A 57,671-nucleotide genomic window follows, 5' to 3' on the forward strand; every position below is an offset into this window, starting at 1 on the left:
GATCAGCGCCAGCAAAGGACTGCCAAACGGCACCAGCTCTTTCAGCGACTGCCGCTTCAGAAACTGCGTCGAGATATCGAAGAAGGCTTCCGTTGCGATGTTGGCGGCGACGATCTTGCCGTCCGGCCCGATCATGAGCACGGGATTGGGCAAGGCATCCAAAATCGCGTCGTTGTCGGACGGAACAGGCCGACGATGTTCAGCAGCTGAGCTCATGCAGCAGCGCTCCATGCGAAGTCGTCGAAGGCATCTTGCAGTGACTGATGGACGAGCCGGGGATCCTCCGAGGTGAGGATCTTCTGGCGCCAGGATTTCAGCTTCTCGGCCGGCGCACGGCTCACATCGGCCGCGACGTCGAGCGCCCAGCCGAGATGTTTTCGCGCGTGCCGCAGACCAACGCGCAGCCCATAGAGCGCGCAGACGCCTTCATAGAGCGTGCGGACATAATGCAGCTGCGTCTCGAGCGACGGCGTGGCTTCCGCCGCCCCGCCTTTCAGGCGTCGGCCGATCTCACCGGGCAGCCAGGGCTGGCCCTGCGCACCGCGGCCGATCATCACGGCGTCGGCGCCGGAGGCTTCGAGCGCCGCGAGCGCCTTCTCGAAAGTGGTGATGTCGCCATTGACGACGAGCGGAATGGAGATGGCATCGCGCACGGCGCGGATCGCGTCCCAATCGGCCTCGCCCTTGTAGAACTGGCAGCGGGTGCGGCCGTGCACGGTGACCAGCTTGATGCCTGATGCCTGCGCCCGCCGCGCCAGTTCCGGCGCGTTGCGGGTGCGGTCGTCCCAGCCGAGCCGCATCTTCAGCGTCACCGGCACCTTCACCGCCGCGATCGTCGCCTCGATCAGGCTGACGGCATGGTCGAGGTCGCGCATCAGGGCCGAGCCGGACTGGCCGCCGGTGACGTGGCGGGCCGGACAGCCCATGTTGATGTCGATGATGTCGGCGCCTTCGGCTTCGGCGATCCGGGCGCCCTCCGCCATCCAATGCATCTCGCAACCGGCGAGCTGGACCACGTGCGGACCGATCCCGGTGGCTTCGCAGCGCAACCGGGACATCCGATGGCCGTTGGCGAGCTCATCGCTGGCGGTCATTTCGGACACGACCAAACCGGCCCCCAGCTCGGCGGCGAGCCGGCGGACGGGCGAGTCAGTCACCCCCGACATCGGTGCCAGGAAGACCGGGGTGGCGACTTCAATATCGCCTATTTTCAACAGCTTAGAGTCTGATACTGCTGAGCCGGTCACAGGAGTTCCGTTCCGTTGGCAGGGGCCTCATCGCGCCTGCCGTGACCCATCTTGCGCACAATTCTTGTGCAGTCAAGCGTCATGCCTACAGTTTAGACAGTTCTGCAGAACTTTCAAGTGCAGTGCAGCAAAATGCTGAATCCCACAATCCGGGGAAACCCCTTTTTTTGCGGGCCTGCCGTGCTAGAGGCATGCGGCATCTCCCCTCTCCCAACTCTCGTGATCACCAACTGAGTATTTGAGTCCTATGGCGAAATCACAGCGCACCGCAGTCGTTCTCGTCGCGGCCGGACGCGGCCTGCGCGCGGGCGCCGGTGGTCCCAAGCAATATCGCGAGATCGGCGGTGTGCCCGTGATCTATCGCGCCATGGAAGCCTTCAGCCGGCATGCGGACGTGTTTGCGGTGCAGCCGGTGGTGAACCCCGACGACAGCGCCATCTTTACCGCGGCGGTCGCAGGGTTAAAGCACGAGGCGCCGACGAATGGCGGGGCCACGCGGCAGGCCTCGGTGCTCGCCGGTCTCGAAGCGCTCGCCAAGCACAAGCCGGACATCGTCCTGATCCACGACGCCGCGCGGCCCTTCGTCTCGGAAGGCGTGATCTCGCGCGCGATCGATGCGGCCAGCCGCACTGGCGCTGCGATCCCCGTTGTTCCCGTCACGGATACCATCAAGGTCACCGGCGAGAACGGCAATGTCGAGGACACGCCGGACCGCGCGCGGTTGCGAATTGCGCAGACGCCGCAGTCCTTTCGTTTTGACGTCATCCTCGAGGCGCATCGTCGCGCGGCCAAGGACGGGCGCAGCGATTTCACCGACGATGCCGCGATTGCCGAATGGGCGGGATTGACGGTTGCAACCTTTGAAGGCGATGTTGCCAATATGAAGCTCACCACCCCCGAGGATTTCGTGCGCGAGGAAGCGCGGCTGGCCAGCCTGCTCGGCGACATCAGGACCGGCACGGGCTACGACGTGCACGCTTTCGGTGACGGCGACCATCTCATGATTTGCGGCGTGCGCGTGCCGCACACCAGAGGCTTCCTCGCCCATTCCGACGGCGATGTCGGCCTGCATGCGCTGGTCGACGCCATCCTCGGCGCGCTCGCCGACGGCGACATCGGCTCGCACTTTCCGCCCAGCGACGCAAAATGGAAGGGCGCCTCCTCCGACCAATTTCTGAAATACGCCATCGAGCGCGTTACCCAGCGCGGCGGCCGCATCGCCAATCTCGAGGTCACGATGATCTGCGAGCGGCCGAAGATCGGCCCGTTGCGCGACACCATGCGCGCGCGCATCGCCGAAATTTCCGGCGTCGACATCTCGCGCGTCGCGGTGAAGGCGACCACCAGCGAGCGGCTCGGCTTTACCGGCCGCGAAGAAGGCATCGCGGCCACCGCGAGCGCCACCATCCGCCTGCCCTGGAGCGTGTAAGGTCATGGGCAGCAGCGACGCACGCGCCCTCTCCCGCTCGCTGCTCGATCTATGCCGGATGCGCAAGCTGACGATCGCGACCGCCGAGTCCTGCACCGGCGGCCTGGTCGCCGGCGCACTGACCGATATCCCCGGCTCGTCCGACGTCATCGATCGCGGCTTCGTCACCTATTCCAACGACGCCAAGCGCGCGATGCTGGGGGTCGAGCCGAGTACGCTCACCAATTTCGGCGCCGTCAGCAGGGAGACCGCGACTGCAATGGCAGTCGGTGCGCTGGAACGCGCCGACGTCGATCTCGCGGTCGCCATCACCGGCATTGCCGGCCCCGGCGGCGCCACGCCCGGCAAGCCGGTCGGGCTCGTCCATTTCGCCGTCGCCGCGCGCGACGGCCGCATTGTCCACCGCGAGCATCGCTTCGGTGCGATAGGCCGCACCGCAGTGCGCCAGCGCTCGGTGGTCGAGGCGCTGCGCATGCTGATGGACCTCGCCCGCGGCCCAGTTCAAGCCAAGCCGCGCCGTGAAGCCGCGGTAACCCGCCTGCGACCCCGCGTGACACGCTCGCCGCGCCGGCACGCCGCGAAGCGCAGGACTCCGCGGTCGCCGCGGGGGTGAGACCCCTCACGCAGCCGCGAGCAGCGCACTCGCATGGTCGAGCACGCACTGCTTGACCGCTTCGGCCTCGGACGGCTTCGCTCTTGCGCTGACCGTCAATTCCAGGATCGGCGCTGCCGGATTGGCGACGTCGACGACCTTGGAGACCCGGACGGCAGGCTCTGCCTGATCGTCGATGCGGGAGTCGTTGCGCAACTCCTTCAGGATCCGGTCCGCTAGCGCATTGGCGGCGCCTGCCGGGACCGGAAACGCCACCTTGACCTCGCCGGTGCCGGGATAGGCTCGAGACGAACAAGGTCACGAGCGGATCGACCCGATGCGCGACGTTGAGGACGCGCGTGACGAAGCGCTGCATCGCGCCGGACAGATACCAGCCCACAGCGAGCAGCAGGATCGCGTAGATCGCATTCAGCCCGTACAGAACCAGCGATGCTTTCAGCGTGTCGAAATTGATGGTCATGAGCTCTCACCCGGGGGCAATCCGAAGAGAACTCGTGGCGGCGCGAAATGATCCCCTTGCCGCAGAGGGAACACAAATCCCGTAGCGCGGACGGAGAAGCGCAATCCGCGGGCCACGATCCGTTGTGTTGCCCGACGGGCAAAACACACAAACAGCGGGTCAATCGGCTCGCTTCAAAATATTCGTCTTTACAGAAATTCTGATTTGTCGCATCGTCCCGCCACCTCATCCCTGTCAGAGGGGCGTATCGCGATCGTCACGAAACGCGGGATGAGTTGTGGTGGACGCAGGCAGCATCGGCGCGTAGGGCCTCGCAGGGCGGGAAACCGTGAGCGAGGGCGTCGCGCACACGACCGGTGCGGTCTGCGTACGGCAAAACCGTGTCGTCCTGACGCCCGGGGTCTGTGCGTCAAGTCTTGTGGTGATGTGGGTTGCCCGACCGGGCACGCGCATCAGCCATCCGCAAGGCGACGGGGGCAATAGTGCATCGCTCCCCGGGGAGAGCTCGGCATAAGCCGTAAAACCACTGCGCAGGGAAGGCCGGTTGTTTGGCTTCACCTGTATGCCGCTGTGCAGATTCTTGTAGCGCAACCTTCGCACAGTGGACCGTGGGTGCCAGCCGGCACCCGGTCTTCCCTGTACCCTCCGATACCTGAGGGCCACGGCAAAAAGCAAAGCTCGGGCGAGAAACGTCGCGAGACTGCAAACCTGTGTTTGCTTGTCAAAATGCACGCAAATTTTGTCGAAACCGATCGGGATCGCAAATCTGCATCCGCGACCAAACGTCATCGCTCCCTGCCATCTTGCGCGCGGCTATATTGGCGCAATAATGCCGCTCTACGTTGTGACCGGGAATCAACCCGGCCCAGCCTCCTGGAGGGCGACGAGAGTGTTCGCTCGCGGTACTGCCCTGGCAATCGCCATTGCCGCCTTCGCCGCTATTCATGGCGCGGCCGCACAAACGGCCAACCAGCCGCCCGATACCATGGCGGCGCGGGTGGAGGCGTGCACGCCCTGTCACGGCAACAAGGGCGAAGGCACCAGCGACGTTTATTTCCCGCGGCTTGCCGGCAAGCCGGCCGGTTATCTCTACAACCAGCTGCTCGCCTTCCGCAGCGGCCGGCGCAAATATCCGCCGATGAACTATCTGCTGGAGTTTCTGCCCGATCCCTATCTCGAGGCAATGGCGGAATATTTTGCCAGCGAGCACCCGCCGCTGCCGCAGCCGGCACCGAGTGAGGTCAGCAAGGACGTCCTGGCCCAGGGCGAGATGCTCGCCACCAGCGGCGATGCGGGCCGCGGCATTCCGGCCTGCGTGAGCTGCCATGGCTCGGGTCTCACGGGCATGCAGCCGGGTATCCCCGGCCTGCTCGGCTTGCGCGCGGCCTATGTCAGTGCCCAGCTCGGCGCCTGGCGTTACGGCACCCGCACCGCGAAGGCACCCGACTGCATGCAGCTCGTCGCCGGTCATCTGACCGAGGCAGACGTCACCGCCGTCGCAGCCTGGCTCGCGACGCGGCCGGCGCCTGCAAACCCGGTCCCCGTGCCGAAAGGCACCTACGCGCTGCCGTTCGGCTGCGGTAGCCAGCCCAACTGACGAGGCGGATGATGGGCTCGAAATCGTGGACCACGCTGCTCGCTCTCGCCGTGCTCACCACGGTCGCGCAGGCGCAGGACAAGAGCAGCGATGTCATTGCACGCGGCGAGTATCTCGCCCGCGCCGGCGACTGCACCGCCTGCCACACGGCGCCGGAAGGCCGCCTGTTCGCCGGCGGCCACGCCATGCCGACCCCGTTCGGCACCATCTACACCTCCAACATCACGCCGGACGCGGATACCGGTATCGGCAAGTGGAGCGCCGACGACTTCTACAAGACCATGCACAATGGCCGTTTCCCGGATGGCGGGCTGATCTATCCGGCGATGCCGTTCGCCTCCTACACCAAGGTCACGCGTGCCGACAGCGACGCGATCTTCGCCTATCTGCGTTCGATCGCGCCGGTGAACCAGAAGAACAAGCCGCACGAGCTGCGCTTCCCCTATGACAACCGCCAGCTCATTCTCGGTTGGCGTACGCTGTACTTCCGCGAGGGCGAGTTCAAGCCCGATACGACCAAGTCGGTGGAATGGAATCGCGGCGCCTATCTGGTCGAGGGTCTCGGTCATTGCGCCATGTGCCATTCGCCGATCAATGCGCTCGGCGGCACCTCGCAAGCGGACACCTTCAAGGGCGGCTTGATCCCGATGCAGAACTGGTACGCGCCGTCTCTCACCAACAACCGCGAGGCGGGGCTCGGCGATTGGAGCATCAAGGACATCACCGATCTGCTCCAAACCGGTGTCTCCATGCGGGGCGTGGTCTACGGCCCGATGGCCGAGGTCGTGCATAACAGCCTGCAATACCTCAACGACGAGGACACCAGGGCAATGGCGGTGTACCTCAAGGGCATCGCGGAGCCCTCGCCTCCGCCGGCCGCGAGTTCGGCACTGCCGACCACCGAGAGCAGCCTCTTGGTCAGCCTCGGCAAGACCGTCTACGACAAGAGCTGCGCGAGCTGTCATGGCGCGCAGGGCGAAGGCAAGCCGCCTCATTGGCCGCCGCTCGCCAATAACCAGTCGATCGAGATGCAGTCGGCGGTCAATCCGATCCGCATGGTGCTCAATGGCGGCTATCCGCCGGGCACCAAGGGCAATCCGATGCCCTACGGCATGCCGCCCTTCGCCGGCCTCCTCTCCGACAATGAGGTCGCCGCCGTCGTCTCCTACATCCGCACCGCCTGGGGCAATCGCGGCACGCCGGTCTCGGCGCGCGAGGCCAACGAGCTGCGCTCGGCACCGCTGAACTGAGGGCCGCCATGTTCAATTCCGATCCGCCGACCAGCCCAGCCGCCGCCGAACAGGCCATCGAGGAGGTCGTTGCCCAGGGACCGTCGGGTGCGATCGTGATCGCCGGCATCGCCACGGCCTGCGTGGTCGCGATGTGGCTCGCCTTCTATCTGTTCGTCTTCCTGCCGCGCGGGTCGCTGCAATGAGCGCAGGGCAAACCCACGGCAGCGCCAGCGCCGAGGTCGCGGCCCGCGTCGAGCGGCGCTGGACCATCGTCGCCGTGATCATCATCGTGATGATGGCGCTGCTGGCGGCGTTCGCCGGCATCCATCGCGCGACCATGCCGCAGCCGCGCGTCGAGACCATCGATCCGTCGCGGCTGCACCTCTCAGGCGAATTCGTCGAGAGCAATCTCGGCAGCGTGCTCGAGGCGAACGGCAATGTGACCGTGCGCGCGATCGGGCAGCAATATTCATTCACGCCGGCCTGCATCTTGGTGCCCGTGGACACGCCGATCACGCTGCGCGCCACCAGCGCCGACGTCGTCCACGGCATTCTGATCCAGGGCACCAACGTCAACACCATGCTGGTGCCGGGCTACATCTCCGAGCAGCTCATGCGCTTTACCAAGGCCGGCGACTATCTGATGCCCTGCCAGGAATTTTGCTCCTTCGGCCACGAGGGCATGTGGGGCAAGGTCAAGGTGATCGACAAGACCGAATTCGCTGAACGCGCGAAGGGTGGCGGGAGACTGAGCTGTGTTGGTCAATAGAAAGCTTATCCTCGCCCATTTTTGGCTGGCCTTCGCCGTGTTCGGCATCGCGCTGACGCTCGGCGCCTGGCAGATGTTCATCCGCAGCCCGATCGGCACCTGGCTGTCCAATCCCGAGCTCTATTACCGCTCGCTGACCGCGCACGGCACGGTGATGGGCTATGTCTTCCCGACCCTGGTCGCGATGGGTTTCGGCTATGCCATCAGCGAGTCCGCGCTGGAGCAGCGGCTGGTCGGCGTCCGCTGGGCCTGGGCCGGGTTCTGGCTGATCGTGGTCGGTGCGATCATGGCGATGGTCCCGGTCGGGCTTGGCCGCGCCTCCGTCCTCTATACGTTCTATCCGCCGCTGATTGGCAACGTGTTCTACTATCTCGGCGTCGTGCTGGTCGTGGTCGGCTCGTGGTTCTGGGTCGCGCTGATGTCGATCAATCTGCGCGTCTGGCGGAAGGCCCATCCCGGCGCGCCGGTGCCGCTGGCGATGTTCGCCAACGTCGCGGGCTCTTACTTGTGGGCCTGGACCGCGGTCGGTGCTGCGCTCGAGCTATTGCTCCAGATCATTCCGGTTGCGGCCGGGCTGAAGGCCACCATCGACGCCGGTCTAGCCCGCGTGTTCTTCTCCTGGACGCTGCACGCCATCGTCTATTTCTGGCTGATGCCGACCTACATCGCCTATTACACCATCGTGCCGCGCGCGATCGGTGGCCGGGTCTATTCCGACAGCATGGCGCGGATCTCCTTCATCCTGTTCCTGGTGGTCGCGATGCCGATCGGCATGCACCACACCTTCGCCGATCCACAGGTCGGCGCCGGCTTCAAGTTCATCCATTCGGCCTTCACCGCGCTGGTGGCGCTTCCGACGCTGCTGACCGTGTTCACCATCTGCGCGTCGGTCGAGATCGCCGCGCGCCTGCGTGGCGGCCGCGGCATGTTCGGCTGGATCAGGGCCCTGCCGTGGGACAACCCGATGATGCTGGCGCTTGCCTTCTCCTTTGTCATGCTCGGTTTCGGCGGTGCCGGCGGCCTCATCAACATGAGCTACCAGCTCGATGCGTCGATCCACAACACGCAGTGGATCACCGGCCATTTCCACCTGATCTTCGGCGGCGCCATCGTGATCATGTATTTTGCGATCGCCTATGATCTGTGGCCGCATCTGACCGGGCGCGAGCTGATCGACGTCCGCCTGATCCGCACCCAGCTATGGCTGTGGTTCATCGGCATGATCGTCACGACTTTCCCCTGGCACTGGGTCGGTATCTTGGGCATGCCGCGCCGCATGGCCTATTTCGACTTCGGCGATCCCGCGATCGCGCCGCAGGCGCTCTCGGTCACCCTCTCCGTGATTGGCGGCTTCATCCTGCTGGCGTCTGGCATCCTGTGCCTGGTCATTCTGGCCCGCGGCATGCGTGCGCCGCAGGTCGATGCCGGTCCATATCGCTTTGCGCTGGCCGTGCACCAGTCCACGACGGTCCCGGTCGCGCTCAACACGCACGCGCTGTGGGTGGCGCTGATGATCGTGCTCACCCTGACCAATTACGGTTACCCGATCCTGACGCTGGCGCTGACCGAAGGCACGTCGGTGCCGGCCGTCTATGTGGGAGCGCAGTGATGGGTGCGCGCGACCTCTTCACGTTCCGCAATCGCCACTTCACGACAGGCGTCGGCGTCGTCGCCGGCATGCTGATCGTGACTGTTGTCACCGGCTTTATCGTGCTGCCCTTCGCACAACCCTGGGTTCAGTTCGCCAACGTCTGGGATGCGATCTGCAGCGCCGCGGGCGTACCGCAGCGCGCCGCCAGCGTGACGACGCCGGGGCAGACCAAGCCGTTGTCGGAGGTCGTGCTGACCTCGCGCACGCTGTCACGGCCGAGCCAGGAAGCGATCGGCCACGGCGCCACGCTGGCGCAGCGCTGCGCGATCTGTCATGGCCCAACCGGCATCAGCCGTGCGGACTCGCCTAATCTCGCCGGCCAGTATGCCGCCGTGATCTACAAGGAGCTGCATGATTTCCGCTCCGGCGCGCGCACCAATGCCGTGATGTCGCCGTTCGCCGTCAATCTGACGGAGCAGGAGATCGCCGATCTCTCGAACTACTACGCCTATCTGCCGCGGCTGCCGGCCTATCATCCGACTCCGCAGCTCCCAAAACCCAACATCGTCATCTACGGCGCGCCGATGCGCGGCATCGCGCCCTGCGGCGCCTGTCATGGCAGCCTCGACAACAAGACCGGCAGCCCGTGGCTGGAAGGCCAGTCCGAGACCTATCTGAAGGTGCAGCTCCAGGCCTTCGCTTCCGGCGAGCGCCGCAACGACATCAGCCAGCAGATGCGCAACATTGCGCGTGCGATGACGCCGCAGGAGATCGAGCAGGCCGCCGCGTATTACGCCTCGCAGCCGCCGGATGTGGTGAAGGCGGTGGATTGAAGCGAGGAGTTCGTGCCCCCGCCGGAGATCCTACGCCGATGCCAGCTTCCGCCGTCCGTAGATCGCGTCCGCACGCTTCTCGAACGCGAGGGAGAACCGCGCGAACGCGGCGTCGAACATCGAGCCCATCAGCAGCGCCAGCATGCGACTCCTGAATTCGTAGGCGAGGAAGAAACCGACATCGCAGACGCCCTCACCTTTGGGCTCGAACGTCCAACGGTTTTCCAGATTGCTGAAAGGACCTTGCAGATATTCGACCAGGATCTTCAAATTGGCGCGGTCGAGCGTCACGCGGCTGGTGAAGGTCTCCTTGACCAGCTTGAACGACACCGTCATGTCGGCGACCAGCACCTCGGTGCCGTCGGGTTTCGCCATGCGCTGACGGACCTTCAGCGCGCTGCACAGCGGCACGAATTCAGGATATCGCTCGACGTCGGCGACCAGATCAAACATCTCGGACGCGCTGTGATCGACACGGCGCTTGCTCGAAAATTTGGGCATGGCGATTCAGCGGGCCGTCGCGGCCCGCGCGGCCTTCAGTTTCGTAAAATCCTCGCCGGCATGATGCGACGAACGGGTGAGCGGGCTCGCCGAGACCATCAGGAAGCCCTTGGTGTAGGCGACCTTCTCGTAGGACGAAAACTCGTCCGGCGGCACGTAGCGCATCACGGCGTGATGCTTGCGGGTCGGTTGGAGATATTGCCCGATGGTCAGGAAATCGACGTCGGCGGAACGCAGATCGTCCATCACCTGCTGCACCTCGTGGCGCTCTTCCCCGAGGCCGACCATGATGCCGGACTTGGTGAAGATGGTGGGATCGAGCTCCTTGACCCGCTGCAGCAGCCGGATCGAATGGAAATAGCGCGCGCCGGGCCGCACCGTGAGATAGCACGACGGCACGGTCTCGAGATTGTGGTTGAACACGTCGGGCTTCGCCGCGACGACGACCTCGAGCGCCCCCTCCTTGCGCAGGAAGTCGGGCGTCAGGATCTCGATCGTGGTCGAGGGGCACGCGGCGCGGATCGCGCGGATGGTCTGGGCAAAATGCTCGGCGCCGCCATCAGTGAGATCGTCGCGGTCGACGGAGGTGATGACGACATGGGCAAGGCCGAGCTTGGCCACGGCCTCGCCGACGTTCTGCGGCTCGGTCGCGTCGAGCGCGTTCGGCATGCCGGTCTTGACGTTGCAGAACGCGCACGCGCGGGTGCAGGTGTCACCCATGATCATGAAGGTCGCGTGCTTCTTGTCCCAGCACTCGCCGATATTCGGGCAGCCCGCTTCCTCGCACACCGTATGCAGGCCGTTGGCGCGTACGATGTTGCGGGTGTCGGCATAGCCACGGGTATTGGGCGCGCGCACGCGGATCCAGTCCGGCTTCGGCGGCGAAGCGGAATCGGGCCGGTTCACCTTTTCGGGGTGACGCGGGCGCAGCGGGTTCGAGATGGTATCGACAATAACGACCATGGGGTGTCCGGTCTGTTCAGGTCCTACCTAGTCGGTCTCGCCGGGCATCGCAACCCGGCTCGCCCTGCTTCAGGGAACATGGCAGATATGGGCATTATCCTGCTCTGTTCTCAGGCGATTCTCACCTCGAATGGCTCCAACCTCAAAAGCCTCTACACCTCGGCTCGGCAAGCCGCTGAAGCGCGCCTTCTTCGGCCGCAACGTCCGCGAGGTCGCGCACGACCTGATCGGTGCGACCATGCTGGTCGACGGCGTCGGCGGGATCATCATCGAGGTCGAGGCCTATCATCATACCGAGCCAGCGGCGCATTCCTACAGCGGACCGACGCCGCGGAACCAGGTGATGTTCGGCCCGCCCGGTTTTGCCTATGTCTACCGCTCCTACGGCATCCATTGGTGCGTGAACTTCGTCTGCGAGGACGAAGGCTCGGCCGCTGCCGTGCTGATCCGCGCGCTGGAGCCCACGCACGGCTTGGCGACGATGCGCCGCCGCCGCCATGCGGTCGATGTGCACGCGCTGTGCTCGGGCCCGGGCAAGCTGACCGAAGCGCTCGGCATCAACATCGCGCACAACGCCCTGCCGCTGGACCGTCCCCCGATCGCGTTGCATGCGCGGACGGAGGATTTGGAGGTGGTGGCCGGAATCCGGATCGGCATCACCAAGGCCGTCGAGCTGCCCTGGCGCTATGGCGTCAGGGGATCGAAGTTTCTGAGCAAGCCGTTCCCGAAATAGGGCTACGAGGCCAGCTTCAGCCGCTCCAGCGCCTCCAGCAGTTTGGCTCTGCGAGCGAGCGCGGCCTCACGCTTCTCGCGCTCTTCCTCGACGACTTCCTCGGCCGCGTTGGCGACGAACTTCTCGTTGGCCAGCTTGGACTCGGCGCGCTTGATGTCGGCGTCGGCTTTCGCGATCTCCTTGTCGAGGCGCGTACGCTCGGCGGCGACGTCGATCACGCCCTTGAGCGGCAGCGCGGCCACCTCGCCGCGCACCAGCAGCTGAACCGCGCCGTCGGGCGCGTGGTCGGCGAAGGAGATGTCGGACAGCCGCGCCATGCGCTTGATGACGTCGCTCCAGCGAGGCGCGCGATCCTTCGTCTCGGTCGAGGCGCCTGCGAGCACCAGTGCCGTCAGAGTCGCCGGCGCGATGTTCATCTCGGCGCGCACCGAACGGATCTGGGTGACGAGGTCGATCACCCAGCCGATCTCGGCCTCGGCCGCGGGATCGGTGAAGTCGGCATGGTCGAAGATCGGCAGCACCCAGGCCGGAGAGACGAGCGCATCGGTCGGCCCCGTCGTTGCCGCAAGCATCGCAAGCTGCTCCGGCGTCGGCGCGGACGGCTTCAGCGGCCATGGTGCCAGCGCGAGCAGACCGTCGCGCTTGGCCGTCACCTCCCACAACTCCTCGGTGATGAAGGGCATGAAGGGGTGCAGCAGTTTCAGGATCTCGTCGCGCGCCCATGCCACCATGGCGCGGGTCTCGGCCTTGGCAGGGCTGTCGGGACCGAGCAGCACGGGTTTTGCGAGCTCGACATACCAGTCGCAATAGACGTTCCAGACGAAGCGGTAGATGCTGCCTGCGGCATCGTTGAAGCGATAGGCCTCGATCGCCTCGGTCACCTCGCGCGTGGTGTGCGCGCTCTCATGCGCGATCCAGCGGTTCAGCGTCTCCTTGACCTTCGCCGGTTCGAAACCCTCGGGCACGGCGCAGTGGTTCATCTCCGCGAAGCGGGACGCATTCCAGAGCTTTGTCGCGAAATTGCGGTAGCCCTCGACACGGCTGGTGGCGAGTTTGATGTCGCGTCCCTGCGCGGCCATCGCGGCCAGCGTGAAGCGAAGCGCGTCCGCGCCATATTCGTCGATCAAATTGAGCGGATCGATGACGTTGCCCTTCGACTTCGACATCTTGGCGCCCTTCTCATCGCGGACGAGGGCGTGGATGTAGATCGTCGAGAACGGCACCTCCTTCATGAAGTGCAGGCCCATCATCATCATGCGGGCGACCCAGAAGAAGATGATGTCGAAGCCGGTCACCAGCACGTTGGTGGGATAGTAGCGCTGTACTTCCGGCGCGTCTTCGGGCCAGCCGAGCGTCGAGAACGGCCACAGCGCCGAGGAGAACCAGGTGTCGAGCACGTCCTCGTCGCGCGTGATGAAGCCGTCCCGCTTGTTGCGGTCGAGCGCCATCTCGCGGCCCTGCTCGACCGTGATGACTTCCTGCTCGACGTAATAGCCCAGCGCGTGGCTGACGGCCTCTTCCTCGGTCTCGGCGACAAACACCTTGCCGTCAGGGCCGTACCAGGCCGGGATCTGATGGCCCCACCACAACTGGCGCGAGATGCACCAGGGCTGGATGTTCTCCATCCATTCGAAATAGGTCTTTTCCCAGTTCTTCGGCACGAAGGTGGTTTCGCCCGAACGCACCGCCGCCATCGCGGGTTTTGCGAGTGTCTTGGCGTCGACGTACCATTGGTCGGTCAGGTACGGCTCGATCACGGTGCCGGAGCGATCGCCATGCGGCACCATGTTGGTGTGCGGCTCGATCCGCTCGACGAAGCCGAACGAGTCCAGCCGCTCGACGATGCGCTTGCGCGCAGCGAAGCGATCGACCTTGTGAAACTCTTCGGCGAAATGCGCGGCGCCTTCCGGCAGGTCGCGCAGATAATCCTCGTTGTCGAGGAGATCGAGGCAGCCTTCCTTGTCGAGCACGCTGATGCGGCGCAGACCGTGTCGATTGCCGACTTCAAAATCGTTGAAGTCATGCGCCGGCGTCACCTTGACCGCGCCCGAGCCCTTCTCCGGATCGGAATAGTCATCGGCTACAATCTGCACCTTGCGGCCGACCAGCGGCAGGACGATGTGCTTGCCGACGAGCTTCTGATAGCGCTCGTCGTCGGGATGCACGGCCACGCCGGTGTCGCCCAGCATGGTCTCCGGGCGCGTGGTGGCAACGACGATGAAGCTCGAGGGATCTTCGGGGCTGAAAATCTTGCCCTCGATCGGATAGCGCAGGTACCAGAGGCTGCCCTTGACCTCGGTCTGCTGCACTTCGAGATCGGAGATCGCGGTGAGCAGCTTGGTGTCCCAGTTCACCAGCCGCTTGTCCTTGTAGATCAGGCCATCGCGGTGCAGCTCGACGAACACCTTGACCACGGCCTTGGACAGGCCCTCGTCCATGGTGAAGCGTTCGCGCGACCAGTCGCAGGAGGCGCCGAGCCGCTTGAGCTGGTTGATGATGGTGTCGCCGCTCTCGGCCTTCCACTGCCAGACCCGCTCCAGAAACTTCTCGCGGCCGATCTCGCGGCGGCTGGGCTGCTGGCGCTCCATCAGCTGCCGTTCGACCACCATCTGGGTGGCGATGCCGGCATGGTCGGTGCCGGGCTGCCACAGCACGTCACGGCCGCGCATGCGCTCGAAGCGGCACAGGATGTCCTGGAGCGTGTTGTTGAGGGCGTGGCCCATGTGCAGCGAGCCCGTCACGTTCGGCGGCGGGATCACGATGGTAAAGGGCACGGCGTCGCGGCGGTCGGGGCGGCCGGCCTTGAAGGCAAGGCTGTCCTCCCACACGACGGACATGCGGGCTTCGATATCGGCGGGTTGGTAATTTTTCTCGATCATGGGGCTGCTAGAAAGCCGCGCGCGGGGTCCAAGTCAACGGAAAGCTCAAAGGAAAGCCAGGCGGCAACAGGGCTTTCCGGTCCGGTCGGGAGACCGAATATGGCGCACAAGCAGGGCTTTACGAGGGCCCTGCGGCCGGATCTACCTGCCGCCGCGCGATACCCGCTCGATTTCGGCCTTCACGATGCGTTCTACGAGACCGGGCAAATTGTCGTCGAGCCAGGACTTCAGCATCGGACGCAGCATCTCCTTGACCAGGTCCTCCAGCGTTCGCGCATTGCTGCTGAGCACTGTGTGGGCCAGGGAATTGAAGGCGGATTCGACCGCCGAGACGGTCGATTGCGCCAGGATCGGCTGTTGGGGCGGCATTGGCGGCGCATCGTAGTCCACGGGCGCATAGGAGGCCGGCGTCGGACGCGGCGGCGGCGATTCGGCGAATTCGAGGTCGTCGCGCGGCTCGACCTTGCGGAAGCTCGGCGGCGGCGGAGGCTCCATCGCCATCGCCATATCGTCGGTCAATTCCAGCACGTCGGGCTCAGGTTCGGGCTCCGGCTCGGGAGCGCGGATTTCTGGCGCAGCCGTGCCCGTGTCGAGGCCCGCCAGCAGCGCGTCGATATCGTCCTGATTGTTGGATGCATCCGCGGCGGCGGCGGCGGAGGGCGGCGCCGGTGCCGGCTTTGCGGCCGGAGGCGGTACGGGCTTCTCGGCCGCTGGTTTGGCCGGCGCAACCTTGGATGGCGGAATGTCGCTGATCGCCTGCGGCTTCGGCGGCGCGGCGGGGGCGGCAGCTTTCTCGGGCTTGGCGGCATCAGCCTGCGGCGGCTTGGCCTCATCGTCGGCAATGATGCGCCGGATCGAGGCCAGAATCTCCTCCATCGAGGGTTCTGTGACCTTTGCAGGCTGCGTCATTTCCGACTCCACATCATCAACGCCCTCGCATGCGTTGTTTTACACCAAGCACGACAGGATTGGCCGGTTCCGGATGGGTGGCCCGCCGTTTTCGACGCGGCAGCCCGACTTGTCCCCAGTTCACGGCTCAACGTGCAGCGGTGCGCCCCTGCCCTTGGCACTCAAGCTTTACGGACGCGACATCAGGTGCGGAGCGAATCGACCCGCATCGTCTTGGCAAGGCTATGTCAGGGGTTTTGATGATTGCAAGCAAAGCACCGGTTGGCCTCGGCTGTTTGCGAGGCCGACCGGATGACTACGGGACTTTAGCGTCCGTCAGGCGTACGCACGCCTGCCCAGCTATCGCGAACCTGCTGGTAGTGCACGCTGGGATCGTAGACCGTGGTCGCAAGGCCAAGCACCTGAGGCGCGAGACGACCGACCGCGTTGAGCACCGAATAGGACGCCACCACGCGGTCATGCTGGGCAGTGACGAGCGCAACGCGCGCGTTCACAAGCGCCTGCTGCGCGTTGAGCACGTCGAGCGTGGTGCGCTGGCCGGCCTTGGCTTCCTCGCGCACGCCGTTCAGCGCGATCTCGGAGGCCGTGACCTGCGCCTGCGCGGATTGCACCTGCGCCTTGCCCGCTTCCAACTGACCCCAGGCCTGCACAACGTTGGCGCGGGTTTGATCGCGGGTGGTTTCGAGATTCAGGCGCTGCTGCGCCAGGTTCTCTTTCGATTGTCGGATCAGCGAATATTCCGCGCCGCCCTGATAGATCGGGATGGAAGCTGTCGCGATGGCGGACGCGGTATTCGTTCGAAAAACCGACAGGGTCTGCTGGTACGCCGTACTGACACCAGCCTGGACCGTGACCGTCGGCAGCAGCGCACCCTCGTTGATCTTGACCTGGAGATAGTTGACGTCGATGCCGTACATCGCAGCCGTGACGCTGGGGTTCTCCACCAGGCTGAGATTGACCGCGGAGGCGATGCTCGCGGGCAGGAAGCGATCGACCGGCGAGCCCGGGGCAAGGTTCGTCGGATCGTTTCCGATGATCCGGCGGAAATTCGCGCGCGTCGTCGTGAGATTCGATTCGGCAGTCAGGGCTTGGGTCCTGCCGGCAGCCAGCTGCGCTTCGGATTGCGCCACGTCGGTGCGCGTCACCTCGCCGACATTGAAGCGATCGCGCGTCTGCTTGAGCGTCTGTTCGAGCACGCGAACGTTGCTGCGCTGAACCTCGAGAGTTGCCGAGTCACGCAGGAAGTCCATGTAGCTCGTGGCGGCCTGCAGCAGGACCGTCTGCTCGAGCACACGCAACGCCTCGCGGGACCCCGAGACCTGGCTCTCCGCCGCGCGCGTCCTGTTGGCAGTCTGATTGCCGTTGTAGAGCGTCTGGTTGACGGTCAGGCTGGCGCTGTTGGGCTGAAGAACGCCATTGAACGTCGCCCCCTTCTGCAATTGTTGGGTATCCTGATATTGATAACCGGTGCCGAGGGTCACATTGACCTTGGGGCGGTAGCCCGACAGCGCCTGCGGCACGTTCTCGTCGGTCGAGCGCGCCTGGGCGCGCTGTGCGTTCAGCTGCGGATTGTTCTGATAGGCGCGCACCAGCGCAGCCTCGATCGTATCCGCCAAGGCAGGCGTCGGCCCGGCAAGCGCCAGCAACAGGACCGAAACCGCAGCTCCGGTGAAGAGCTTCACCCCATGCATCCAAAAATTCCGTTCATTCTAACGCCAAGCTCGTGCCCGCGAGCGTGGTTACCGTCTACGAGTGGAGTCGTTGCCCCGTGGCAACATAGGACGCGGTCAAGCGCGACGGAACTACCCAAGGGTAGTTCCCGGTGGAAACTCTTCACGTGCAGCATCCCGGCCACACTTCTGATTCAGAACGGGATTTTAACAGGCCAAAGCCTCCAAACGGCCGTCAGAAGACGAAGGCGGCGGCCCGTTCCAGCCCCGGAAGGACCGGGGCAGCGGCATCGAACAGCGCCCGATGGCCAAATTCCCCGTGGGTATGGGTCACGATCATGGCGCGCGGCGGCCTGGATTCGGCAGAGACCCCCAGCAGTCGCCCCCCCTCCTTGAGCTGCCCGAGCAGCCCTGCCGGCGCCACCTCGGTGGCGCCGTTGAGGACGATAACATCATAGGGAGCAGCAGCGGCATCGCCCTCGCTGCAGGCCGCAGCCTTGCAGGCGACGTTGGCAAGCCCGAGGGCGGCGAATGTGTCCTTGGCTTTCGCGGCCAAGGCCGAATCGCATTCCGTCGCGGTGACCTGGCGGGCGAGCTTGGCGGTCAGCGCGGCGAGGTAGCCCGTGGCGCAACCGACGACCAGCACGTTGTCACCCTCGCCGATCTCGGCGGCCTGGAGCAGTTTGCCGGTCAGCTGCGGCTTGATCAGGAAGCGCTTGGCGCCGCCCTCGCTGACGTCGAGATCGAGGTCGAGGTAGGACAATGCCTGCCGGGCCACCGGCACGAAGGCCTCGCGCGGAATCATGAGCATGGCGTCGAGAACACGACGGTCGGTGACATCACTGGTGCGCACTTGGCCATCGACCATTTTTAGGCGCGCGGTGGAGAAACCGGACATTTGCGGACCCTGCAAGGCGGACGATGCCGCGGACGAAAGTTGCGGCATCTTTGGAACATGCCCGGCAAAAACGCAACATGGCCGTCGGCCCCGCAGACCGGGGCCTTCCGCAACTCGCAACGTCTAACGCGAGGCTTATTCGATCGTGACCGCGAGCCGGCCGATCAATGCGGCGACTTCGTCCAGCCGCGCCGAATCGTGTGTCTCGACCGCACGCGCCAGGCAGGCGAGGCATTCATCGTCGCTGAGTTCAGGGATGTCCGCCGGCAGAATCGAGGGAGCCATTTGGTAACGATCGACCTGGATGTCTGGCATGGGAATCAGCTCCGTAAAAATCCGGCACTGGCGAAGCTCGGTTCCAATTGAGTCGATTTGGCGCCGCCCTGATGGCGCGTCCGTGCCATTGCACACACCTGATTGAACGTGATTCCACGCGGAGATCGAGGAAACGGTGTTCAGCGATCGTCGCAACGCGATCACGAATCGCGCGAAGGCGCGGACATAACCCACTGAATTTGCGATGGAATGGCTCCCCGGGCAGGATTCGAACCTGCGACCATCCGATTAACAGTCGGATGCTCTACCGCTGAGCTACCGAGGAAAAGGGCGAACTCGTCGTTCGCGCGCGGCTGCGTATAACAAAGCCGCTTGCGCTTGCAAAGGACGAATTCGCGATCTTGCGCATTGCGGCGAGGAAGGGCACGCGGCCCCTCCTCGGGCCATGTCAGGTCAAGTTACTCGGCAATGAACGAGGTGGTCTTGGTGCCGGAATCGTAGCGCAGCCGAAGCGCCGTGAACTTGCAGAGGTTGACGTTCTTCCAGAGCACGGTCTCGTCATAGTTCTGCCAGTCGACGCGGACGTTCCAGACACAACCATCGTCGTCATCGTCGAACTCGACATAGGTGCTCGCCTGGTTCTGCAAAACCTTGTCGAGCTCGTTGTCCCATTCGTCCATGCCATCGTCCGGGGCGTTGAAGCCCAGGAATTTGATGGCATAGCCGGTCTCGTTGACGACGGTGACGTTACGGGCGTCAGCCGCGAATGACGGCGCGGCGGCAATCGATAGACCGATCGCGATCAGTGCAGACAGAAAATACTTCATATAAAATTCCCCCGATCGAAACAGGGCTCCGGCGCCTGACGTCGATCGGCGCAGGCGCCGCGGCAACCAATGGCGTTGCCTTGAGGGATTGGTCCGGGGCGCAATCGGAAGGTTCAAGACGCGATCTATCGATCCGCGCTCCGGCTCGTTACGCGACGCGAGACACGCAACGAGCCAGTTCTTATCGATTCGAATTCTCCGCAGCAATGAACCGGCATTCATAGATCGGCGGAGTTTGTTTTCTCCGGCGTGGGCGCCGGCACTGCGGCGCCGTTGCTCGTGACGATCGCGATATGCCCCTCTGGGCGACGCATCCCGCACGGGATGGCGAGACATGCAATTCCGAATTCGGAAGAACCAAATAATCTTGACGGCGGCAGCGATCTGCACGATCGGCGAATTATCCGGTGAGATCGTTTGACAAAGATATGACGAGCTGCAGACGCATCTACGCGCGGCATCTGCGGCACGCCGTTGCTCCACAGCCTATCCGCAGCATATCCACAGGCCGACTATGCTGGATTCGTGAGCGCGCGCGAGCCACTTGCTGCGCACAAACCCACAGGCCGCTCAGCCGCCGGCCTGGCCGAACACGGCGCGGCACGCTTCGCTCAGGCTGGCGCGGTTGCGGCGCAGGCAGGCTGTGATGCCGCGGATGTTGGGAATCTCGCCGGCGCAGAGCCGGTAGACGTCGGGCGTGCAGGCCCGCCGTTGCTCCTCTGTTCCCTGGGCGTGCGCCGCAGAGGCAAACAGAGTCAGGAACAGCCCGAGCGTCGAGGCGCGATGCGCCCGGCTTTTCACGCCCGCAAACCGCAAGAACCTCGCCTTCATGACCCATCTCCCGTTCTGCCCTGCCCGCCCCGGCCTGAATTGGCCGGTTGCGCAGGGGTAGGAGAATTAAACCGCCGCGGATGTGATCTCCTTCACACTGACGGCGCTCGGCAGGAACCTAAGGTTCGCGCGGGGATTTTCATGAATCGCTAACCAATCGGGACCTGATCGCCGGATCGTTAAAATGCGAACGATCGGCTCAATCGGGAAACAAACCGTCTTTGCGACAGTGCGCCATCCGCGGTCCGGAGGGTGTGATGAGCGAAGCCGAATTCAACTTGCTGCTGGATGCCGTCCAGGACGCCATGGTCCATGAAGATCCGGCGTTCGCGTCGGAGGAGGATTTCGTGCCCCGCTCGTGGACGTACGCCGCAACGCCCAAGGCCGCCAACGATAACGAGGGCGCCTGGCCTCTCCTGCCCTTTCCCGAGGGCTGGTACGCGGCCTGCTGAGGCCATCTTCACAGTGAACGGATGCGCCCGCGCTTAGCGGGCGTTTTGCTATGGTCCCTACGCCGACAACCCGGCGCGGCCGCGATCAGCTCTTGACGCGGTCCCCGTTGTCCTGCGGCGTTAGGTCGGCTGCGGCCGACGGAAAGATGCTGTCGTAGATCGCGCGGGCCTCGCGAATGAGGCGAGCCCGCTCCAGCTCGGATTTCGGGACAAATCGGACGATTTCGCTCACCTGCTCTCCAGCGCTCGAACGGGAAATGCATCACTTCGCTGATGCGAAGACTATGCCAGCGGGGCTGAATGGCGGATTTCCGCCAGGCCCCGGGCAAACCCGGTGTCCGCGGCCAGCGGCAGCGCCTGCGCGCGACCAATGGCACCCGCGACGCAATCGAATATTTGCTGAAATATCAAGAGGTTGTGATGGAGGCCACGTCGGGACTCGAACCCGAGTAAACGGTTTTGCAGACCGGCGCGTAACCACTCCGCCACGTGGCCCCAACGAGGGCGGATCGTTACCTGAGATCAACGGGTTAGGCAACTGCCGTCGGGCCGCCTTGGAGCACAGTTCTGAAATGCCAATTCCGCAGCAGTTCTGAAATGCATGTGCGCGCTTCGTTCTTGCGCAGCCTGCGGCGGCGTGATTTGGCAGGGCGATGACCGACGATCTCTCCATGCGCCGGAACGTCATCGGCGGCGAAACCGCACCGGATGACTACGACGTAATCTGGGACGAGCTCACGATCGGCCGCATCTTCAAGCAGGTCGGTGCCGGCACCGCCTTGATCAGATGGCCCGACGCCACGAAAATGTTTGAGCCTTCCTGAAGCGTCGTCGCAATCAGGGTCCAGACGATCAGGCCGACGGCGAAGGGCGGCAGAAAGCTCGTGACGTCCTGCTTGAACAGTGCCGCATAGACCGTACCGACGCTGGCAGCGAAATGTCCATCAGGGCGAGCGTGCCCCAACGATCGAACCGCGCCGCCCGGGGCAAGGATCTCCTTCGCTGCAAGCTGAATTCGACGGCCCCTTCCGCTCCCGGCGCTGCGACAGGATAGCAGATCGCGGCCTGTTGGCCGATCGTCTCTATCTGTCCGTCCCTCGCGGGGCAATCGACCGTACGAATGATCCAGGCCGAAGTCAGGCTCGCTTGCCCCGCCGGACACCGCGCCGCCGGTCCTTGGCCACCGGCTTTGGCGCCAATTCGGGCATCTCGGTCTGGACCTCGCGGTAGCGTGTTAACATCCGTTCAAAACTGGCATTGAGCGTCTCGGCGATGTCGGGGCGCTTCTCCAGACCGGAGAAGATCGTCGCGGCGGCCTCGATGGTCGACAGTCCGTCCTTCCGCGGCTCCTTGCGCAGGCGCCCGTAGCGCGAGGGGGCGGCCGGATTAAGGATGACACGCTGGCATTTCAGCATCCAGGGGTTGCGCCACCACAGTGCCTTGGCTTGGCTCCAGGTGCCGTCCAGCAGCACCACGCCTTCGAGCTTGCCGAGGAGCGCTCGCTGGTTGTCCGCGACCTCGCCCTTGCGGTTGAGCGCCAGGATTTCGCCCTCGGCCCCGAGATCGGCGGCGTGCGCCGAGCCGAGATAGAGCACGGCCCAGTGCGAGGCGTTCTCGATCGGTTGCCCCAGCGCCTTGGACAGGCTCGGCCAGGACAGGCCGACGCGCAAGGTGGCATCGGCGAAATGCTTCGCAAGCAGCCGGGCGGTTCCGAGTGCCCTGTCCTGCTCCTGCGGATGCTGCAGGATCAGGAGCCCAAGGCGGTTCTTAAGCGGCGTGACGCTGTCGCAGATGCACAGCGGCATCGGCTTCTGGCAGTGCGGGCATTCAGGGATCGGATCGGCCGGCGTGGCGGCGGTGAGGTTCGACATGGCCGCCGCTATACGCTTTGCACGGCGGTTCAACAACCTGCCTATTCAGCCGGCGCGGCCAGCGGGCGCGGCTCGGAGCGCCGGCGCAGGCGGTCGATCAGCAGGTAGATCACGGGCGTGGTGTAGAGTGTCAGGATCTGGGAGACGAACAGCCCGCCGATGATGGTGATGCCGAGCGGACGGCGCAGCTCCGTGCCGGGGCCGGTCGCGACCACCAGCGGAATGCCGGCGAACAATGCCGCCATGGTCGTCATCAGGATCGGGCGGAAGCGCGCCTGGCAGGCCTCGAAGATCGCCTCCGCCGAGGACAGGCCGCGCTGGCGCTCGGCGTCGAGCGCGAAATCCACCATCATGATGCCGTTCTTCTTGACGATGCCGATCAACAGGATGATGCCGACGAAGGCGATCACCGTCAGCGGCGTGTTCGTGATCTGAAGTGCAAGAAGAGCGCCGAGGCCCGCCGAGGGCAGCGTCGAGATGATCGTGAGCGGATGGGCGAGGCTCTCGTAGAGCACGCCGAGCACGATATACATCGCCACCAGCGCGCCGAGGATCAGGAGCGGCTGGCGGCCGCTGGTCTTGGCGAAATCGCCGGCATTGCCGTCAAAACTGCCGCGGATGCCCTCCGGCATGTGCAATTCCTCGACCGCGCGCTGGATGTTTTGCGTTGCGGCCTGGATCTGCACGTCCGGCAGCAGGTTGAACGACACCGTGGTCGATGGGAACGACTGCGAATGATAGACCGCGAGCGCGGCGAGCCCGCGCGTCGCATGCACCACGGTCGACAGCGGCACCTGCGCGTCGCCCGCGCCGGCGACATAGATGCGTTCGAGGTTGGATGGGTCGACCTGGAATTTCGGATCGATCTCCAGCACGGTCATGTACTGGTTGCGCTGGGTGTAGATAATCCCGATCTGCCGCTGCGAGAAGGCGTTGTTGAGCGCGTTGTCGATGTCCTGGACACGGACGCCGAGTGCCGAGGCCTTCTGGCGGTCGATGGACAGGGTCAGTTGAAGTCCGCCGGGATCGCGGTCGCTGGAGATATCGGTGATGCCCTCGACGCTCTCCATGCGCTTGGCCACAATGGGAGCCCACTTCTGCAACAGGCCGAGATCGGTGCTGGTCAGCGTGTACTGATAGTCGGAATCGCTCTGTCGGCCGCCGGCGCGCACGTCCTGGGCGGCGAACATGAAGAGGCGGATGCCGGGCACCGGGTACAGGGCGCGCCTGAGACGGTCGATCACCACCTGGGTCGAGACGTGGTCGCGCTCCTCCGGCGGCTTCAGGCTGATGTACATGATGCCGCGATTGGATGTCGCGCCGCCCGGCCCGCCGCCGCTGCCGACGGTCGAGCCGATGCCGGCCACGGCCGGGTCCTGCATCACGATGTCGGCGAGCCGCTGTTGCAGGCTCAGCATCGACTGGAACGAGATGTCTGCCGAGGCGCGCGTCGCGCCGATGACGAAGCCGGAATCGTCGGTCGGGAAATAGCCCTTGGGGATCTTGATGTAGAGCGTGATTGTGAGGCCGATGGTGGCGAAGAACACCAGCAGCGTCAGCAGCGGATATTCGAGAACAGTGCGCAGGGTGCGGGTATAGAACGCGACGATGCGCGACAGCGAGCCTTCGATGATGCGGTCGAACAGGGTCGCCGTCCCGGACGTGGCCTCCCGAATGTAATGCGCGCAGATCATCGGCGTCACCGTGAGCGACACCAGGGTCGAGACCAGGATCGCGAAGGTCAGCGTCAGCGAGAACTCGCGCAGCAGCCGGCCGACGATGCCGTCCATGAAAATCAGCGGCGTGAAGGCTGCGATCAGCGACAGGCTGATCGACACAACGGTGAAGCCGATCTGCCGGGCCCCGTCCAATGCCGCCTGGAGCGGCCGCATGCCGTGCTCGAGATTGCGGTACATGTTCTCGATCATGACGATGGCGTCATCGACCACGAAGCCGACGGAGATCGCCAGCGCCATCAGCGACAGATTGTCGATCGAGAAGCCCGCGACCCACATGCCGGCGCAGGTCCCGGCCAGCGCCAGCGGCACGGAGATTCCAGCCGCGATCGTCGGCGTCAGCCGCCGCAGGAACACGAACACGACGACCATCACCAGGATGGCGGTCGCGAGCAAGGTCCACTGCATGTCGAGCACGCTGGCGCGGATCGTGCTGGTGCGATCGACCAAAGTGGAAATATCGACGCCGGCCGGGATCCATTGCTTCAACTCGGGGATCAGCGCCTTCACCCGGTCGACGGTGTCGATGACGTTGGCATCGCCCTGCTTGGTGATCTGGATCAGCACCGCTGGCTGCTTGTTGAACCAGGCGATCGAGCGGGCGTTGCGGACGCCGTCCTCGATGTCGGCGACGTCGGCCAGCCGGACGAAATTGCCGTTCGAGCTCTTGATGACGATGTCGCGGAACTCTTTCGCCGTCCGCATCTGCTTGTTGAGCGACAGCGTCTCGCTCTGGCGCTCGCCGTTGAAGATGCCGACGGGACCGAGCGGGTTGGCATTGATGATCGCAGTCCGCACGTCGTCGGTGGCGATGCCGGCGTTGGACAGCGCGACGGGGTTGAGCTGCACCCGCACCGCTGGCTGATCGGCGCCGGAAACCGTGACGTCGCCGACGCCCGGCACCTGCGAGATGCGCTGCGCCAGCACCGTATCGGCGACGTCGTAGATCGCGCTCGCCGACAGCGTCTTCGAGGTCAGCGCCAGCACGAACACGGGGGCGCCGGCGGTGTTGGCCTTGCGGAAGCGCGGCAACGTCGGCAAGTCGCTCGGCAGGTCGACCAGCGATGCGTTGATCGCCGCCTGCACGTCGCGCGCGGCCTTGTCGATGTTGCGGCCGATGTCGAACTGGAGCTGGATGTTGGTGGTGCCGAGCGACGACGTCGAAGTGATCTGGTTGATGCCCGCGATCTCGCCGAGCCGGCGCTCCAGCGGCGACGCAACCGTCGCGGCCATCACGGAGGGGTCGGCGCCCGGACGGCTGGCCGAGACGAAGACGGCGGGGAAATCGACATTCGGGACCGAGGCGACGGGAAGGAACTCGTAGGCGACCCCACCCAGCAGGAACAACCCGATCGACAGCAGCGTGGTCGCGACCGGGCGGCGGATGAAGGGCTCCGAGATCGATGCCATCACTGCATCCCCTCGGTCGCGCCCGCGACGGGCGGGCCGCCGGATTCCGCCGGCGGCAGCGCCTGCTCGAGGCGGCGGTTGATGCGGTCGAGCGCGAGGTAGATCACCGGCGTGGTGTAGAGCGTCAGCAACTGGCTCAGCAGCAAACCGCCGATGATGGAGATACCGAGCGGAAAGCGCAGCTCGGCGCCGGTGCCGCTCTCGATCGCCAGCGGCAGCGCGCCGAACAGCGCGGCCAGTGTCGTCATCATGATCGGACGGAAGCGCAACAGACAAGCCTGCACGATCGCCTCGTTCGGCGACATCCCTTGCCGGCGCTCGGCCTCGAGCGCGAAGTCGATCATCATGATCGCGTTCTTCTTGACGATGCCCATCAACAGGATGATGCCGATCAGGCCGATCACCGAGAGGTCCTGCCCGCACAGCATCAGCGCCAGGATCGCGCCGACGCCGGCTGACGGCAGCGTGGACAGGATCGTGATCGGGTGGATGTAGCTCTCATAGAGCACGCCGAGCACGATGTAGATCGTGATCACCGCGGCGAGCAGCAGCCAGGGCTGACCGGCAAGCGCCTTGGAGAATTCCGCGGCGTCGCCGGCATAGACGCCGACGATGCTGTTGGGCATCTCGATCCGGGTCTCGATGGTCTTCACGGCCTCGACGGCATCGCCGAGCGCCGCGCCCGGCGCGAGGTTGAAGCTGAGCGAGAGCGACGGGAATTGCGCCTGGTGCGAGATCGCCAGCGGTGCGGTGGTCCGGGTCAGCGTCGCGACGGCGGACAGCGGCACCTGCGCGTTGGGCGCGCCGGTGGTCGCGCTCGCCCCGCCCGGCAGATAAAGCTTCGACAGGATCGAGGGATCGCGCTGATACATCGGCAGCGCTTCCAGCACCACGCGGTACTGGTTGGCCTGGCCGTAGATGGTCGATATCTGGCGCTGCGCGAAGGCGTCGTTGAGCGTGTCGGTGACGCCCTGCAGGCTGACGCCAAGCTGGCCGGCGCGGGTGCGGTCGACAGTGAGCTGCGCCCGCAATCCGCCTTCCTGCGCCTCCGAGGAGACGTCGCGGAACAGCGGATCGCGCCGCATCTCGGCGACCAGCTTGCGCGCCCATTCCGACACCAGCGCCGCGTCGGTGCCGGTCAGCGTGTACTGGTATTGCGAGCGGCTCGACTGGGTCGAGATCTGCACGTCCTGCACCGGCTGGAAATAGACGGTCATGCCGGGGATGCCTGATACCCTCTCCTTCAGACGGGCGATAACCGCGCTGACATCGTCGCGCCGCTCGCCACGAGGTTTCAGCGTCATGACAAGTCGCCCGACATTGGTGGTCGGGTTGACCGAGCCGGCGCCAATGACCGAGACCACGCCGGTCACATCAGGGTCGGTCTTGATGGCGTCGGCGGCCTCGCCCTGCCGCTTCTGCATCTCCGCGAACGACACGTCGGCACCGGCTTCCGTCACCGCCGTGATCGAGGCGGTGTCCTGGAGCGGCAAAAAGCCCTTCGGCGCGACGACGTAGAGAACCAGGGTTGCCACCAGCGTAGCAAAAGTCACGACCAGCGTAGCGCGCTGACGTTCCAGCACCCACAGCAGCGTCCGGTGATAACCCTCGACGGTCCGGTCGATGAAGCGGCTGATCGCAGCCAGTCCCGGTACCGCCAGTTCCTCATGAGCGTGCTTGAGCAGCCGCGAGCACATCATCGGCGTCAGCGTCAGCGAGACCACGGCCGAGGTCACGACCGCGATCGTCAGCGTCAGCGCGAATTCGCGGAACATGCGACCCACAAGGCCCGACATGAACAACAGCGGGATGAACACCGCGATCAACGACACCGTCAGCGAGATCACCGTGAAGCCGATTTCGCTGGCGCCCTTGAGCGAAGCCTCCATCGCGCCGTCGCCGTTCTCCATGTGACGGACGATGTTCTCGATCATCACGATGGCATCGTCGACGACGAAGCCGGTGCCGATCGTGAGCGCCATCAGCGACAGATTGTCGAGGCTGAAGCCGGCGAAATACATGATGCCGAAGCTGGTGATCAGCGACAGCGGCAGCGCTACGCCGGCGATCAGCGTGGCGCGTAGCGAGCGCAGGAACAGCAGCACCACCAGCGTCACCAGCACGACGCTCAGGATCAACGTGAACTGCACGTCGCGGACCGAGGCACGGATGGTGACGGTGCGGTCGGAGACGATGGTGAGGTTCACCCCGGCCGGAATAGCGCGCTGGACCTTTGGGATTTCCGCGCGGATCTGGCTGACGACGTCGATCACATTGGCGCCGGGCTGACGCTGGATGTCGATGATGACGGCAGGCGAACCCTGGTACCAGCCGCCGGTGCGGTCGTTTTCCAGCCCGTCGACGATCTGCGCGACGTCGGCGATGGTGACAGGCGAGCCGTTGCGGTACGCGATGATCACAGGCTTGTAGGCGTCGGCGGCGGCGATCTGGTCGTTGGCGGCGATGATGTAGGATTGCTGTGCGCCGTCGAGCGAGCCTTTCGGCCCCGAGACGTTGGCATTGGCGATCGCGGTGCGCAGATCCTCCATGGCGATGCCGTAGGCAGCCAACCGCGCCAGATCCGCCTGGATGCGAACCGCCGGCTTCAGCCCGCCGAGCACCGAGACCCGTCCGACGCCGGAGATCTGGCTCAAACGTTGCGCCAAAAGCGTGTCCGCGATGTCGCTCATCGCCCGCATCGAGATCGTGTCGGAGCGAAGCGCCAAAGTCATCACCGGCGCATCGGCCGGATTCACCTTGGCGTAGGTCGGCGGATAAGGCAGCGTTTTTGGCAAGACGCCGGCCGCGGCATTGATCGCGGCCTGAACATCCTGGGTCGCGCCGTCGATGTCGCGGTTGAGATCGAACTGGAGCGATATCTGGCTGACGCCGAACGAACTCGTCGAGTTCATCGCCGACAGCGACGGGATCTGGCCGAGCTGCCGCTCCAGCGGCGCGGTGATCAGCGAGGCGATCACGTCGGGGCTCGCGCCCGGCAATTGCGTCGTCACCTGCACGGTCGGGAAATCGACCTGCGGCAGCGCAGAGACCGGCAGCGCGAAATAGCCCAGCAGCCCGCCGATCAGAAGCGCGATGCCGAGCAGCGAGGTCGCGATCGGCCGTCGGATGAAGGGTTCGGAGACGCCCATGGGATACGCCTGCCGCTCAGGCGGCTGTTGTCGGGATCATGGCTGCTTGGCTCCACTTCCCGATGCTCCCGGCCCTGGTGCCGGTCCGGTCTGGCCCTTCTGGTCGCCTTCGCTGCTCTTCCGCTTGGCGCGAAACTCGCCGTCCTTGCCTTGTCCGTCCTTCTGGCCGTCTTTTGCACCATCCTTCTTCTGACCATCCGGCCCGCGCGAGCGCTTGCGCGGTGCGAGATCGGCCGACGGGGTCTGGTCGTCGCGGCCGATGACCACCTTGGAGCCGTCGGACAGATTGGCAAAGCCTGTGGTGACGACCTTGTCGGTCGCCGACAGGCCACTCGCAATGACGGCGTCATGCTCGTTCTGCTGTGTCACCGTCACGGGCTTGGCCGAGACGACATTGTCCTCGCTGATCACATAGCTGAAGGTGCCGATCGGTCCGCGCTGCACGGCCGAGGTCGGCACCACCAGTGCCTGCATCAAGGTCTCGACCTTGAGGCGGACATTGACGAACTGGCCCGGCCAGACCTGGTAATTGGCGTTGGGGAATTCGGCCTTGAGCTTGAGCGTGCCGGTGGTCTGATCGACCTGGTTGTCGATGCCTGTGAGCTTGCCGGTGTCGATTACGGTGATGCCGTCATTGCCGAATACGTCGACCGCAAGCGTGCCCTTCGACGCAGCCGCGTTGACCCGCATGATCTGCTGTTGCGGCAGGCTGAACCACACCGCGATCGGCTGCAATTGCGTGATGACGACGAGGCCCGTGGTGTCGGAGGCGTGGATGATGTTGCCCTGGTCGACCTGGCGCAGGCCGGCGCGACCCGAGAGCGGCGCCACGATCTTGGTGTAGCTCAGCGTCGCCGCTGCATTGTCGATCGCGGCCTGGTCGGCCTTCACCAGCGCCTCGGTCTGTGCGACCAGTGCGCGCTGGGTGTCGGCTTGCTGCTTGGAGCCGGCGTTGGACGCTGCGAGCTGCTCGTAGCGCGTAAGGTCGATACGCTGATTGGCGAGCTGGGCCTGGTCCTGCGCCTTCTTGGCAACGACCTGGTCATACGTCGCCTGATAGAGCGCCGGGTCGATCTCGCCAAGCACGTCGCCCTTCTTGACCTCCTGGCCTTCCGTGAAGTTGACCGCGATCAGCTTGCCGTCGACCTGCGAGCGCACGGTCACGGTGTTGAGTGCGCGGATCGCGCCGACGCCGTCGAGATAGACAGGAACGTCCTGGACCCGCGGGCTCGCCGCCAGCACCGGCACCGGCAGATCGGGCCGCTGGTTGCGGTTGTTCGCCTGCGGCTGCTGATGCGTAGCGGTCCAGCCGAGATAGCCAAGCCCGCCGAGGATCGCGAGCGTGATCAGGGTCATGACGAAGCCGCGGCCGCGCGACCTTTTCGCCGTCCCTTCTTTCGCGCCTTGCTTCGTGTCCGGCTTAAAGAGCATTGACCGGTTTCTCCATCCTCGGCTCCCAGCCGCCGCCGAGCGCCTGATACAGGCTGACGATAGCAAGAAGCCGGGCAAGTTGCGCCTGCGACAGCGCGTCTTCCGCCTGAAACAGGGTCAGTTGGGTATTGAGCACGGTCACGATGTCGGCAGTGCCGGCGCGCAATTGCTGCTCGGAGAGATCGAACGCGCGGCGTGAGGCGGTCAGGACATCACGCTGCAATTGCAGCTTGATCGTAGTCTGCTTGATCGAGAACAGCGCATTGTCGACATCGGCAAACGACTGGATGATGGTCTTGCGGTAGGTCTGGAGCAATTCGTCCTGCCGCGCCTTGGCAAATTCGAAATTGCCGAGGATCTTGCCGCCGTCGAAGATCGGCTGCGCCGCGCTGCCGACGAGCTGGAAGAACGCTGCATGCGGCTGGAACAGCGACACCAGCGCTGAACTCTGATAGCCGCCATTGCCGGTGAGCTGGATGGTCGGAAAGAACTGCGCACGGGCATTGCCGATGTTCGCGGTGGCCGAGGCAAGCTGCGCCTCCTGACGTCGAATATCCGGCCGCTGCGTCAGCAGCTCCGACGGCAGGCCGGGCGTGACGCGCGGGATCGCGATGTTGTTCAGGGAGCCGCCGAGCACACGCACGCTCTCCGGCGGCCGCGACACCAGCACCGCGAGCGCGTTGACGTTCTGGTCCAGCATCTGCCGCAGCGGCGGCACCAGCGCCTTCTGGTTGGCGAGCACGCTCTCCTGCTGTGCGACGTCGAGATCGGTGCCGGTGCCGGCCTTGCGGCGCTCACGGATGGCATCGAGGATGCGCTGGGCGCTCGCAATGTTGCGCTGGGCGGTGCGAAGGCGGTCCTGCGAGGCCAGCACCTGGAAATAGGCATTGGCGACACCTGCCAGCGTCGTCAGCGCGACGACGTCGCGGTCGAAGCGGTTGGCGTTGGCGGTCTCTTCGGCCGTTTGCAGCGCATCGCGGTTCTGGCCCCAGAAGTCGAGCTGGTAGCTCGCGCTGAGCGAGGCCGAGTAGTTGACGACCTCGCGGCCGCCATTGGTGAGACCGGAGGACGACGAGCCCGAGGTGCGCGAATAGGTCTCCGACCCGCCCCCTGACAGGCTCGGCAGCAGTGCCGCGCCCGCTTGCCGCGCCTGAGCGTCGGCCTGGACGATGCGCGCGACGGCGGCGGCGATGTCGAGGTTGACGGTGTGCGCCTCCTCCATCAGTTGCGTCAGCTCCGCCGAGCGGAAGCCGCGCCACCAATCCAGCGTGGGCGGCGCATCGGCCTTGACGGCGTATTTGTACTGCGTGGGAACGTCGAGCGCCGGATCCGGTAGATCCTGCGTCAGCACGCAAGCGCCCGAACCGGCGGCGAGGCAAAGCACTGCAAGCCAGCGCGTCGCGCGCCGCGTCCGGGACGCGGAACCTGGAGACCGCCACATGGCGATCGCAGGAACATCCTGTGTCACATCCACCCCCCGCCGGGCAGATCGAGCCGCCATCGCGACGGATTAGCCGATTCGCGGCGGGACAGTTGGGGGTCTCTGGATAACTCGTTCACAGCGGTGATGCTTTCTGCGGAACCGGACACCCATCCTAGCCGGGCGCGGAACAGCGGGACAGTCCCGCAGTTGCGAGATGGCCGCCAAAATGCGACGATTCCAAAACTATGAAAACATAAAAGCCACTGTCCTGCAGGTGTTTCTTGAATTCCAATGCCGTTCCGGAGCGCGTTCAAGCTTACCAAGATTTCATGTGATATTGCCGCCACACCGATGCCAATCCCCTCAATCCGCCCGCACCGCTCGCGATGCTGCTTCAGCGCAGTCCAGAAGCCAGGCCAGGACCAGTCGCACGAAGTCGATTGTCGAAAACGAATAGGCATCCGTCGCGCAGATATGTCTGCCGCCTTCCGCACGTTATCCACGCTCGCAGACATCGGCGCGTCCCGGCCAAAGGCGAGGATGGGTCGTGAGAGTGCTGACGACGACCGTTATTTTCCATGTCCAGGCAGAGACCGGCCATATCCTCCTACCGAAGCCCGCCACGTAGCCCAGCATTCATCCTCGGCGATTGCTGCACGGAAAAATGTCACTGCTTCGGCGGGCACTTCCGCTTGTTTCGCCGCAGCGCAAAAGCCTTCCCCTTTTGCCTCCCAAGCACTAGGTTCTGGCCAACCTGATCAACCCCTTTGCCAGTGATTTCCCCTGACATGACCATCAAAAACGACGTTGTCGAAGCCATCGGCAACACCCCGCTGATCAAGCTCAAGCGTGCTTCCGAACTGACCGGATGCACCATCCTGGGCAAGGCCGAGTTCATGAATCCCGGCCAGTCGGTCAAGGACCGCGCCGGCAAATGGATGATCCTGGAGGCGGAGAAACGCGGCGAGCTCAAGCCGGGGGGCCTCGTGGTGGAAGCGACGGCCGGCAACACGGGCATCGGGCTTGCGGTCGTCGCGAGCGCCCGCGGCTACCGTACGCTGATCGTGATCCCGGAAACGCAGAGCCAGGAGAAGAAGGACTTTTTGAAGCTGTGCGGCGCCGAGCTCCTGGAATCGCCGGCCCTGCCCTATTCCAATCCGAACAACTACCAGCACGTCGGCCGCCGTCTCGCCGACGAACTGCGCAAGACCGAGCCTAATGGCGTGCTGTTCGCCGACCAATGGAACAACCTCGACAATGCGAAGGCGCATTACGAGTCCACCGGCCCCGAGATCTGGGACCAGACCGGCGGCAAGGTCGACGGTTTCGTCTGCTCGGTCGGCAGCGGCGGCACGCTGGCCGGCATCAGCCGCTATCTGAAAGAGAAGAGCAAGGACGTCAGGATCGCCTGCGCTGATCCGCATGGCGCCGGCATGTATGAGTATTTCAGAACGGGCGATGCCAAGGCGACGCCGGGCGGCTCGATCACCGAAGGCATCGGCCTCAACCGGGCGACCGCAATCGTCGAAAGCGCGAAGGTCGATGACGCCTATCTCATTCCCGATGCCGAAGCGGTGACGGTGATCTACGAACTACTCCAGCACGAAGGCCTGTGTCTCGGCGGCTCCACCGGCATCAATATTGCCGGCGCGATGCGTCTTGCAAAGCAGCTCGGACCGGGCAAGACGATCGTCACCGTGCTCTGCGATTCCGGCAGCCGTTACCAGTCGAAGCTGTTCAACGCGGACTTCATGCGCGCCAAGAACCTTCCGGTGCCGGAATGGCTGGAGAAGCGCAGTAACATCAAGCTGCCGTTCGTCTAGCCCCAGGTCGACCGCGACGATCCCTGCGACACCCGCGCGAGACGCTCGTTCGATAGCGAGGGCGTGACCTCGCGCGTGCGCGGCGGAAGGGGAGCGCCGTAGGAGCTTTCGCTGTGGCCGGTCGGCCAGAACATGAGCGCGAGCATCAGCACGAGGTTGACGAGCGCGCCGACCGCCGTTGCCTGGTGCTCCCGCCCGATCGCCCAGGCCGGAAACCGGCCCGCGACGACATGATCGACGATCATGAGCGCGAACCAGGCCGGCACCACGCAGACCGGATCCCAGCCGATGTCGCGGATGCGCATCGATTGCAGTGTCAGGGTCGCCACTCCGAAGAAGACGATCGCAGCGATGATCGCCCAGCTCCTGGTGAGGTCTTCCGGCCGGATCGCACTGGGCGAGGTGTTGCGCAGCACGGCCATTGCGATCGCAAAGCAGATCGCCGTCATCACGATCGCAAGCGCGACCGAGGCGAGGAAGAAATGCAGCCGCCCGAGCCGGGCGTTCAAGCCGAAGACGAAACCGAGCATTGGCGCACCCTTTTGGCGCCATAGGCACAGAAACAGCTTTCCGAGCCGTGAACCGGCGCACCCGTACGCCAGCTCATGGTTTCCGGACGACTAAGCTGGCATGCGCAATTTAATGCTTCGCCGCGGACGGCAGGGTCAGGCGCCCTCGCCAACCTTCGAAGCCGCGGCACAATAGTCGCCCCAGAACTGGCGATAACCCGCCTCGACCCTTTGCGTGTAGATTTCGACATTGCCGGCGGGCGAACTCGCGATCCGAGCCGGCAACTCCGCGCGCAACTTCGCCAGATGCGCCGGCTGTGTCGCATATCGGCAGGCGATTGCGGCATAGCCGTCGTCGTCCTCTGCGACCCAGTCGTCGAGACCGACGGCAGCCACGATCGAGCCGCCGGCGCGCGACGAGGCGCCGTTGCCGAGCTTGGCCACGACGGGCACGCCCGCGTAGAGCGACTCCCAGGTGCTGACGCCACCGTTTTGCGGGAACGTATCGAGCGATATGTCGACATTCGCAAACGCCAGCAGATGCTCATGACGCGGGGTCGAGCCCAGGCAGATGACATTTTCTTCGGCAATGCCCCGTGCCACGAACCGCGCGACCAGGCTGTCGCGCAGCAAGGGATCGTCGAGCAGAGTATGCTTGATGATGATCCTCGATCCGGTCACCGCTCGCATCACTTTCGACCACACGCGGATGGCCTCATCCGAGATCTTGTAGATGCGGTTGAACACGCCGAAAGTCACATAGCCGTTGCGGAGCATGGGAAGCTCCGAAGGCGGCACGTCCAGGATCGGATCGGTCGTGATCAGACACGGCAGATCATGAACCTTTTCGGCCAGCAGATGGCGCGCCGACGGCGGAATGAAAATCGGATCCGCAAGCAAATAGTCCATGGTCTGAAGCCCGGTCCCGGTCGCATGTCCGAAACCGGAGACCTGGAGGGGAGCCGGCTTCCGCGCGAAAACAGGGAGCCTGTTGCCGGTCGAATGCCCGGACACGTCGATCAGAATATCGATCCCGTCGGCCTGGATGCGATCGGCCAGTTCGTCGTCCGAAAGCTGCCAGGCGTCGACCCATACGTCCGCCATCGATCTGAATTTGTCGGTCATCTCGTCCCGTAACGGCGAGCACGAGTAGCAGACGATCTCGAACCTGGTGTGATCATGATGGCGCAGCACCGGCAGCAGGCCGAACGCCGCCGAGTGTACCAGAACTCGGCAGCGACATATCCGACTACGATCCTTCTGTCCGGATCGAGCTGCCGGGGTGAGAGCTTCCGTTGCGGCAATCTGGCGCCGATCGCGTCCCACCAATGTTTTCGCGCGGCCTGCTGGACCGCGAAATCGGCATCGGAGAGAAAGTCCAGAAAGTAGATCTTCCGCGCGATCAAGTCCGCATGATCCGGCGCCATTGCCAGCGCGGCCTCGAGATGTTCGATCGCGGATGCGATCTCACCCTGTTGTGCAAAACAGGCGCTCAGCAGCGTCATGGCGATCGCGGAGCGCGGATTTTCCTCGAGCAAGGTCGTGCAGGCCAGGATCGCCTGCGCCGTATTCCCAGCGTTGAGCGAGACTTTCGCCTTCCCTTCCAAGGCCACCTCGAGCTTGGGCGAAAGCGCAAGTGCTGCATCAAAATCCGCGGCCGCCCGTTCCGACCGCGACAGCTCGAGATTGAGCCGTCCGCGGTGTGCCAGGGCCTTGGCCGAATTGGGCCTGATCGTGAGCGCCGCTGCGAGCGCGGCTTCCGCCTCATCGTAGTGCTTGAGGTCAATGCTGACCGTGCCTTTGCCGACGAGCGCTTCCGCGTGACGGGGCTGAAACAACAAGGCGCGATCGAAACTTTGCTTGGCGCGGTCGAACCGGTGCAGCGCCAGCTCGGCAATACCACGGTTGCAAAGTGCGTCGGCATAGTCTGGCTTCAGCGCAATGGCGCGATCGTACAGTTCGATGGCCCGTTCGGGCAGGCTCATGTGGAGCAAAGTATTGCCAAGGCTGGTGAGGGCCAGCACGAAATTCGGCTTCAGCGCGATCGCCTTCTCCTGACATGCGCGGGCTGCATCAAATTGCTTGAGGTCCAGGTGCACGGTCGCGAGATTGTTATAGGCCTCGTGCGAACGCGGATCGATCGCGACCGCACGCTCGAGCAGCTGTCGCGCCTCCTCGATGCGCCCGCCATGACGCACGCACAGGCCGAGCAGGTGAGTGGCGTCGAAATGATCGGGCACGGCTTGCAGGATCTGGCGGCAGAGAGCATCCGTCTCCGCATATCGGCCCTGGCCATAGGCGCTCGCCGCAGCGGCGATGATGGTGTCCGCCTGCTTCTTCAATTTCTTCTGCAATCGCGCGTTCTGGAATGCGCGCGCGCCGGCGCCGCTGCTCTGCAAGGTATCTCTCCGGAGGATGGACCGGGAAGAGTCTAGCTGATTCGCAAGCGTCACCGGCCGGTCAACCGGCCCGGCAACATCCGGGATTTCCGGCTATCACGCAGGAACTGGCTCAGAAACAGCTTCGTGCGGGCTGCCTACGCAACGTCGCCGCCTTCGGAGGCGGCGGCACAATAGTCGCGCCAGAACTGGCGATAGCCCGCCTCGACCTCCCGCGTGTAGATTTCGACATTGCCGGCGGGCGAAGCTGCGATCTGGGCCGGCAACTCGGCACGCAGCTTCGCCAGATGAGAGGGCTGCGCCGCGTATCTGCAGGCGATCTCGGCGTAGCCCTCGTCATCCTCTGCGACCCAGTCGCCGAGACCGACGGCAGCCACGATGGAGGCGCCGGCGCGCGAGGAGGCCCCGTTGCCGAGCTTGGCTACGACTGGAACGCCCTTGTAGAGCGATTCCCAGGTGCTGATGCCGCCATTCTGCGGGAACGTATCGAGGGAAATATCGACCTTGGCAAAGGCCAGCAGATGGTCGTTGCGCGAGGTCGAGCCCATGCAGGTAATATTCTCTTCGGCAATGCCCAGTGCCACGAAACGCGCGATCAGGCTATCGCGCAGCAAGGGATCGTCGAGCAGACCGTGCTTGAGGATGATCTTGGATCCCGGCACCTCTCGCATCACGCGCGACCAGACACGGATCGCAGCATCCGATATCTTGTAGATGCGGTTAAACACACCGAAGGTAACGTAGCCGTTGCGAAGCATCGGAAGCTCGGAGGGCTGCAGATCCGAGACCGGCTCCATCGTGATCAGGCACGGCAGATCGTGGATTTTCTCGGCAAACAAATGCCGAACCGAGGGCGGAATGAAAATGGGATCCGCGAGCACATAGTCCATGGTCTGAAGGCCCGTGCCTGTCGCGTGTCCGAAGCCCGTGACCTGGATGGGGGCAGGCTTCCGCGCGAAAACAGGGAGCCGGTTACCGGTCGTGTGCCCCGAAACGTCGATCAGGATATCGACATTGTCCGCCTGAATACGATCGGCCAGTTCGTCGTCCGACAGCTGCCAGGCGTCGACCCAGACGTCCGCCAGTGACTTGAACTTGGCGGTGTACTCATCCTGTGCCGGCCAGCAGTAATAGCAGATGATTTCAAATCGGGCGTGATCATGATGATTCAACACCGGCAGCAAGGTGAGCGCCGCCGAGTGTTGCTGGAATTCAGAGGCAACATAGCCGACCACAATCCGCTTTTCGGGATCGAGCGGCCGCTTCGGCAGTTCCCGTCGCGGCAGCTTGGCGCCGATCAAGTCCCACCAATCTCTTCGCACCGCCTGCTGGACCACGAAATCGGCCTCTGCGCGGTAGTCCTGCAAGAAGATCTTGCCCCTGATCGCTTCGGAATAGTCCGGTCTGATCGCCAGCGCAGCATCGAGATATTCGATCGCGGTGTCGATCTCGCCCTGGTGTGAATAAGCGAATCCCATCAGGGCCACTCCGATCTCGGAGCGCGGATTTTGCTCGATCAAGCTCGTGGCGGCCGCAATGGCCTGCGCGGTCTTTCCCTGCAGGAGGCAGGTCTGTGCCTTGCCCCGGAGGGCCAGTTCGAGCTTGGGCGAAATCGCAAGCGCCGCATCGAAATCCGCGAGCGCCTGGTCCAGGCGCGACAGTTCGAAATGGAGCCGCCCGCGCTGGGCCAGGATTCTCGGCGAACCGGGCTTGATCGCGAGCGCCAGGGCAAACTTGGCCGCCGCCTCGTCGTGGTGCCGAAGCTCCATGCTGACCATGCCCTTGCCGACGATTGCCTCCGCGTGATGCGGCTGAAACAGCAGGGCGCGATCGAAACTGTCCTTGGCGCGCGCGAACTGTCCAATCATCATCTCGACCATGCCGCGATTGCAGAACGCGTCGGCACAGTCCGGTTTGGCCTTGATTGCGCGCTCGTGCAGATCGATTGCCTGTCCGAACAGCCCCAAATGCATCAGCGTGTTGCCGAGATTGGTCAGCGCGACCGCGAAATTCGGTTTCAGCGCGATGGCCCTCTCCTGGCACCGCTGCGCCTCCTCGTAGTTGCCGAGGTCGAAATGCACGGTCGCGAGGTTATTATGGGCATCGTGCAAACGGGGATCGATGGCAATCACGCGCTCAAGCAGCTCTTGCGCCTCCTCCAGGCGCCGGCCGTCATGCGCGCACATGCCGAGCAGGTGCGTAGCATCGACATGATCCGGAAGCGCTTTGAGTATCTCACTGCAGAGCGTCTCGGTCTCGGCATATCGGCCCTGGCCATAGGCGGCCGCAGCGGCGGAGAGGACGGCGTCCGCCTGCTTCATCAATTTCTTCTGCAATCGCGCATTCTGGAATGCGCGCGCGCCGGCGCCGCTGCTCTGCAAGGTGTCTCTCCGGAGGATGGCCCGGGAAGAGTCTAACTGATTCGCAAGCCCGGCCGGCCGGTCGGCTGGCGCGGTGATACCCCCGGGATTTCCCCGGGGGCTCAGCGCAGTATCTGGTTCAGGAACTACAATAGTCGCGCCAGAACTGGCGGTAAGCCGCTTCGACCTCGCGCGTGTAGAGCTCGACGTTGCCGGCGCGCGAAGCCGCGATCCGAGCCGGCAACTCGGCGCGCAACTTCGTCAGATGAGCGGGCTGCGCCGCATATTTGCATGCGATCGCCGCATAGCCATCGTCGTCCTCGGCGACCCAGCCCTCGAGACCGACGGCAGCCACGATCGACCCGCTGGCACGCGACGAGGCCCCGTTGCCGAGCTTGGCGACGACCGGAACGCCCCCATAGAGCGATTCCCAGGTGCTGACGCCGCCGTTTTGCGGGAACGTATCGAGCGAAATGTCGACCTTCGCAAAGGCCAGCAGATGCTCATGACGCGAGGTCGAGCCCAGGCAGACGATGTTCTCCACGGCAACGCCGCGCGCCACGAAACGCGCGACCAGTCTGCCGCGCAGCAAGGGATCGTCAAGCAGGGTATGCTTGATGATGATCTTCGAACCCGTCACCTCGCGCATCACTGTCGACCACACGCTGATGGCCTCGTCCGAGATCTTGTAGATGCGGTTGAACACGCCGAAGGTTACATAGCCGTTGCGGAGCATCGGAGGCTCCGAAGGCGGCACATCCAGGATGGGATCGATCGTGATCAGGCACGGCAGATCATGAACTTTTTCGGCCAGCAGATGACGCGCCGATTGCGGAATGAAGATGGGATCCGCGAGCACATGGTCCATGGTCTGAAGGCCGGTACCGGTGGCATGTCCGAAACCCGTGACCTGGATGGGGGCCGGCTTGCGGGCGAAGACATGGAGCCTGTTGCCGGTCGAATGCCCGGACACGTCGATCAGAATGTCGATCCCGTCGGCCTGGATGCGATCGGCCAGTTCGTCGTCCGAAAACTGCCAGGCGTCGACCCATACGTCCGCCATCGATCTGAATTTGTCGGTTATCTCGTCTCGTAACGGCGAACACGAGTAGCAAACGATCTCGAACCTGGCGTGATCATGATGGCGCAGCACCGGTAGCAGAGCGAACGCTGCCGACTGGTTCCTGAATTCGGACGCGACATATCCGATCGAGATCCGCTTGTCCGGATCGAGCTTACGAGGCGACAACGCCCGTTGCGGCAGTTTGGCGCCGATCGCGTCCCACCAATGTTTTCGCGCGGCCTGCTGGACCGCAAAATCGGCGCCTGGGAGATAGTCCAGAAGGAAGATCTTGCGCCCGATCAAGTCCGCATAGTCCGGCGCGATTGCCAGCCCAGCGTCGAGATGCCCGAGCGCCGTCGCGATCTCTCCCTGGCTCGCATAGCAGGAAGCCAGAAGCGCAATTCCGATGTCGGACCGCGGATTTCCCTCGAGCAATGTCTGGACGACCGCCATCGCCTCCGCCGTGTTGCCCTTGAGAATGTTGACTTGCGCCTTTCCCTGCAAGGCCACTTCGAGCCTTGGCGAAAGCGCCAGCGCCGCGTCGAAGTCAGCGAGCGCCTGCTCCAGCCGCGACAGATCGAGATTGAGCCGACCGCGCTGCGCGAGAATCTTCGGTGAATCCGGCTTGATCGCGAGCCCTGCTGCGATTGCGGCGGCCGCCTCTTCGTAGTGCCGGAGCTCGATGCACACCATGCCCTTGCCCGCGATCGCCTCCGCATGACGCGGCTGAAACACCAGAGCGCGATCGAAACTCTCCTTGGCGCGCTCGAACTGGCCCTTGATCAGCTCCGCCATGCCGCGATTGCAGAATGCATCGGCATAGTCCGGCTTCAGCCTGATAGCGCGTTCGTGCAGTTCGATCGCCTGCTCGCCGAAGCCGATGTGCAGCAGCGTATTGCCGAGATTGGTCAGAGCGATCGGAGAATTCGGCTTCAGCGCAATGGCCTTCTCCTGGCATGCGCGGGCGTCCTGAAATTTTTGGAGATTGAAATACACGGCCCCGAGATTGCCATGGGCATCGGGCGAACGCGGATCGAGCGCAATCGCGCGCTCGAGCAGCTGTTGCGCCTCGTCGAGCCGCCCGCCATCATACGCGCGCAGGCCGAGCAGGTGTGCGGCGTCGAAATGATCCGGAACCTCCGTCAGAATCTGACGGCAGAGCGTCTCAACCTCCGCATATCTGCCCTGTCCGAGCGCCTGAACCGCGACGGACATGACCGCGTCCGCCTGCTTCTTCAACTTCTTCTGCAATCGCGCGTTCTGGAATGCGCGCGCGCCGGCGCTGCTCTGCAAAGTCTCTCTCCGGAGGATCGCCCGAAAAGAGGCTAGCCGATTCGCATGGTGCCAGGCTGGCGGGGCAGTTAGACCGGCGAGGCCACCGGATCGCAGGTGCTCAGCGCAGGATCTGGCTCAGGAACAGTTTTGTGCGGGCGTGCTGCGGGGCCGCGAAGAACTCGTTGGGCGTGTTGGCCTCGATGATCTGGCCGGCGTCCATGAACACCACGCGGTTGGCGACTTCGCGGGCAAAGCCCATCTCGTGCGTGACGACCAGCATGGTCATGCCCTCCTCGGCGAGGTCGACCATGGTATCGAGCACTTCCTTGACCATTTCGGGGTCCAGCGCCGAGGTCGGCTCGTCGAACAGCATCACCTTCGGGTTCATCGTCAGCGCGCGGGCGATCGCGACGCGTTGCTGCTGACCGCCGGACATCTGCCCCGGAAACTTGTTGGCCTGGTGCGGGATCTTGACCCGCTCCAGAAACTTCATCGCCGCCTCCTCGGCGTCCTTCTTGGGGATGTTGCGCACCCAGATCGGCGCCAGCGTGCAATTGTCCAGCACGGTCAGGTGCGGGAACAGGTTGAAGCTTTGGAACACCATGCCGACTTCGCGCCGCACGGCGTCGACGTGCTTGAGGTTCGGCCCGAGCTCGATACCGTCAACGACGATCTCGCCCTCCTGGAATTCCTCCAGCGCGTTGATACAGCGGATCAGCGTCGACTTACCCGAGCCTGACGGGCCGCAGATCACGATGCGCTCGCCCTTGCGGACCTCGAGGTCGATGTCGCGCAGTACGTGAAACTCGCCGTACCATTTGTTCAGGCCGGAAATCTTGACGATGGAGTCGGACATGGTGAGCTCGATCAGTTGCGGCGGTGAGCGTTGAGGCGGTGTTCGACGAAGAGCGAGTAGCGCGACATCCCAAAGCAGAAGATGAAGTAGATGATCCCGGCGAAGGCAAAGCCGGTGAACGCGGTCGACGGCGACGACCATTTCGGGTCCGAGAACGACGCCCGCAGCGAGCCCAGGAGATCGAACAGCGCCACGATCGAGACCAGCGAAGTGTCCTTGAACAGCGAAATGAAGCTGTTGACGAGGTTCGGAATGACGTGGCGCAGCGCCTGCGGCAGCACGATCAGCGAGCTCGTCTTCCACCAGGACAGCCCCAGCGCCGCAGCCGCCTCGCCCTGCCCGCGCGGGATCGCGGCCAGCCCGCCGCGGACGTTCTCGGCCTGATAGGCGCCTGTGAACAGCGCGATGCCGATCAGCGCGCGGACGAGGCCGTCGACCGTGAAATTACCGGGCAGGAACAGCGGCAGCATGTAGGTGGCGAAGAACAGCACGGTGATCAGCGGCACGCCGCGCCAGAACTCGATGAAGGCGATCGAGAATATCCGGATCAGCGGAATGGTCGAGCGTCGCCCAAGCGCCAGCGCAATGCCGATCGGCAGCGAGGTGACGATGCCGGTGACGGAGACCACCAGCGTCACCAGAAGCCCGCCCCACAAATTCGTCGTGACGATCGGCAGTCCGCCGTGATCGAGCCCCATCAGCTCGATGACGATCGCGATGGCGACGAAGGTCGCGATGCTGGATGTCAGGGCCCGCACGCCGGTGCGAACGCCGCCGCCGAGAACGAAGGCGATCAGCGAGACGATCGCGGCCGTGATGGCGAAATCGACCCAGACCGACTGGCCTGTCCCCTGGAGCTGGTCGCGCAGCCAGGTCAGCGGAAAGATCAGCCAGTAGATCGCAGTACCAACAAGCACGATGAAATTGCCGACGACCCACAACAGCGGCGCGGCAGCGGATGTCTTGCCGAGACCGAGCAGAGCCTGCCCGGCGCCGATGATGCTGTCGTCGAACAATTGCAGCAGGTCGGCTGTCGAACTCAGGCCAAATCCCTTGATGCCGCCGCCGTGCAGCAGAAAGAATGCAACCACTGGAAACGCGAAGAAGAACAGGCCGGCGTTCAGGCCTTTCGACGGCAGCCGCGGAATGAGCAACGGCAACAACAGGACCACCGCCAGGACGAGCGTGAGGTTGACCCGCCAGCGTTCGGCCTCGGGGTAGAAGCCGTAGATCAGTTGCGGCAGCTTGGCCTGGATATAGGGCCAGCAGGCGCCGACCGCAAAGCCGGCGTTCTCTGCGAGGCAGGCCGTGCGATCCTTGCCGGTCCAGACTGCATCGACTACCAGGAACCTGACGGAAGGAATGATGGTGAACCAGAGCAGCAAGGCGCCGACGATCGTAAGCAGGACGTTGGTCGGCGAGTTGAACAGGCGCGTCCGCACGAGGCCGATGAAGCCCGTGGTCTTCACCGGCGCGGGGCGCTCATCGAGAAGGTCCTGGCGGACGAAGCTGGGCGAGGCGATATCGCTCATGCGCCGAGACTCCGGCTGACGCGCCAACCGTAGACGCTCATGATGGCGCTGGTGATCAGCGAGATCAGGAGATAGACGCCCATCGTCATGGCGATGATCTCGATGGCCTGCCCGGTCTGGCTCAGCGACGTGCCGGCGAACACGGAGACGAGGTCAGGATAGCCGATCGCGACGGCCAGCGACGAATTCTTGGTGAGATTGAGGTACTGGTTGGTCAGCGGCGGAACGATGACGCGCATCGCCTGCGGCACGACGACCAGGCGAAGCGTGGTGCCGCGGCTCAGGCCCAGCGACGATCCCGCTTCCATCTGTCCGCTGTGGACGGAGAGGATGCCCGCGCGCACGATCTCGGCGATGAAGGCGGCGGTATAGGTCGACAAGGCCAATGTCAGCGCCACGAACTCGGGGATGATCCGCGAGCCGCCCGCGAAATTGAAGCCCTTGAGCTGCGGCAACTCGAAGGTGAAGGGCAGACCTGATATCAGCATGGTGACGAGCGGCAGCCCGAACAGCAGTCCCAGCACATAAGGCCAGATCCGGATCATCTGTCCCCGCTGAAACAGCGCCCGGCGCGCATAGACGCGCAACGCCAGCGAAGCCACGATGCCGAATACCAGCACCGCCAGGAACGCCTCGAAGCCGCTCTCGCCGATCGGGCGGGGAATGACGAGGCCGCGATTGCTGACGAAGGCGATGCCGAACAGCGAAATGCTCTGCCGCGGATTGGGCAAGGCCGCGAGCACCGCCAGGTACCAGAACAGGATCTGGAATAGCAGCGGCAGGTTGCGGATCACCTCGACATAGATCTCGCCGACGCGCGCCACGAGCCAGTTGGGCGACAGCCGGCACAGCGCGACGATGAAGCCGATCAGGGTAGCAAAGACGATGCCCACCACCGAGACCACGAGCGTGTTGAGAAGCCCGACCACGAACACGCGCAGGAACGTGTCCGAGCCGGTATACGAGATCAGTGTCTGATTGACATCGAAACCGGCATTGTTCCCGAGGAAGCCGAAGCCGGCGGCAATATGCTGGTTCTCGAGGTTGGCGCGGGCGTTGGAGACGATTTCATAGGCAATCCAGCCCAGGACCGCGGCGAAGGCAAACTGGACGGCGATGCCGTTCCAGCCTGTCTTGCCGCCCAGCACGCGCCTGATCTTCAGCGCGATCTGGGGCGGCGGTTTGCGAGCCTCGGTGCTCATCGCCGCTGCCAGTGGGTCAAGCGGGATCAGCGGATCGGCGGCGCGTACTGGAGACCGCCCTTGTTCCAGAGATTGTTGAGACCCCGATTGATGGCGAGCGGCGAGCCCGCGCCGACGTTGCGGTCGAACACTTCGCCGTAATTGCCGACGGCTTTCACGATGCGCACCACCCAGTCCTTGGTCAGGCCGAGCTGCTCACCGAAATTGCCGTCGGTGCCGAGGACGCGCTTCATCTCCGGATTTTCCAGCTTCGCCTTCTCGTCGACGTTCTTCGCGGTCACGCCGAGCTCTTCGGCGGTGATCATGGCAAACAGCGTCCATTTCACGATGTCGAACCATTGGTCGTCGCCGTGGCGCACCATCGGTCCGAGCGGCTCCTTCGAGATGATTTCCGGAAGCACCATGTGATCGCCGGGATTGGCAAGCTTCAGGCGGTTGGCGTACAGGCCCGACTGGTCGGTGGTGAAGACGTCGCAGCGTCCGGCCTCATAGGCCTTGACCGTTTCGTCGTTGGTGCCGAATGCGATCACCTCGTACTTCATGTTGTTGGCCTTGAAGTAGTCGGCGAGATTCTGCTCGGTGGTGGTGCCGGTCTGGACGCAGACCGAGGCGCTGTTGAGCTCGAGCGCAGAATTCACCTTGAGCGACTTCTTCACCATGAAGCCCTGCCCGTCATAATAGGTCACGCCGGTGAAGTTGGCGCCGAGCGAGGTGTCGCGCGAGACGGTCCAGGTGGTGTTGCGCGACAGCACGTCGACTTCGCCGGATTGCAGCGCCGTGAAGCGGTCCTTGGCGGAGAGCGGCACGTACTTGACCTTGGTCGGATCGTTGAAGATCGCCCCGGCGATCGCGCGGCAGACGTCGACGTCAAGCCCGGTCCAGTTGCCCTTGTCGTCGGGCGAGGAGAAGCCGGGCAGACCCTGGCTGACGCCGCAGGACAGCATGCCCCGGTCCTTGATGGTCTTGAGCGTTTGCGCATCGGCGGCTTGGGCAGTCAGGCCGGCGGCGAGAGCAAGAGTGAGAGCCAAGGTTACGCGTTTCATGGGCTTTAGGCCTTTCAAAGTCGTCTCAAGGTCTGGAACGTTGTCTTTGGGATCGTCTCTGCCAGGGCTAGCCGTATCAAGACCAGCCTTGCAAGAGTCATGCTGGAAAACCAAGAATCATGCTGGAAAACCTTGCCGATCACTCGCCGATCCCGGGAGGCCCATATCTTAATCCCCGCCGAAAGGCGCCCGCCGTTATGGCTGTGGCGCAAGGCCCGGTCAGGCGATGGATCGAAGCTCGCGGCAGGCCCCTCAACATGCAGCGACTGAATAGCACGTACGCATCTCAGAACGACTGGCGAGCCGGGTCAAGGGGTTGACGGGACTCTTCTGTGTTCTGTTATTAACGAGGGCGGCCCCCGGCCGTCCCGTCAGGCGCCGAGCGCCGAGCGGAAACGCGGTTTTGAAAGCAGACGCATGGATTCCTCGCACCCCTCCGAACAACACGCCGAGACCCGGCTGGTCACCTCCGGCCGCGACACCAAGGCGCAGAAGGGGTTCGTCAACCCGCCGGTCTTCCACGGCTCGACCGTGCTCTATCCGACCGCCGAGGACCTGCATGCTCATCGCGGCGAGTTCCAGTACGGCCGGCACGGCACGCCGACCACCCGAGCGTTCCAGGAGACCCTGATGGCGCTGGAGGGGCCGCAATGCGCCGGGGTCGGCATCGTGCCGTCCGGGCTGTCGGCGATCTCCACCACCCTGCTCTCGGTGCTGAAGGCCGGCGACCACATTCTGGTCTGCGACAACGTCTATCGGCCCTCGCGCAATTTCTGCCACGGCATGCTCACCCGCTTCGGCATCGAGACCACCTACTTCGATCCGATGATCGGCGCCGGCATCGACAAGCTGTTCAAGCCCAACACAAGCGCGGTGCTGGTCGAGGCGCCCGGCTCGCAATCGTTCGAGATGCCGGACATCCGTGCCATCGCAGAGGTCGCACATGCCCGCGGCGCGCTCGTCATCGACGATAACACCTGGGCGACGCCGCTCTATCACCGCTCGCTCGAGCAGGGCGTCGACATCAGCATGCAGGCCGCCACCAAATATATCGGCGGCCATTCCGACATCATGTTCGGCACCATCTCGGCCAATGCCAAGGCCTGGCCGCAGATCGCCGAAGGCATCCGCCTGCTCGGCGTCTGCGCCGGCCCCGATGACGTCTTCCTGGCGCTGCGCGGCCTGCGCACGCTGTCGGTGCGCCTGGCGCAGCATCATCGCTCCGGGCTCGACATGGCGCGCTGGCTTGCGAGCCGTCCCGAGGTCGCCCGCGTGCTGCATCCGGCGTTAGAGACCGATCCGGGCCATGCGATCTGGAAGCGCGATTTCACCGGCGCGTCTGGCCTGTTCAGCATCGTCTTGAAGCCGGCGCCGCAGAAGGCGGTCGACACCATGCTCGACACGCTCAAGCTCTTCGGCATGGGCTTCTCCTGGGGCGGCTTCGAGAGCCTGGTGATTCCCTTCGATTGCGACACCTATCGCACTGCCACGAAATGGTCGCCGGGCGGCCCCACGCTGCGTCTGCACATCGGGCTCGAAAGCGTCGACGACCTCAAGGCCGATCTCGATCGCGGCTTCGCTGCCCTCAAGGCAGCAATGTGAGCCTGCTCACAAGGCATCGCGCCTCGGGACGCGGCAATCGCGCGCCGGCGGACGCGTCAACCCGCGCCGGGGGAACGTGCAGCCGACGCAAACGTTAACGCTGATGCGCCAACAAGGGGTTTGATCCGCTGGCGTTTGGCGTTAGCCTCACCGATCGACTCTAATCCGGACTCGGAGTATGGGAACGTTGGTTCTGCTCGATCTGATGGGCGGCGTTGCGCTGCTGCTGTGGGGCCTGCACATGGTCCACAGCGGGATTTTGCGCGCCTTCGGCCCCGATCTGCGGCGACTGCTGGGCAAGGCGCTCAGCAACCGCTTCAGCGCGTTTGCCGCCGGTCTCGGCCTCACCGCCCTGCTCCAGAGCAGCACGGCAACTGCGCTGATCACCAGCTCGTTTGCGGCCGAAGGCCTCGTGAGCGTCGCCGCCGCGCTCGCCATCATGCTGGGGGCCAATGTCGGCACGACGCTGATCGTGCAGGTGCTGTCGTTCAATATCGCGGCCGCCGCACCCGTCCTGTTCGTGTTCGGGCTCGTCGCCTTCCGCGCCGGCCCGCGGTCGAGGATCAAGGATATCGGCCGTGTCCTCATCGGCCTCGGACTGATGCTGCTGTCGCTGCACATCCTGCTCGACACGCTGGCGCCCGCGGAGAACGCGCCGGGTGTTCGTGCCATGATGTCGGCGATCACGGGCGATCCCGTGCTTTGCATCGTCATCGCCGCGCTCGTGACCTGGGCGGTACATTCGAGCGTCGCCAGCGTGCTGCTGATCATGTCGCTGGCGTATTCGCAGTTCATCACCCCCTATGCTGCGCTGGCCCTGGTGTTAGGGGCCAATCTTGGCAGCGCCATCAACCCCGTGTTCGAAGGCGCCAGGCGCGACGATGCCGCGAGCTACCGCCTGCCGGTCGGCAATCTCGTCAACCGCGTGATCGGGATTGCACTGGTACTGCCGTTCCTCGGCACGATCGCCGAGCACATGCATGCCTGGCAGCCGGATCTCGCCAAGATGACGGCGGCCTTCCACATCGCCTTCAACGTCGGCACAGCCGTCATCTTCATCGGCCTGCTCGACACCATGTCGCGTCTCCTGACCCGGCTGCTGCCCGATCGCGTCAAGGAAGACGATCCGGCCCGGCCGCGCTATCTCGACGAATCGGCACTGGAGACGCCGTCACTGGCGCTCGCCGACGCGGCGCGTGAGGCCTTGCGCATGGGCGATTTCGTCGAGGTGATGCTGCGCAAGGTGATGGCGGCGATGATGACCGGCGACCGCGCGCTGGTCGACCAGGTCTCTAAGTCGGACAATGTCGTCGACGGCCTCGACGAAGCCATCAAGCTCTACGTGACGAAATTGATGCGGGGCAGCCTCGACGAGAGCGAGGGCCGGCGGGCGATGGAGATCATCTCCTTCGCCATCAATCTGGAACATATCGGCGACATCATCGACAAGAGTCTGAGCGAACTCGCCACCAAGAAGATCAAGCGCCGCTTTCAGTTCTCGCCCGAGGGTGCCGAGGAGCTCGCCGCCTTCCACAAGCGCACGATGGACTCGCTGCGCATCGCCTTCGGCATCTTCATGTCGGGCGACGCCAACGAGGCGCGCAAGCTGCTGGTCGAGAAGACGGCGCTGCGCAACACCGAGCTTGCCGCAGTCGAGCGCCACCTCGACCGCCTGCGCGAGGGCCGCCCCGAGACCCTCGAGACCACGTCGCTGCATCTCGACGTGCTGCGCGATTTGCGCCGCATCCATTCGCACATCTGCTCGGTCGCCTATCCCGTGCTCGACGCGGCGGGCGAGCCTTATCGCAGGCACGAAGCAGATACCGCCGCCCTGCCCGCAGCAGGTGCGGCGTCGGCGTTGCCGCGCTAGTCGCCTCGGATCAGCGCTCCAGCGTCTGTGAGCCGCGGCCGCGGTTCTTGATGATCAGCATGATGTTGCGGATATAGATGATGGTCGCGAGCGCCTGGCCGAGGATGATGACCGGCTCGCGCTTGACGACGCCATAGACCAGCGTCATCAGCCCGCCGCCCATGGAGCAGAACCAGAACGCCATCGGCACCACGCTGTTGCCGGCGCGCTCGCTCGCGATCCATTGCACCAGAAAGCGCGCGGTGAAGAACAACTGCGCGACGAGGCCGAACGCCAGCCAGAAATCGAACTTGGCGACGAAGACGTCGTAGAGATAATTGTTCAACGCCTGACCGTACTGGATGATCATGCTTGCACCTCAGACACATCTGGCGTCGGCTTCTTGCGGCGGATCAGCCACCACACGCCCACGAGATCCATGATGCCGATCCACAGCCGGTCGAAGAAACCGTAATTGGACACGCCGGAATGGCGCGGCCGGTCGATCACGTCGACATAGGCGATCTCAAAACCCTCGCGGCGCACCAGCGCCGGCAGGAAGCGATGCAGCCCGTCGAAATAGGGCATCATCAGGAACACCTCGCGCCGGAACGCCTTCAATCCGCAGCCGGTGTCGCGCGTACCGTCCTTCAGGATCGCGTTGCGAACGCCGTTGGCGACGCGCGACTGTAATTTCTTGAAGCCGGTATCCTTGCGGCCGACGCGTTGTCCCGCGGCCAGTCCGACCTTGCTACCCTTCTCGACCGCCGCGATCAGGTCGGGCAGGAAAGCCGGATTGTTCTGGCCGTCGCCGTCGAGCGTCGCCACGATGGGGCCGCGCGCGGCGCGCACGCCGCTGCGCACTGCCGCCGATTGACCGCCCGATTTGGCATGACGAAGCTGCCGCAGATTGTCCCGCCGCTGCATAATGGCAGCGAGCCGGTCGCCGGTCGCATCCGTCGAGCCGTCATTGACGTAGATGATCTCATAGGCCCAGCGGCCATCGAGCGCCGCGCCGATCTCCGCGATCAGCGGTGCGATATTGTCGGCTTCGTTGCGCACGGGGACGACGATGGAAACCGAAGGCTGGGACGACAAATCGAAGCTCGTGGTTGGAATGGGCTTGGCTCGGGAACCGGCGGTCCCGGCAGGCAGCCGCTTTTATGGGGCGGATGCCCCGTGGGCAACCCTTTTGAGGTGGCCCGAGACCGCCCCTGCAAGCGGCACAATGGTGCCGTCGGAACGGATGGCAAAGCCGAGCCTGCGGGCCGCGAACCAGTAGCGCACCGCCATGGCGCCGACCATGCCGACCAGGGCGCCGGCCACCACATCACTCGGGTGATGCGCGAGCAGCACCAGCCGCGTCAGCAGGATCACGATTGCGTAAGTGAACATGAACACGCGCAGGCGCGGCCACAGCGCCGACACCGCAAACGCCAGCGCGAACGCCGTCACCGCATGACTCGACGGCAGGCTGGCATAGGCCCCCGTCCCCTCGAACGGGATGAAATTGAACGGATTGGCCTTGCCGCCGACGAACGGACGTCCGCGACCGATGAGATATTTCAGAATCTCGGCGACGAATACGGACAGGGCAACAGAGAGAAACATGAACTGCAGCCGCGTGCCGAGGCCGAGCAGTAACGTGCGGCGGGTACCGTGCCATCCCGCTGCAACCAGCGCCAGGACCACCAGCGCCCCCCCGAGCACCGAGAGCACATACTCGTCCTTGCCGAAATCGGTGAGGATGCGGATCGGCCACAGGCCGGGCGCGCCACGCGCCGGCATCAGCTGGATCTCGGTCTGATCGAACGCGAGCATCAGCACGATGACCAGGGCTGCGCCGGCCGCGCTGAGCCATAGCGAATGCCGCGCCAGCTTTCGTGCGGCCTCGGCGCGGCGCGAATGCGAGGGCGTACGCACGAGTTGCGCCAGGGCGCGCCCCGACGCCGCGAGCAATTGCGCGGGATAGCTCGGGCGCGGCGCGATGTCGGTTGGTGCCGGCATCCTACTCGGTGCCATCCGAGCGGAAGATCGAGATCGAGATCGCGCGCCCTTGCGAAAAATTATAGCCGTCGATGCGCGTGCCAACCTTGTAGCGCAGCCCGATCGCCTCGGCGCGCTGCACGAAGCCGCGCTCAGAACGCTGCTCGACCAGCGCGAAACGGCAGCTCCCTTGCCGCAGGAAATCCGCCGCGCCCGAACCGTCGGTGAGCAGCGTCTGCGTGCCGGTCAGGAAGACGAGGCTGGGCTCGTGATAGCCGGCCGCGGCCGCCTTCGGCCCGACGCAGGTGACGTTGCGAAGTGCGCGTGCGACCTCGATGCTCGGAAACACCGGCGTCAGCGACGGCAGCACGATGCCGTAGACCACGACCGCCAGCATCAGGGCTGCGACCAGCGCGTTGAGCAGCGAGCGTTCGGCGTGGTTGTTGTCGTGAAGCCACCAGGCGAACAGCCCGAAGATCAGCGAGGCCGCGATGAACGGCCAGGCCACGAAGGCCGGCTGCCGCGTCAGCATCACCGCGCCGACAACGGCGATGATCGAGCCGGCCACCGGAATCGCGAACCACCAAGCCGAGCCGCGCATCAACCAGGACCAAGACAGCACGCGCCGCTCCAGCGCGCCGACGGTGAGGATCGCGATCGCAGGGTACAGCGGCAGCACGTAATGCGGCAGCTTGGTCAGCACCGCCTCGAACACGATCCAGGACGGGACCAGCCAGGCCAGCAGGAATTGTGCGCCGGGCTCGCGCCGCGCGCGCCAGACTGCGGGCGCCGCCATCGCCGCCAGCGGCGCTCCGGGCCAGAACGTGATCCAGAACAGCACCAGGTACAGTCCAGGCGGCGCGCCGTGGGATTCCTGGGCGCCTAACTTGCTCAGCATGTCGCCACCGACGGAATCGGCGAAGAAGGCATCGCCCGCGCGCCAGAAGATCGCGACGAACCAGGGCAGCACCAGCACCAGCATCCACATCAGCCCCCAGAGCGGACGCAGCTTCCACAGCCAGGAGGCATCGCGGTCCTGGATCGCGAGCGCGACGATGGTCAGGCCGGCGAACATCAGGATCAACGGGCCCTTGATCAGGATGCCGACGGCGAGCGCGGTCCAGAAGATCGCGGGCCAACTCCAGGGCGGATGCGTCTCGTCCTCGGCGCGCTGCCACGACAGATAGGCCCGTGCCATCGCGCCCATGGCGGCGACCACGCAGAACAGCAGCATCGCGTCGGTTTTCGCGAGCCGTGCCTCGACGCCGAGCAGCACGGAGGCACTCATCAGGAGCGCGGCAAGCACCGCAGCGCGCCGCGTGACGAAGCCGAGCGCCGTCCAGTAGGTCATGAGCACGGCGCCGATCGCGCCGATCAGCGAGGGGAGCCGATAGACCCAGATGCGCAATTCGGCCCGCGGCAGACCGAGCGCCGACGCCGTCTCGACCGCGGCCGATTGCAGCCAGTAGATGCCGACCGGCTTCTTGTAGCGGACGTCTTCCTGGAAGCGGATGTCGACATAATCGCCGCTCTCGACCATCTGCTTGGTCGCTTGCGCAAAGCGCGCCTCGTCCCGGTCAACCGGTGGAATCGTGAAGAAGCCCGGCAGGAACAGCAGCAACGCGCAAACCAAAAGGAAGCCGACCGCGCGGGCGTGGCTGGCTGTGGCGATGTCGAACATGGACACGAGCCGGCTACCCGGATTCACCGGGGATTTCGGCTCGCGGGGAGCTCCAAAACGGGGTGTTGGGTAGGTCTCGGCCATTGGTTCCGCTTACGCTGAAACCGTTATTGCCACAACCGCTTGAGGCAGGGTCATTGAATTCGAATGACGACTGTGTCCGCGGCGCCCGTGGCGTCGATGACGGTCAGGCGCGCAAAGCCCGGACCGGGCGGATCGATCAGCCGCTGGCGCCGTCCGTCGATCTCGCCCAGCGCCGTTCCGTTAACCATGACGGTCATGGGCAGGACTCCGCCCGCGACCTTGACCGGCATGACCGCACCGCCCTCGCCACCCGAGCGATCGACATCGATCCGCGAGCCGTTCAGCGGGAACTGGATGTGCAGAGCCTGTTCGCCCCCAGCCCGTACCAGATCACCGACCGGGCGGAACCGCCGCAACGGCAACGGCAGCTTCGCGTTGCTGGCGACCAGGGTTCCCTTCGGTGGCTTCGGCAACGGGACCAGCGTCTTGCCGGTCCGGGCGAAGGCGTCGAACAGGATCGGCGCGGCGGCGACCCGGCCGATCAGGCCCGGCACCGGCGCGCCGTCGGGCCGGCCCACCCAGACGCCGATGGTCATGCGGCCGTCGAAGCCCATCGACCAGGCGTCGCGGTAGCCGTAGGAGGTGCCGGTCTTGAAGGCGATGCGGTTGTGGGCCGCGTTCTCCGGCGGCGGGGTGCCGAGCAGCACATTGCCCACCTGCCAGGCCGCGACCTGATCGAGCAGCCGCAGCGGCTCGCGGTCGTCCCCGTCAGCCATGACCTCGCGCAGCGGCTTGGTGGTGCCGAGCCGGGCGAAGCCCGCATAAAGCTGGGCGAGGTCCTGCAGCGTCACGCCGACACCGCCAAGGCCCATGGCAAGTCCCGGCGCCTCGTCCTTGGGCAGCACCAGATTGCCGCCGGCCTGACGCAGCCGCGATGCCAGCCGGCTCGCGCCGACGCGGTCGAGCAGGACGATCGCGGGCACGTTCAGCGACATCTGCAGCGCCTTCTTCACCGGCACTGTGCCCTGGAAAGTCATGTCGAAATTTTCCGGCGCGTAGGAGCCGAAGCGCACGGGCCGATCGTCGATCAGGCTGTCGGGATGAACAAAACCGTCCTCGAAGGCGAGCCCATAGATGAACGGCTTCAGCGTCGAGCCCGGCGAGCGGATGGCACGGGTCATGTCGACCTGCCCTGCCCGGCGCTCGTCGAAATAATCCGCCGAGCCGACGCGCGCGAGCACGTCACCGCTCTCGTTATCAACCACGATAATGCCGACCGAGATGCTCGGCCCCAACGCAATGGCGCGGTCGCGCGCCAGCGGCTCCAGCACCTTCTGCAGGTTGGCATCGAGCGTCAGCTTGATGACGGGCGTGTCCTTGACCGTCGCCAGCGCCGTATCGGAGGCGTGCGGCGCCAGGATCGGCATCGGCTTGCGCAGCTTTGGCACGGGAACGGCCTTGGCCTGCGTCGCGTCGTCGAGGCTGATCTGATGCTCCTCGACCATACGGTCAAGCACGCGGTCACGCGCTTTGCGCGCCGCATCGGGATAGCGATCGAGCCTGCGGGTCTCCGGCGATTGCGGCAGCGCGACCAGCAGCGCGGCCTCAGCCAGCGGCAGCCGCTTCGGCTCCTTGCCGAGATAGGCGATCGAGGCGGCGCGAATGCCTTCGAGGTTGCCGCCGTAAGGCGCGAGCGCGAGATAGAGATCGAGGATCTGCTCCTTGCTCAAGCTCCGCTCGATCTCGATCGCACGAACCATCTGCCGCAGCTTTGCGTAGAGCGAGCGCTGCCGCCGCGGCTCCATCAGCCGTGCGAGCTGCATCGAGATGGTCGATCCACCCGAGACGATGTGGCCGCGCGTGGCGAGTTGTAATGCGGCCCGCCCGAGCGCCAGCGGGTCGATGCCGTCATGGGCGTAAAAACGCTGGTCCTCATAGGCAAGCAGCAGCTTTAGATAAGTCGGATCGACGTTCGCCTTCGTCTCGACCGGCAGCCGCCAGCGCCCGTCCGCCATCGCATAGGCGCGCAGCAGCTTGCCGTTGCGGTCGACGATGGTGGTGGAGACCTGGCGGGCTTCGTCGAAGGGCAGCGGGCCGAGGGAGTAGACCCAGGCGACGAAGCCGACGACGGCGAGGATGAGCGTGAGCGCGAGGCCGGAGAGGAGGCGATGGCCCCTCCCCCTTGCTCCGTCATGGCCGGGCTTATCCCGGCCATCCAAATGGTCTCTCACCACATCACTCATCTCGCCATCACTCACTTCGCCGCCCGCACCTCGACGGTGCCCGTCCCGGTGCGACCGTAGCGCGAGGGATTGTACATGTCCTCGACATAGGCCTGCGGCAGCACGTATTTGCCGGGCGAGACCACACGCACGACATAAGCCACCGTGAAGATCGCCTTGGAATCCGAGGCCCGATCGACGGCCGCCGTGAAGCGGTCGTCGCGGAACTCGGTATCCTCGGGCTCCTGGCCGTCCTCGATCCAGCCCAGCGTGCCGCTGTCGCCCGACGACACCAGTTTTGGATTGTCGATCTCGAGACCGGCCGGCAGATAGTCGGACACCATGATGTGGCCGTACTCGGGCTTCTCCTCGGTGATCTTCAGCACAACAGCGAAGCGGTCGTTCTGCTTGACCTTGCTGATATCGGCCGGCTTGCCGTCGAGCGTGAAGAAGTTGCGCTCGATCTTGAAGCCGTTCGATGCCGCAGGCTCGGGCGTCACCGGCGAGCCCGACACCGAGATCACGGCCTGCACCGGCGCGTCACCGGTGTTGGTAATCTTCAACGGCTTGCCTTCCAGTGTCGTGGCCTTGTAGCTGCGATAGAGCGCGGTCTTGACCGGCTGGCCATCGACCTCCATCGACAGGTTCTCCTTGGCGAGCGCGCGCGCCGCCAGCACCAGCCACGCATTCTCCTGCGTGGAGGTGTAGGGCGTCAGCCCGCGCGCGGTCTCAACCCGCGTCACCGCCTGCGTCAGCGTCGCCTTCGGCGCGTTGCCTTCGCTGGCAAGCGACACCAGCGCTGCGGCATCGCGGAGCTGCGAGCCGTAATCGGTGCGGCCGAATTCCAGCACGGGCTTGGGCGCAAGGCTGTCGAGGGCTGCGCCATAGACCCGTTCTGCGCGGTTGCGGTCGCCGACCAGCGCGAGCGCGGCCGCGAGCTGCGACTTCGCGATTGGCGTCGCGAGGTTGGAGAGCTTGGTGTCGGCGAGATAGCGAAGATCGCCGATCGGCGCTGCACCGTTGCGCGCGAGCACGTAGAGACCGTAAGCGAGGTCACGGCCGCCATCCTTCTCCGGCTCATTGCCGTTGACGACCGAATTGCGAATGCGGTCGAGTGCGGTCTTGAACAGGACATCCGGCACCACAAAGCCCTTTTCGCGGGCCCGGGTCAGGAAGTCCGTCACGTAGGCATCGAGCCAGGCGTCGTCGCCGCCGGCCGACCACAGGCCGAACGAACCGTTCGAGCCCTGGCGCGCCAGCAGCCGTTCGATGGCATCGCGGATGCGCTGGTCGACCTCGGTATCCATGGCCAGATGCGCGCCCGTAGCGAGCTCGTTGACATAGAGCAGCGGCATGGCGCGGCTGGTGATCTGCTCCGAGCAGCCATAGGGATAGCGGTCGAGCGCTTTGAGGATCGTCGCCGCATCGAGCGCGGTCGACAGGCTCGCCGAGACCGAGACACTGCCGGTGCCCGGCACGAGATCGGCGAACATGTCCGAGGTCAGCGTCAGGCTCTCGCCCTTCGCCAGCGTCCGGATCGAGCGCCGCGCCAGCACCTGGGTCGCCGCCTTGACGTCGAGCGCATAGTGGCGCGCCAGCGCCAGGCCATTCGGTCCCTTGATGTCGACGTCGAGCGTCGCCTGCCCCGCCGCGGTCGCGTCGACAGCGAGCGTGAACGAATTGCGCTGCTTGGCGGCGAGCTTCACCGTGGTTGCGGGATTGCCGGTCGTCTTCACCGGGCCGCCCGTCTTGACGTCGATGACGTAGTCGCCGGCCTGCCCTTCGACATTGTCGATCTCGAGATTGACCGTGCCGTGGTCGCCGTTGAGCAGGAAGCGCGGCAGGGTCGTGGTCAGCACGACAGGGTCGCGGATCACGATGTCGATGTTGGCGCGGCCCAGCTTGGCCGCGGTCCACGCCACCGCCATCACGCGCGCGGTGCCGGCGAACTCCGGAATGTCGAAGCTCACTTCCGCTGTGCCGTCGGCGGCAACGGTGACGATGCCCGAATAGAGCGCGAGCGGCTTTTGCGCGGGCGGCGAGCCCTGGAGCTCGGCGGAACCGGCGTCGCCGCCGGACTTGATCTGTCCGCGCGTGCCCGACATGCCGTCGATGAGTTGCCCATAGAGATCGCGGATCTCTGCGCTCAGGCGGCGCTGGCCGAGATAATAATCGTCCGGCGCCGGTGACTTGTAATTGGTGAGATTGAGGATGCCGACATCGACCGCGGCGATGACGATCTTGGCGTCCTCACCCGGATTGAGCCCGTCGAGCTTGACCGGGATCTTCAGCATGGCATTCGGCCGGATCAGCGCCGGCGGCGTCAGCTTCACCTGGAGTGTGCGGGTCTGCTTGTCGATGCCGAACCATTTCAGGCCGATCGCGCGACCCGGCATGCGCTGCGCGGCCGCATCGAGCGGACGGCGCAGCGTCGCCACCACATAGGCGCCGGTGCCCCAGTCCTTGCCGACCGGGACCTTCACCTGCGCGGTGCCCTCCTTGACGTCGATGGTCT

46 protein-coding genes, 2 tRNA genes and 2 pseudogenes (2 of these 50 running past the window's edge) are annotated in these 57,671 nt (G+C 64.7%); 14 read left to right on the plus strand and 36 right to left on the minus strand.

The window, feature by feature from the left end; translation table 11 throughout:
• Positions 1-216, minus strand: partial view of a two-component system sensor histidine kinase NtrB gene (locus ABIB00_RS24985; protein WP_247353395.1) — the start only. 960 nt of this gene lie to the left of the window's left edge; 216 of the gene's 1,176 nt are visible here — the first part of the coding sequence; it begins with the start codon at positions 214-216; the stop codon falls past the left edge of the window.
• A complete protein-coding gene (dusB, locus tag ABIB00_RS24990) occupies positions 213-1,214 on the minus strand; it encodes a tRNA dihydrouridine synthase DusB (protein ID WP_354106198.1) in 1,002 nt (333 codons plus the stop codon). The genes ABIB00_RS24985 and dusB overlap by 4 nt, the downstream gene beginning before the upstream one ends.
• 280 nt (positions 1,215-1,494) lie before the next feature.
• Here dusB and ABIB00_RS24995 point away from each other — a divergent pair, with 280 nt between their 5' ends.
• Both ABIB00_RS24995 and ABIB00_RS25000 read left to right on the plus strand, forming a co-directional pair.
• Positions 1,495-2,676 carry a bifunctional 2-C-methyl-D-erythritol 4-phosphate cytidylyltransferase/2-C-methyl-D-erythritol 2,4-cyclodiphosphate synthase gene (locus tag ABIB00_RS24995; protein ID WP_354106199.1) on the plus strand — a complete coding sequence of 394 codons (1,182 nt, stop codon included), beginning with the start codon at positions 1,495-1,497 and terminating at the stop codon, positions 2,674-2,676.
• 4 nt (positions 2,677-2,680) lie between these two features.
• Entirely contained in the window at positions 2,681-3,289 is a 609-nt protein-coding gene (locus tag ABIB00_RS25000; RefSeq protein WP_354106200.1) for a CinA family protein, read from the plus strand.
• 6 nt (positions 3,290-3,295) lie between these two features.
• Here the strand turns inward: ABIB00_RS25000 and ABIB00_RS25005 are convergent, their stop codons facing one another.
• Together ABIB00_RS25005 and ABIB00_RS25010 are read right to left on the minus strand one after the other, a co-directional pair.
• A complete protein-coding gene (locus ABIB00_RS25005; RefSeq protein ID WP_354106201.1) occupies positions 3,296-3,544 on the minus strand; it encodes a hypothetical protein in 249 nt (82 codons plus the stop codon).
• 118 nt (positions 3,545-3,662) lie between these two features.
• Positions 3,663-3,749: pseudogene (locus ABIB00_RS25010) on the minus strand (mechanosensitive ion channel family protein); the annotation flags it as partial.
• Positions 3,750-4,638: 889 nt separating this feature from the next.
• On the opposite strand from ABIB00_RS25010, the gene ABIB00_RS25015 reads away from it, so the two are divergent.
• From ABIB00_RS25015 to ABIB00_RS25040, 6 genes are read left to right on the plus strand one after another with little or no spacing between them, the layout of a single operon-like run.
• On the plus strand, positions 4,639-5,346 hold the full coding sequence (locus tag ABIB00_RS25015) for a c-type cytochrome (RefSeq protein WP_354106202.1): 708 nt from the start codon (positions 4,639-4,641) through the stop codon (positions 5,344-5,346).
• A gap of 8 nt (positions 5,347-5,354) precedes the next feature.
• On the plus strand, positions 5,355-6,596 hold the full coding sequence (locus ABIB00_RS25020; RefSeq protein ID WP_354106203.1) for a cytochrome c: 1,242 nt from the start codon (positions 5,355-5,357) through the stop codon (positions 6,594-6,596).
• Positions 6,597-6,604: 8 nt separating this feature from the next.
• Complete coding sequence (locus ABIB00_RS25025; protein ID WP_354050583.1) at positions 6,605-6,781, plus strand: hypothetical protein; 177 nt, start codon at positions 6,605-6,607, stop codon at positions 6,779-6,781.
• On the plus strand, positions 6,778-7,347 hold the full coding sequence (locus ABIB00_RS25030) for a cupredoxin domain-containing protein (RefSeq protein WP_354106204.1): 570 nt from the start codon (positions 6,778-6,780) through the stop codon (positions 7,345-7,347). Before ABIB00_RS25025 ends, ABIB00_RS25030 begins: the two co-directional genes overlap by 4 nt.
• The gene (locus ABIB00_RS25035; protein WP_354106205.1) at positions 7,334-8,956 is read left to right on the plus strand and encodes a b(o/a)3-type cytochrome-c oxidase subunit 1; all 1,623 of its coding nucleotides are present in this window, start codon (positions 7,334-7,336) and stop codon (positions 8,954-8,956) included. Before ABIB00_RS25030 ends, ABIB00_RS25035 begins: the two co-directional genes overlap by 14 nt.
• Positions 8,956-9,771, plus strand: a complete 816-nt coding sequence (locus tag ABIB00_RS25040) for a c-type cytochrome (protein WP_354106206.1) — start codon at positions 8,956-8,958, stop codon at positions 9,769-9,771. The genes ABIB00_RS25035 and ABIB00_RS25040 overlap by 1 nt, the downstream gene beginning before the upstream one ends.
• A gap of 30 nt (positions 9,772-9,801) precedes the next feature.
• On the opposite strand, the gene ABIB00_RS25045 is transcribed toward ABIB00_RS25040, so the two are convergent.
• Both ABIB00_RS25045 and lipA read right to left on the minus strand, forming a co-directional pair.
• Positions 9,802-10,272 (minus strand): type II toxin-antitoxin system RatA family toxin, encoded by a 471-nt coding sequence (locus ABIB00_RS25045; RefSeq protein ID WP_354106207.1) that lies wholly within the window; start codon positions 10,270-10,272, stop codon positions 9,802-9,804.
• Between the two features lie 6 nt (positions 10,273-10,278).
• The gene (gene lipA / locus ABIB00_RS25050) at positions 10,279-11,235 is read right to left on the minus strand and encodes a lipoyl synthase (RefSeq protein WP_354106208.1); all 957 of its coding nucleotides are present in this window, start codon (positions 11,233-11,235) and stop codon (positions 10,279-10,281) included.
• 130 nt (positions 11,236-11,365) lie between these two features.
• Here lipA and ABIB00_RS25055 point away from each other — a divergent pair, with 130 nt between their 5' ends.
• Entirely contained in the window at positions 11,366-11,968 is a 603-nt protein-coding gene (locus tag ABIB00_RS25055) for a DNA-3-methyladenine glycosylase (protein WP_354106209.1), read from the plus strand.
• Between the two features lie 2 nt (positions 11,969-11,970).
• Here ABIB00_RS25055 and ABIB00_RS25060 read toward each other — a convergent pair whose 3' ends face one another.
• The 8 genes from ABIB00_RS25060 to ABIB00_RS25095 all read right to left on the minus strand — a co-directional run bounded on the left by ABIB00_RS25060 (position 11,971) and on the right by ABIB00_RS25095 (position 20,258).
• Entirely contained in the window at positions 11,971-14,847 is a 2,877-nt protein-coding gene (locus ABIB00_RS25060) for a valine--tRNA ligase (RefSeq protein ID WP_354106210.1), read from the minus strand.
• A 141-nt stretch (positions 14,848-14,988) separates the two neighbouring features.
• Positions 14,989-15,756: a PopZ family protein gene (locus ABIB00_RS25065; protein ID WP_354106211.1), complete on the minus strand. Its 768-nt coding sequence runs from the start codon at positions 15,754-15,756 to the stop codon at positions 14,989-14,991.
• A gap of 305 nt (positions 15,757-16,061) precedes the next feature.
• The gene (locus tag ABIB00_RS25070) at positions 16,062-17,447 is read right to left on the minus strand and encodes a TolC family outer membrane protein (RefSeq protein ID WP_354106212.1); all 1,386 of its coding nucleotides are present in this window, start codon (positions 17,445-17,447) and stop codon (positions 16,062-16,064) included.
• Between the two features lie 214 nt (positions 17,448-17,661).
• The gene (locus ABIB00_RS25075; protein ID WP_354106213.1) at positions 17,662-18,324 is read right to left on the minus strand and encodes a protein-L-isoaspartate O-methyltransferase family protein; all 663 of its coding nucleotides are present in this window, start codon (positions 18,322-18,324) and stop codon (positions 17,662-17,664) included.
• A gap of 135 nt (positions 18,325-18,459) precedes the next feature.
• The gene (locus tag ABIB00_RS25080) at positions 18,460-18,639 is read right to left on the minus strand and encodes a hypothetical protein (RefSeq protein ID WP_247353419.1); all 180 of its coding nucleotides are present in this window, start codon (positions 18,637-18,639) and stop codon (positions 18,460-18,462) included.
• A 211-nt stretch (positions 18,640-18,850) separates the two neighbouring features.
• Positions 18,851-18,925: transfer RNA gene (locus tag ABIB00_RS25085), tRNA-Asn, on the minus strand.
• A 133-nt stretch (positions 18,926-19,058) separates the two neighbouring features.
• The gene (locus ABIB00_RS25090; protein WP_247353421.1) at positions 19,059-19,427 is read right to left on the minus strand and encodes a hypothetical protein; all 369 of its coding nucleotides are present in this window, start codon (positions 19,425-19,427) and stop codon (positions 19,059-19,061) included.
• Between the two features lie 570 nt (positions 19,428-19,997).
• Positions 19,998-20,258, minus strand: coding sequence for a hypothetical protein (locus ABIB00_RS25095; protein WP_354106214.1), 261 nt, complete (start codon positions 20,256-20,258; stop codon positions 19,998-20,000).
• 257 nt (positions 20,259-20,515) lie between these two features.
• On the opposite strand from ABIB00_RS25095, the gene ABIB00_RS25100 reads away from it, so the two are divergent.
• Positions 20,516-20,710 (plus strand): hypothetical protein, encoded by a 195-nt coding sequence (locus ABIB00_RS25100; protein WP_354106215.1) that lies wholly within the window; start codon positions 20,516-20,518, stop codon positions 20,708-20,710.
• Between the two features lie 85 nt (positions 20,711-20,795).
• Here the strand turns inward: ABIB00_RS25100 and ABIB00_RS25105 are convergent, their stop codons facing one another.
• On the minus strand, positions 20,796-20,942 hold the full coding sequence (locus tag ABIB00_RS25105; protein WP_354106216.1) for a hypothetical protein: 147 nt from the start codon (positions 20,940-20,942) through the stop codon (positions 20,796-20,798).
• 68 nt (positions 20,943-21,010) lie between these two features.
• On the opposite strand from ABIB00_RS25105, the gene ABIB00_RS25110 reads away from it, so the two are divergent.
• Complete coding sequence (locus ABIB00_RS25110) at positions 21,011-21,163, plus strand: hypothetical protein (RefSeq protein ID WP_247353429.1); 153 nt, start codon at positions 21,011-21,013, stop codon at positions 21,161-21,163.
• Here the strand turns inward: ABIB00_RS25110 and ABIB00_RS25115 are convergent.
• The 7 genes from ABIB00_RS25115 to ABIB00_RS25145 form a co-directional block, all read right to left on the minus strand.
• Positions 21,132-21,205: transfer RNA gene (locus tag ABIB00_RS25115), tRNA-Cys, on the minus strand. The two genes, ABIB00_RS25110 and ABIB00_RS25115, sit on opposite strands and share 32 nt — an antisense overlap.
• A gap of 217 nt (positions 21,206-21,422) precedes the next feature.
• The gene (locus ABIB00_RS25120; protein ID WP_354106217.1) at positions 21,423-21,674 is read right to left on the minus strand and encodes a hypothetical protein; all 252 of its coding nucleotides are present in this window, start codon (positions 21,672-21,674) and stop codon (positions 21,423-21,425) included.
• Positions 21,675-21,846: 172 nt separating this feature from the next.
• Positions 21,847-22,581: a tRNA-uridine aminocarboxypropyltransferase gene (locus ABIB00_RS25125; RefSeq protein ID WP_247445679.1), complete on the minus strand. Its 735-nt coding sequence runs from the start codon at positions 22,579-22,581 to the stop codon at positions 21,847-21,849.
• 41 nt (positions 22,582-22,622) lie between these two features.
• Positions 22,623-25,727: an efflux RND transporter permease subunit gene (locus ABIB00_RS25130; protein ID WP_354106218.1), complete on the minus strand. Its 3,105-nt coding sequence runs from the start codon at positions 25,725-25,727 to the stop codon at positions 22,623-22,625.
• The gene (locus ABIB00_RS25135) at positions 25,727-28,876 is read right to left on the minus strand and encodes an efflux RND transporter permease subunit (RefSeq protein ID WP_354106219.1); all 3,150 of its coding nucleotides are present in this window, start codon (positions 28,874-28,876) and stop codon (positions 25,727-25,729) included. The genes ABIB00_RS25130 and ABIB00_RS25135 overlap by 1 nt, the downstream gene beginning before the upstream one ends.
• A gap of 36 nt (positions 28,877-28,912) precedes the next feature.
• Entirely contained in the window at positions 28,913-30,307 is a 1,395-nt protein-coding gene (locus ABIB00_RS25140) for an efflux RND transporter periplasmic adaptor subunit (protein ID WP_354050611.1), read from the minus strand.
• Positions 30,297-31,748 (minus strand): efflux transporter outer membrane subunit, encoded by a 1,452-nt coding sequence (locus ABIB00_RS25145; protein WP_354106243.1) that lies wholly within the window; start codon positions 31,746-31,748, stop codon positions 30,297-30,299. Before ABIB00_RS25145 ends, ABIB00_RS25140 begins: the two co-directional genes overlap by 11 nt.
• A 770-nt stretch (positions 31,749-32,518) precedes the next feature.
• Between ABIB00_RS25145 and ABIB00_RS25150 the strand changes: the two genes are divergently transcribed.
• Positions 32,519-33,553, plus strand: a complete 1,035-nt coding sequence (locus ABIB00_RS25150; protein ID WP_247353443.1) for a cysteine synthase A — start codon at positions 32,519-32,521, stop codon at positions 33,551-33,553.
• On the opposite strand, the gene ABIB00_RS25155 is transcribed toward ABIB00_RS25150, so the two are convergent.
• From ABIB00_RS25155 to ABIB00_RS25190, 8 genes and pseudogenes are all read right to left on the minus strand, one after another.
• Entirely contained in the window at positions 33,550-34,083 is a 534-nt protein-coding gene (locus ABIB00_RS25155; protein ID WP_354106220.1) for a DUF805 domain-containing protein, read from the minus strand. The two genes, ABIB00_RS25150 and ABIB00_RS25155, sit on opposite strands and share 4 nt — an antisense overlap.
• Positions 34,084-34,218: 135 nt before the next feature.
• Positions 34,219-36,461 (minus strand): annotated as a pseudogene (locus ABIB00_RS25160) (O-linked N-acetylglucosamine transferase, SPINDLY family protein).
• 137 nt (positions 36,462-36,598) lie between these two features.
• Positions 36,599-38,842, minus strand: a complete 2,244-nt coding sequence (locus ABIB00_RS25165; protein WP_354106221.1) for an O-linked N-acetylglucosamine transferase, SPINDLY family protein — start codon at positions 38,840-38,842, stop codon at positions 36,599-36,601.
• Between the two features lie 118 nt (positions 38,843-38,960).
• Positions 38,961-41,177, minus strand: coding sequence for an O-linked N-acetylglucosamine transferase, SPINDLY family protein (locus ABIB00_RS25170; protein WP_354106222.1), 2,217 nt, complete (start codon positions 41,175-41,177; stop codon positions 38,961-38,963).
• A gap of 100 nt (positions 41,178-41,277) precedes the next feature.
• On the minus strand, positions 41,278-42,015 hold the full coding sequence (locus ABIB00_RS25175) for an amino acid ABC transporter ATP-binding protein (protein WP_249811694.1): 738 nt from the start codon (positions 42,013-42,015) through the stop codon (positions 41,278-41,280).
• A gap of 11 nt (positions 42,016-42,026) precedes the next feature.
• On the minus strand, positions 42,027-43,547 hold the full coding sequence (locus ABIB00_RS25180; RefSeq protein WP_354050620.1) for an amino acid ABC transporter permease: 1,521 nt from the start codon (positions 43,545-43,547) through the stop codon (positions 42,027-42,029).
• Complete coding sequence (locus tag ABIB00_RS25185; RefSeq protein ID WP_354050621.1) at positions 43,544-44,749, minus strand: amino acid ABC transporter permease; 1,206 nt, start codon at positions 44,747-44,749, stop codon at positions 43,544-43,546. Before ABIB00_RS25185 ends, ABIB00_RS25180 begins: the two co-directional genes overlap by 4 nt.
• Positions 44,750-44,775: 26 nt before the next feature.
• Positions 44,776-45,792: an amino acid ABC transporter substrate-binding protein gene (locus ABIB00_RS25190; protein ID WP_354106223.1), complete on the minus strand. Its 1,017-nt coding sequence runs from the start codon at positions 45,790-45,792 to the stop codon at positions 44,776-44,778.
• Positions 45,793-46,209: 417 nt separating this feature from the next.
• On the opposite strand from ABIB00_RS25190, the gene metC reads away from it, so the two are divergent.
• Both metC and ABIB00_RS25200 read left to right on the plus strand, forming a co-directional pair.
• Positions 46,210-47,394: a cystathionine beta-lyase gene (metC, locus tag ABIB00_RS25195; protein WP_354106224.1), complete on the plus strand. Its 1,185-nt coding sequence runs from the start codon at positions 46,210-46,212 to the stop codon at positions 47,392-47,394.
• A 178-nt stretch (positions 47,395-47,572) separates the two neighbouring features.
• On the plus strand, positions 47,573-49,264 hold the full coding sequence (locus tag ABIB00_RS25200) for a Na/Pi cotransporter family protein (RefSeq protein ID WP_247353461.1): 1,692 nt from the start codon (positions 47,573-47,575) through the stop codon (positions 49,262-49,264).
• A gap of 10 nt (positions 49,265-49,274) precedes the next feature.
• On the opposite strand, the gene ABIB00_RS25205 is transcribed toward ABIB00_RS25200, so the two are convergent.
• The 6 genes from ABIB00_RS25205 to ABIB00_RS25230 all read right to left on the minus strand — a co-directional run.
• Positions 49,275-49,613 (minus strand): lipid-A-disaccharide synthase N-terminal domain-containing protein, encoded by a 339-nt coding sequence (locus tag ABIB00_RS25205; RefSeq protein WP_247353463.1) that lies wholly within the window; start codon positions 49,611-49,613, stop codon positions 49,275-49,277.
• Entirely contained in the window at positions 49,610-50,341 is a 732-nt protein-coding gene (locus ABIB00_RS25210) for a glycosyltransferase family 2 protein (protein ID WP_354106225.1), read from the minus strand. Before ABIB00_RS25210 ends, ABIB00_RS25205 begins: the two co-directional genes overlap by 4 nt.
• A 63-nt stretch (positions 50,342-50,404) precedes the next feature.
• Positions 50,405-51,250, minus strand: a complete 846-nt coding sequence (locus ABIB00_RS25215) for a phosphatase PAP2 family protein (protein ID WP_247353467.1) — start codon at positions 51,248-51,250, stop codon at positions 50,405-50,407.
• 1 nt (position 51,251) lies between these two features.
• A complete protein-coding gene (locus ABIB00_RS25220) occupies positions 51,252-52,994 on the minus strand; it encodes an ArnT family glycosyltransferase (protein WP_354106226.1) in 1,743 nt (580 codons plus the stop codon).
• A 50-nt stretch (positions 52,995-53,044) separates the two neighbouring features.
• The gene (gene pbpC / locus ABIB00_RS25225; RefSeq protein ID WP_354106244.1) at positions 53,045-55,153 is read right to left on the minus strand and encodes a penicillin-binding protein 1C; all 2,109 of its coding nucleotides are present in this window, start codon (positions 55,151-55,153) and stop codon (positions 53,045-53,047) included.
• 35 nt (positions 55,154-55,188) lie between these two features.
• Positions 55,189-57,671, minus strand: the 3' end of a protein-coding gene (locus tag ABIB00_RS25230; RefSeq protein ID WP_354106227.1) for an alpha-2-macroglobulin family protein. 2,722 nt of this gene lie beyond the right edge of the window; only the last 2,483 of its 5,205 coding nucleotides appear in the window; its start codon lies beyond the right edge, outside the window; it ends in the stop codon at positions 55,189-55,191.

This window comes from Bradyrhizobium sp. LB14.3, from assembly GCF_040547985.1.
In the GTDB taxonomy this organism is placed as follows: domain Bacteria; phylum Pseudomonadota; class Alphaproteobacteria; order Rhizobiales; family Xanthobacteraceae; genus Bradyrhizobium.

Excerpts from the sequence above, each read along its gene's own strand:
- ABIB00_RS25180 (WP_354050620.1), bottom strand. The coding sequence starts at position 43,547 with ATGAGCGATATCGCCTCGCCCAGCTTCGTCCGCCAGGACCTTCTCGAT.
- ABIB00_RS25080 (WP_247353419.1), bottom strand. The coding sequence starts at position 18,639 with ATGCCAGACATCCAGGTCGATCGTTACCAAATGGCTCCCTCGATTCTG.
- ABIB00_RS25125 (WP_247445679.1), bottom strand. The coding sequence starts at position 22,581 with ATGTCGAACCTCACCGCCGCCACGCCGGCCGATCCGATCCCTGAATGC.
- ABIB00_RS24995 (WP_354106199.1), top strand. The coding sequence starts at position 1,495 with ATGGCGAAATCACAGCGCACCGCAGTCGTTCTCGTCGCGGCCGGACGC.
- ABIB00_RS25200 (WP_247353461.1), top strand. The coding sequence starts at position 47,573 with ATGGGAACGTTGGTTCTGCTCGATCTGATGGGCGGCGTTGCGCTGCTG.
- ABIB00_RS25215 (WP_247353467.1), bottom strand. The coding sequence starts at position 51,250 with ATGCCGGCACCAACCGACATCGCGCCGCGCCCGAGCTATCCCGCGCAA.
- ABIB00_RS25045 (WP_354106207.1), bottom strand. The coding sequence starts at position 10,272 with ATGCCCAAATTTTCGAGCAAGCGCCGTGTCGATCACAGCGCGTCCGAG.
- ABIB00_RS25095 (WP_354106214.1), bottom strand. The coding sequence starts at position 20,258 with ATGAAGGCGAGGTTCTTGCGGTTTGCGGGCGTGAAAAGCCGGGCGCAT.
- ABIB00_RS25140 (WP_354050611.1), bottom strand. The coding sequence starts at position 30,307 with ATGCTCTTTAAGCCGGACACGAAGCAAGGCGCGAAAGAAGGGACGGCG.
- ABIB00_RS25055 (WP_354106209.1), top strand. The coding sequence starts at position 11,366 with ATGGCTCCAACCTCAAAAGCCTCTACACCTCGGCTCGGCAAGCCGCTG.
- lipA (WP_354106208.1), bottom strand. The coding sequence starts at position 11,235 with ATGGTCGTTATTGTCGATACCATCTCGAACCCGCTGCGCCCGCGTCAC.
- ABIB00_RS25150 (WP_247353443.1), top strand. The coding sequence starts at position 32,519 with ATGACCATCAAAAACGACGTTGTCGAAGCCATCGGCAACACCCCGCTG.
- ABIB00_RS25030 (WP_354106204.1), top strand. The coding sequence starts at position 6,778 with ATGAGCGCAGGGCAAACCCACGGCAGCGCCAGCGCCGAGGTCGCGGCC.
- ABIB00_RS25040 (WP_354106206.1), top strand. The coding sequence starts at position 8,956 with ATGGGTGCGCGCGACCTCTTCACGTTCCGCAATCGCCACTTCACGACA.
- ABIB00_RS25075 (WP_354106213.1), bottom strand. The coding sequence starts at position 18,324 with ATGTCCGGTTTCTCCACCGCGCGCCTAAAAATGGTCGATGGCCAAGTG.
- ABIB00_RS25060 (WP_354106210.1), bottom strand. The coding sequence starts at position 14,847 with ATGATCGAGAAAAATTACCAACCCGCCGATATCGAAGCCCGCATGTCC.
- ABIB00_RS25190 (WP_354106223.1), bottom strand. The coding sequence starts at position 45,792 with ATGAAACGCGTAACCTTGGCTCTCACTCTTGCTCTCGCCGCCGGCCTG.
- ABIB00_RS25205 (WP_247353463.1), bottom strand. The coding sequence starts at position 49,613 with ATGATCATCCAGTACGGTCAGGCGTTGAACAATTATCTCTACGACGTC.
- ABIB00_RS25130 (WP_354106218.1), bottom strand. The coding sequence starts at position 25,727 with ATGGCATCGATCTCGGAGCCCTTCATCCGCCGCCCGGTCGCGACCACG.
- ABIB00_RS25175 (WP_249811694.1), bottom strand. The coding sequence starts at position 42,015 with ATGTCCGACTCCATCGTCAAGATTTCCGGCCTGAACAAATGGTACGGC.
- ABIB00_RS25155 (WP_354106220.1), bottom strand. The coding sequence starts at position 34,083 with ATGCTCGGTTTCGTCTTCGGCTTGAACGCCCGGCTCGGGCGGCTGCAT.
- ABIB00_RS25110 (WP_247353429.1), top strand. The coding sequence starts at position 21,011 with ATGGCGGATTTCCGCCAGGCCCCGGGCAAACCCGGTGTCCGCGGCCAG.
- ABIB00_RS25025 (WP_354050583.1), top strand. The coding sequence starts at position 6,605 with ATGTTCAATTCCGATCCGCCGACCAGCCCAGCCGCCGCCGAACAGGCC.
- ABIB00_RS25220 (WP_354106226.1), bottom strand. The coding sequence starts at position 52,994 with ATGGCCGAGACCTACCCAACACCCCGTTTTGGAGCTCCCCGCGAGCCG.
- ABIB00_RS25000 (WP_354106200.1), top strand. The coding sequence starts at position 2,681 with ATGGGCAGCAGCGACGCACGCGCCCTCTCCCGCTCGCTGCTCGATCTA.
- metC (WP_354106224.1), top strand. The coding sequence starts at position 46,210 with ATGGATTCCTCGCACCCCTCCGAACAACACGCCGAGACCCGGCTGGTC.
- ABIB00_RS25020 (WP_354106203.1), top strand. The coding sequence starts at position 5,355 with ATGATGGGCTCGAAATCGTGGACCACGCTGCTCGCTCTCGCCGTGCTC.
- ABIB00_RS25185 (WP_354050621.1), bottom strand. The coding sequence starts at position 44,749 with ATGAGCACCGAGGCTCGCAAACCGCCGCCCCAGATCGCGCTGAAGATC.
- ABIB00_RS25090 (WP_247353421.1), bottom strand. The coding sequence starts at position 19,427 with ATGAAGTATTTTCTGTCTGCACTGATCGCGATCGGTCTATCGATTGCC.
- ABIB00_RS25145 (WP_354106243.1), bottom strand. The coding sequence starts at position 31,748 with ATGTGGCGGTCTCCAGGTTCCGCGTCCCGGACGCGGCGCGCGACGCGC.
- ABIB00_RS25100 (WP_354106215.1), top strand. The coding sequence starts at position 20,516 with ATGAGCGAAGCCGAATTCAACTTGCTGCTGGATGCCGTCCAGGACGCC.
- ABIB00_RS25135 (WP_354106219.1), bottom strand. The coding sequence starts at position 28,876 with ATGGGCGTCTCCGAACCCTTCATCCGACGGCCGATCGCGACCTCGCTG.
- ABIB00_RS25070 (WP_354106212.1), bottom strand. The coding sequence starts at position 17,447 with ATGCATGGGGTGAAGCTCTTCACCGGAGCTGCGGTTTCGGTCCTGTTG.
- ABIB00_RS25065 (WP_354106211.1), bottom strand. The coding sequence starts at position 15,756 with ATGACGCAGCCTGCAAAGGTCACAGAACCCTCGATGGAGGAGATTCTG.